The 57671-nt window shown below is 71.9% G+C and carries 52 protein-coding genes and 2 pseudogenes (1 of these 54 cut by a window edge); 28 read left to right on the top strand and 26 right to left on the bottom strand.

Annotation, left to right across the window (positions count from 1 at the left end):
- The 4 genes from ACFWIS_RS14390 to ACFWIS_RS14375 all read right to left on the bottom strand — a co-directional run.
- On the bottom strand, window positions 1-271 hold the beginning of the coding sequence (locus ACFWIS_RS14390) for a DUF1775 domain-containing protein (RefSeq protein WP_380452774.1). 479 nt of this gene lie to the left of the window's left edge; the window shows 271 of its 750 coding nt (coding positions 1-271); its start codon is at window positions 269-271; the stop codon falls past the left edge of the window.
- A gap of 29 nt (window positions 272-300) precedes the next feature.
- Window positions 301-1821 carry a beta-propeller fold lactonase family protein gene (locus ACFWIS_RS14385; protein ID WP_380452772.1) on the bottom strand — a complete coding sequence of 507 codons (1521 nt, stop codon included), beginning with the start codon at window positions 1819-1821 and terminating at the stop codon, window positions 301-303.
- Window positions 1822-1947: 126 nt separating this feature from the next.
- Window positions 1948-2478, bottom strand: coding sequence for a hypothetical protein (locus ACFWIS_RS14380; RefSeq protein ID WP_380452770.1), 531 nt, complete (start codon window positions 2476-2478; stop codon window positions 1948-1950).
- Between the two features lie 143 nt (window positions 2479-2621).
- Window positions 2622-3203: a sigma-70 family RNA polymerase sigma factor gene (locus ACFWIS_RS14375; RefSeq protein WP_380523867.1), complete on the bottom strand. Its 582-nt coding sequence runs from the start codon at window positions 3201-3203 to the stop codon at window positions 2622-2624.
- Window positions 3204-3531: 328 nt separating this feature from the next.
- On the opposite strand from ACFWIS_RS14375, the gene ACFWIS_RS14370 reads away from it, so the two are divergent.
- Window positions 3532-3957 carry a hypothetical protein gene (locus ACFWIS_RS14370; RefSeq protein WP_380452766.1) on the top strand — a complete coding sequence of 142 codons (426 nt, stop codon included), beginning with the start codon at window positions 3532-3534 and terminating at the stop codon, window positions 3955-3957.
- On the opposite strand, the gene ACFWIS_RS14365 is transcribed toward ACFWIS_RS14370, so the two are convergent.
- On the bottom strand, window positions 3871-4599 hold the full coding sequence (locus tag ACFWIS_RS14365) for a DUF429 domain-containing protein (RefSeq protein WP_380452764.1): 729 nt from the start codon (window positions 4597-4599) through the stop codon (window positions 3871-3873). The genes ACFWIS_RS14370 and ACFWIS_RS14365 overlap by 87 nt on opposite strands.
- A 93-nt stretch (window positions 4600-4692) precedes the next feature.
- A complete protein-coding gene (locus tag ACFWIS_RS14360; RefSeq protein WP_380452762.1) occupies window positions 4693-5211 on the bottom strand; it encodes a MarR family winged helix-turn-helix transcriptional regulator in 519 nt (172 codons plus the stop codon).
- On the opposite strand from ACFWIS_RS14360, the gene ACFWIS_RS14355 reads away from it, so the two are divergent.
- The 4 genes from ACFWIS_RS14355 (at window position 5129) to ACFWIS_RS14340 (ending at window position 10171) form a co-directional block, all read left to right on the top strand.
- On the top strand, window positions 5129-6802 hold the full coding sequence (locus tag ACFWIS_RS14355; RefSeq protein ID WP_380452760.1) for a SulP family inorganic anion transporter: 1674 nt from the start codon (window positions 5129-5131) through the stop codon (window positions 6800-6802). The two genes, ACFWIS_RS14360 and ACFWIS_RS14355, sit on opposite strands and share 83 nt — an antisense overlap.
- A 103-nt stretch (window positions 6803-6905) precedes the next feature.
- The gene (gene lgt / locus ACFWIS_RS14350; protein WP_380452758.1) at window positions 6906-7760 is read left to right on the top strand and encodes a prolipoprotein diacylglyceryl transferase; all 855 of its coding nucleotides are present in this window, start codon (window positions 6906-6908) and stop codon (window positions 7758-7760) included.
- 20 nt (window positions 7761-7780) lie between these two features.
- Window positions 7781-8557, top strand: coding sequence for a phosphatase PAP2 family protein (locus tag ACFWIS_RS14345; RefSeq protein ID WP_380452756.1), 777 nt, complete (start codon window positions 7781-7783; stop codon window positions 8555-8557).
- A 171-nt stretch (window positions 8558-8728) separates the two neighbouring features.
- On the top strand, window positions 8729-10171 hold the full coding sequence (locus ACFWIS_RS14340) for an MFS transporter (protein WP_380452754.1): 1443 nt from the start codon (window positions 8729-8731) through the stop codon (window positions 10169-10171).
- 769 nt (window positions 10172-10940) lie between these two features.
- Here the strand turns inward: ACFWIS_RS14340 and ACFWIS_RS14335 are convergent.
- Window positions 10941-11822, bottom strand: a complete 882-nt coding sequence (locus ACFWIS_RS14335; RefSeq protein ID WP_380452752.1) for a TIGR03620 family F420-dependent LLM class oxidoreductase — start codon at window positions 11820-11822, stop codon at window positions 10941-10943.
- The gene (locus ACFWIS_RS14330) at window positions 11819-12745 is read right to left on the bottom strand and encodes an NmrA/HSCARG family protein (protein ID WP_380452750.1); all 927 of its coding nucleotides are present in this window, start codon (window positions 12743-12745) and stop codon (window positions 11819-11821) included. The genes ACFWIS_RS14335 and ACFWIS_RS14330 overlap by 4 nt, the downstream gene beginning before the upstream one ends.
- A 118-nt stretch (window positions 12746-12863) precedes the next feature.
- Between ACFWIS_RS14330 and ACFWIS_RS14325 the strand changes: the two genes are divergently transcribed.
- From ACFWIS_RS14325 to ACFWIS_RS14315, 3 genes are all read left to right on the top strand, one after another.
- Window positions 12864-13451: a TetR/AcrR family transcriptional regulator gene (locus tag ACFWIS_RS14325; protein ID WP_380452749.1), complete on the top strand. Its 588-nt coding sequence runs from the start codon at window positions 12864-12866 to the stop codon at window positions 13449-13451.
- A 409-nt stretch (window positions 13452-13860) separates the two neighbouring features.
- Window positions 13861-14391: a hypothetical protein gene (locus tag ACFWIS_RS14320; protein WP_380523865.1), complete on the top strand. Its 531-nt coding sequence runs from the start codon at window positions 13861-13863 to the stop codon at window positions 14389-14391.
- A gap of 47 nt (window positions 14392-14438) precedes the next feature.
- On the top strand, window positions 14439-15038 hold the full coding sequence (locus ACFWIS_RS14315) for a site-specific integrase (protein ID WP_380452747.1): 600 nt from the start codon (window positions 14439-14441) through the stop codon (window positions 15036-15038).
- Here ACFWIS_RS14315 and ACFWIS_RS14310 read toward each other — a convergent pair.
- On the bottom strand, window positions 14994-15590 hold the full coding sequence (locus ACFWIS_RS14310; protein ID WP_380452746.1) for a GNAT family N-acetyltransferase: 597 nt from the start codon (window positions 15588-15590) through the stop codon (window positions 14994-14996). The two genes, ACFWIS_RS14315 and ACFWIS_RS14310, sit on opposite strands and share 45 nt — an antisense overlap.
- On the opposite strand from ACFWIS_RS14310, the gene ACFWIS_RS14305 reads away from it, so the two are divergent.
- From ACFWIS_RS14305 to ACFWIS_RS14290, 4 genes and pseudogenes are all read left to right on the top strand, one after another.
- A complete protein-coding gene (locus ACFWIS_RS14305) occupies window positions 15577-15855 on the top strand; it encodes a hypothetical protein (RefSeq protein ID WP_380452744.1) in 279 nt (92 codons plus the stop codon). The two genes, ACFWIS_RS14310 and ACFWIS_RS14305, sit on opposite strands and share 14 nt — an antisense overlap.
- Before the next feature lie 4 nt (window positions 15856-15859).
- Entirely contained in the window at window positions 15860-16567 is a 708-nt protein-coding gene (locus ACFWIS_RS14300) for a hypothetical protein (protein ID WP_380452743.1), read from the top strand.
- Window positions 16568-17031: 464 nt separating this feature from the next.
- Window positions 17032-17816, top strand: a pseudogene (gene istB, locus ACFWIS_RS14295) (IS21-like element helper ATPase IstB).
- A gap of 37 nt (window positions 17817-17853) precedes the next feature.
- A complete protein-coding gene (locus ACFWIS_RS14290; protein ID WP_380452739.1) occupies window positions 17854-18312 on the top strand; it encodes a DUF4279 domain-containing protein in 459 nt (152 codons plus the stop codon).
- Between the two features lie 1285 nt (window positions 18313-19597).
- Here ACFWIS_RS14290 and ACFWIS_RS14285 read toward each other — a convergent pair.
- From ACFWIS_RS14285 to ACFWIS_RS14260, 6 genes are all read right to left on the bottom strand, one after another.
- Window positions 19598-22327: a glycosyl hydrolase gene (locus ACFWIS_RS14285; protein WP_380452822.1), complete on the bottom strand. Its 2730-nt coding sequence runs from the start codon at window positions 22325-22327 to the stop codon at window positions 19598-19600.
- A 799-nt stretch (window positions 22328-23126) separates the two neighbouring features.
- Complete coding sequence (locus ACFWIS_RS14280; protein ID WP_380452737.1) at window positions 23127-23549, bottom strand: hypothetical protein; 423 nt, start codon at window positions 23547-23549, stop codon at window positions 23127-23129.
- 140 nt (window positions 23550-23689) lie between these two features.
- Entirely contained in the window at window positions 23690-24343 is a 654-nt protein-coding gene (locus ACFWIS_RS14275) for a hypothetical protein (protein WP_380452735.1), read from the bottom strand.
- Between the two features lie 400 nt (window positions 24344-24743).
- Window positions 24744-26954, bottom strand: a complete 2211-nt coding sequence (locus ACFWIS_RS14270; RefSeq protein WP_380452733.1) for a protein kinase — start codon at window positions 26952-26954, stop codon at window positions 24744-24746.
- A 477-nt stretch (window positions 26955-27431) separates the two neighbouring features.
- Window positions 27432-27710 carry a hypothetical protein gene (locus ACFWIS_RS14265; protein ID WP_380452731.1) on the bottom strand — a complete coding sequence of 93 codons (279 nt, stop codon included), beginning with the start codon at window positions 27708-27710 and terminating at the stop codon, window positions 27432-27434.
- Entirely contained in the window at window positions 27707-28480 is a 774-nt protein-coding gene (locus ACFWIS_RS14260) for a PspA/IM30 family protein (RefSeq protein ID WP_380452729.1), read from the bottom strand. Before ACFWIS_RS14260 ends, ACFWIS_RS14265 begins: the two co-directional genes overlap by 4 nt.
- Window positions 28481-29045: 565 nt before the next feature.
- Here ACFWIS_RS14260 and ACFWIS_RS14255 point away from each other — a divergent pair.
- Entirely contained in the window at window positions 29046-29453 is a 408-nt protein-coding gene (locus ACFWIS_RS14255; protein WP_380452727.1) for a universal stress protein, read from the top strand.
- A 113-nt stretch (window positions 29454-29566) separates the two neighbouring features.
- Here ACFWIS_RS14255 and ACFWIS_RS14250 read toward each other — a convergent pair whose 3' ends face one another.
- From ACFWIS_RS14250 to ACFWIS_RS14240, 3 genes are all read right to left on the bottom strand, one after another.
- Window positions 29567-30571 carry a 1-phosphofructokinase family hexose kinase gene (locus ACFWIS_RS14250; RefSeq protein WP_380452725.1) on the bottom strand — a complete coding sequence of 335 codons (1005 nt, stop codon included), beginning with the start codon at window positions 30569-30571 and terminating at the stop codon, window positions 29567-29569.
- 573 nt (window positions 30572-31144) lie between these two features.
- Window positions 31145-32011 carry a universal stress protein gene (locus tag ACFWIS_RS14245; RefSeq protein WP_380452723.1) on the bottom strand — a complete coding sequence of 289 codons (867 nt, stop codon included), beginning with the start codon at window positions 32009-32011 and terminating at the stop codon, window positions 31145-31147.
- 9 nt (window positions 32012-32020) lie between these two features.
- A complete protein-coding gene (locus tag ACFWIS_RS14240) occupies window positions 32021-32281 on the bottom strand; it encodes a hypothetical protein (RefSeq protein ID WP_380452721.1) in 261 nt (86 codons plus the stop codon).
- A gap of 513 nt (window positions 32282-32794) precedes the next feature.
- Here ACFWIS_RS14240 and ftsH point away from each other — a divergent pair.
- The 10 genes and pseudogenes from ftsH to ACFWIS_RS14190 all read left to right on the top strand — a co-directional run bounded on the left by ftsH (window position 32795) and on the right by ACFWIS_RS14190 (window position 43154).
- Window positions 32795-34813: an ATP-dependent zinc metalloprotease FtsH gene (ftsH, locus tag ACFWIS_RS14235; protein WP_380452719.1), complete on the top strand. Its 2019-nt coding sequence runs from the start codon at window positions 32795-32797 to the stop codon at window positions 34811-34813.
- Window positions 34814-34945: 132 nt separating this feature from the next.
- Window positions 34946-36307, top strand: a complete 1362-nt coding sequence (locus ACFWIS_RS14230) for a nicotinate phosphoribosyltransferase (protein ID WP_380452717.1) — start codon at window positions 34946-34948, stop codon at window positions 36305-36307.
- Between the two features lie 547 nt (window positions 36308-36854).
- Window positions 36855-37340 (top strand): universal stress protein, encoded by a 486-nt coding sequence (locus ACFWIS_RS14225; protein WP_380452715.1) that lies wholly within the window; start codon window positions 36855-36857, stop codon window positions 37338-37340.
- Between the two features lie 247 nt (window positions 37341-37587).
- Window positions 37588-38454 carry a universal stress protein gene (locus ACFWIS_RS14220; RefSeq protein ID WP_380452713.1) on the top strand — a complete coding sequence of 289 codons (867 nt, stop codon included), beginning with the start codon at window positions 37588-37590 and terminating at the stop codon, window positions 38452-38454.
- A gap of 425 nt (window positions 38455-38879) precedes the next feature.
- Window positions 38880-39269 (top strand): annotated as a pseudogene (locus tag ACFWIS_RS14215) (SDR family NAD(P)-dependent oxidoreductase); the annotation flags it as partial.
- Window positions 39270-39477: 208 nt separating this feature from the next.
- The gene (locus tag ACFWIS_RS14210) at window positions 39478-40041 is read left to right on the top strand and encodes a hypothetical protein (RefSeq protein ID WP_380452711.1); all 564 of its coding nucleotides are present in this window, start codon (window positions 39478-39480) and stop codon (window positions 40039-40041) included.
- Between the two features lie 261 nt (window positions 40042-40302).
- Window positions 40303-40710 carry an archease gene (locus ACFWIS_RS14205; RefSeq protein WP_380452709.1) on the top strand — a complete coding sequence of 136 codons (408 nt, stop codon included), beginning with the start codon at window positions 40303-40305 and terminating at the stop codon, window positions 40708-40710.
- Between the two features lie 26 nt (window positions 40711-40736).
- Window positions 40737-41720, top strand: a complete 984-nt coding sequence (locus ACFWIS_RS14200; protein WP_380452707.1) for a CapA family protein — start codon at window positions 40737-40739, stop codon at window positions 41718-41720.
- Between the two features lie 5 nt (window positions 41721-41725).
- Window positions 41726-42349, top strand: a complete 624-nt coding sequence (locus ACFWIS_RS14195) for an RtcB family protein (protein WP_380452705.1) — start codon at window positions 41726-41728, stop codon at window positions 42347-42349.
- A 19-nt stretch (window positions 42350-42368) separates the two neighbouring features.
- Window positions 42369-43154: an RtcB family protein gene (locus ACFWIS_RS14190; protein ID WP_380452820.1), complete on the top strand. Its 786-nt coding sequence runs from the start codon at window positions 42369-42371 to the stop codon at window positions 43152-43154.
- Window positions 43155-43349: 195 nt separating this feature from the next.
- On the opposite strand, the gene ACFWIS_RS14185 is transcribed toward ACFWIS_RS14190, so the two are convergent.
- The 5 genes from ACFWIS_RS14185 to ACFWIS_RS14165 all read right to left on the bottom strand — a co-directional run bounded on the left by ACFWIS_RS14185 (window position 43350) and on the right by ACFWIS_RS14165 (window position 48449).
- The gene (locus ACFWIS_RS14185; protein WP_380452703.1) at window positions 43350-44288 is read right to left on the bottom strand and encodes a ribose-phosphate diphosphokinase; all 939 of its coding nucleotides are present in this window, start codon (window positions 44286-44288) and stop codon (window positions 43350-43352) included.
- A 46-nt stretch (window positions 44289-44334) separates the two neighbouring features.
- Window positions 44335-44631, bottom strand: coding sequence for a hypothetical protein (locus ACFWIS_RS14180; protein ID WP_380452701.1), 297 nt, complete (start codon window positions 44629-44631; stop codon window positions 44335-44337).
- Between the two features lie 444 nt (window positions 44632-45075).
- Window positions 45076-45942, bottom strand: coding sequence for a universal stress protein (locus ACFWIS_RS14175; protein WP_380452699.1), 867 nt, complete (start codon window positions 45940-45942; stop codon window positions 45076-45078).
- A 218-nt stretch (window positions 45943-46160) separates the two neighbouring features.
- Window positions 46161-47636: an ATP-binding protein gene (locus tag ACFWIS_RS14170; RefSeq protein WP_380452697.1), complete on the bottom strand. Its 1476-nt coding sequence runs from the start codon at window positions 47634-47636 to the stop codon at window positions 46161-46163.
- Window positions 47637-47735: 99 nt separating this feature from the next.
- Window positions 47736-48449, bottom strand: a complete 714-nt coding sequence (locus tag ACFWIS_RS14165; protein WP_380452695.1) for a CBS domain-containing protein — start codon at window positions 48447-48449, stop codon at window positions 47736-47738.
- A gap of 576 nt (window positions 48450-49025) precedes the next feature.
- Between ACFWIS_RS14165 and ACFWIS_RS14160 the strand changes: the two genes are divergently transcribed.
- The 4 genes from ACFWIS_RS14160 to ACFWIS_RS14145 are packed head-to-tail and all read left to right on the top strand — an operon-like array spanning window position 49026 to window position 51667.
- The gene (locus ACFWIS_RS14160) at window positions 49026-49451 is read left to right on the top strand and encodes a universal stress protein (protein ID WP_380452693.1); all 426 of its coding nucleotides are present in this window, start codon (window positions 49026-49028) and stop codon (window positions 49449-49451) included.
- Entirely contained in the window at window positions 49448-50563 is a 1116-nt protein-coding gene (locus ACFWIS_RS14155; RefSeq protein ID WP_380452691.1) for a Vms1/Ankzf1 family peptidyl-tRNA hydrolase, read from the top strand. Before ACFWIS_RS14160 ends, ACFWIS_RS14155 begins: the two co-directional genes overlap by 4 nt.
- A 37-nt stretch (window positions 50564-50600) precedes the next feature.
- Complete coding sequence (locus ACFWIS_RS14150; protein ID WP_380452689.1) at window positions 50601-51404, top strand: sigma 54 modulation/S30EA ribosomal C-terminal domain-containing protein; 804 nt, start codon at window positions 50601-50603, stop codon at window positions 51402-51404.
- A 26-nt stretch (window positions 51405-51430) separates the two neighbouring features.
- On the top strand, window positions 51431-51667 hold the full coding sequence (locus ACFWIS_RS14145; RefSeq protein WP_380452687.1) for a hypothetical protein: 237 nt from the start codon (window positions 51431-51433) through the stop codon (window positions 51665-51667).
- A 744-nt stretch (window positions 51668-52411) separates the two neighbouring features.
- Here the strand turns inward: ACFWIS_RS14145 and ACFWIS_RS14140 are convergent.
- The 3 genes from ACFWIS_RS14140 to ACFWIS_RS14130 form a co-directional block, all read right to left on the bottom strand.
- Window positions 52412-53644: an NAD(P)/FAD-dependent oxidoreductase gene (locus ACFWIS_RS14140; protein WP_380452685.1), complete on the bottom strand. Its 1233-nt coding sequence runs from the start codon at window positions 53642-53644 to the stop codon at window positions 52412-52414.
- Window positions 53645-53835: 191 nt separating this feature from the next.
- Window positions 53836-54267, bottom strand: a complete 432-nt coding sequence (locus tag ACFWIS_RS14135) for a nuclear transport factor 2 family protein (protein ID WP_380452683.1) — start codon at window positions 54265-54267, stop codon at window positions 53836-53838.
- A gap of 7 nt (window positions 54268-54274) precedes the next feature.
- Window positions 54275-55078 carry an MBL fold metallo-hydrolase gene (locus tag ACFWIS_RS14130; RefSeq protein WP_380452681.1) on the bottom strand — a complete coding sequence of 268 codons (804 nt, stop codon included), beginning with the start codon at window positions 55076-55078 and terminating at the stop codon, window positions 54275-54277.
- Between the two features lie 606 nt (window positions 55079-55684).
- On the opposite strand from ACFWIS_RS14130, the gene ACFWIS_RS14125 reads away from it, so the two are divergent.
- Window positions 55685-57671 (top strand): SpaA isopeptide-forming pilin-related protein (locus ACFWIS_RS14125; RefSeq protein WP_380452679.1); only part of this gene is annotated, 1987 nt, incomplete at its 3' end.

Below are 57671 nucleotides of genomic sequence, written 5' to 3'. Positions count from 1 at the left end.
GGGCGACGGTCTGCTCCTCCCACCCGGCCACAGGGGGAACCTCGGTCACACCGAGGCCGGCCGGCACGGAGACCTCGACGCGGACGGTCGTCGCGTCCGCCTTCTCGCTCGGGACCCTGAACCGCAGGGTCGCGGGCTGACCGGGGACGGCTCCGTCGGCGAAGACCCGGACGTGGGCCGAGGCGGGTCCGGCGGAGAGGAGCACCGCTCCCGCCGCACCGACGGCGGCCGCGGCCAGGGTCACACGATGCCGTCCGGTACGACGGGCCATGAGCACTCCTTCGGGATCGCGCTGGGTGGTCAACAGCAGTCGCAGTAGACGAGGTCGGCGGCGCTGACGGCGTTGCCCGCGTGCATGCCGTCCAGCGGGGCGGCCGCACCTCGCGCGGGCGCGGCGCCCTTCACCGCGATGGAGATGCTGCGCCCGTCGAAGGCACTGAACGCCAGGACCATGGGGGCGTTGCCGTTCGCATCGGTGGTGAAGGAGACGATGGCGTCCTGGCGGCCCCCGGCTTCGTCCGAGTACGCCTGATAGGTGGTGCCGGGCTGCAGGTTGCGCGCCTGGAGCTGGATCATGGAGAGGCCGTTGACCGGGCGGACGGTGGCCTCCAGGGTCCGGCCCCTGACCGGGTCGAGCGCGTCGCCGGCCGTGCCGTCGGGCAGGACGGTGGCGATGTCGCCGGCCCCCTGGTTCAGCCCCTGGCGGCCGAGGTTGGACGCGTCACCGGCGGGCGCGGCCCTCGGGACGTAGACGACCGCCTGCGGCTCCTGGCCGATCTTGATCGTGTCGGTCACGGTGTTGGCGGCCGTGTCGATGACATCCACCGCGTCGGACTTCTCCAGGCCCACGTACAGGCGGGTGCCGTCGCCACTGGGCCACATGCCGTGCGGGGCGTGGCCGTGGTTGTCGATCTTGGTGACCAGGGCGGGTACGCCTCCGGTGCGGCGGTAGACCCAGGTCTGGTCCAGTCCGCCGACGGTCAGGTAGGCGTACGACCCGGTGGCGTTGTCGACGAACTGCGGATGGTTGGTGTCGGGGCCCGTGGCGATCACACCTGTCACCCTGCGGTGGACCAGGTCGATGACGCTGACCTTGCCGGCGCGCTTGTGGGCGGCCCACAGTTCCCTTCCGTCGGGGGAGATCGCCTCGTCGGAGGAGAAGGCGTCCCCGAGACCCGTGATGCGGTCCACCACCTTGCGGGACGCGACGTTGACGACCGTGACCTCGGGGAGGCTGATGTGGTTGACGTACGCCCACTTGCCGTCAGGACTCATCACCACCTTCGACGGTCCCTGACCGACGGGCAGATTGGTGATTACCCCGCCGTGCACGGCGTCCACCACGGTGACGGTGTCCCGCCCGCGGTCGGCGACCCAGAACTGCCTGCCGTCGGCGGTGAAACTGCCCTCGTGGGAGGCGCGGCCGACGTCGGTGCGGCTGACCACCTTGTTGGTGGCGGTGTCGACGATGTCGACGGTGTCGGTGGTGACGCTGACCACGGCGAGGCGGTGGTGGTCGGGCGACACCGCCAGGCCGTGCACGCCGACGTCGCCGAGGTACTGCGGACTGAGCGTGCCGCCCAGCCGCTGGTCGCCCAGTGCGATGGTGCCGAGCGCGGTGTTGGTCGAAGGGTCGATCACCGTCACGGTGTTGGAGGTCTGGTCCGCCGTGTAGACGCGGTCGTTTCCCGAGACGGGGATCGGCACCGACACCGCGGCGGGGGCCGGCGCCGGGGCTCCGGCATGCGCCTGCATGCCGGAGGCCGATGCCGCGGCGCCCACTCCCAGGGAAGCCGCCATCAACAAGGCGGCACGGAACACGGATTTCATCATCTTCTCCATGAATCGACTGATTTCAGGCATGACGGCTCGCCCGACTGGCACGCTGCGGCAGCCGGTGAGCAGGACTTGCGCATCGGTACTTGCGGGACGGTACTTGCGGGTCGGTCAGACGGTCGCGGCGGTGGCGGACGAGGGCGGGGCCACCTGCACCCTGCCGGTCACGCGGCCGCTCTCGTCCTCCACGAGCAGAACGGCGATGGCCTCGCGCGGCATCGCGGTCATGATCCGGGTGTGCAACGTGGCGTCCGTCGCGGCGCGCACGCTCCCGCCCGGCATGCGACGGCCGGACGAGTCCTCGGTCATCAACCGGTAGGTGTGCCCGGGGTCCAGCCCGACCAGCGCCACCGGCACCTCGGTCCCCCACGGCTGGGTGACCATCTGTCCCTCACGTGACAGCGAGACCGCTGCGACGGACCGGGGCCGGGCGTGGTCGACGGCCACCGCCGGGACGAGGACCGCCGCTGCGGCCAGCACCACGGCGGCGCCGCCCACCGCGACGCGGCGCCTGACCGCACGCACCCGGATGCCCCGGCCGACGTCCCCGCGGATCCGGTGCCCGAGGCCGGGCAACGGCGCGAGAGGCTCACCGTGGACACCCGGCCCGAGCTTGGCGCTGCCGGGAGCAGCGCGGTTCAAGGTGCGGACCACATCACGGATTTCCGCCGCCTCGCGGGAGCACTCCGGACAGGAATCCAGATGCCGAGAAGCCGCCCCGTCCAGCGGCAGACCGAGCAGCATTCGCTCGGCCAGCTCTTGACGGACAGCGGGACAGTCGCGGTTCATGGCGCCAGCCATCCGTTCTCCTCCAGTACCAGCCGCAGGCCGCGCACGCCGTAATACAGCCGGCTACGCATCGTCGCGGCCGGGATGCCGAGTTCCTGGCCGAGTTCGGCACAGGTCTGACCGCCGAAGTAGACCCTCACCACGACCTGCCGGTGCTCCGGGCTCAGCCGCCCCAGCGCTTCCTCCAGCTGGATCCTCTCCAGCAGTTGGTCAACGGGGTCGTGCGGGACCGGGCCGTCGCCCTCGACGCCCCAGGCCTCCAGCGGCACCGATTCCCGGCCTCCACGCCGCCGCAGGGCGTCCACCACGGCATTGCGCGCGATCGCGAACAGCCATGTGCGCAGGCTGCCCTTGCCCGGATCGAACGCCCCGGACGACCGCCAGCCCCGGACGAAGACCTCCTGGACCACGTCCTCGGCGAGCTGCCGGTCGCCCAGCGCCCTGAAGACGAAGCCGAACAGCTCTCCGCCGTACTGGTCATAGGCCCTCTGGACATCGGCTTCCGTGCACAGGGAATCCGACTCCCGGCGCGCCGCCGGCACAGGGGGGCGGCGCGCCCGCCACGGTGCACTAGCCACCGCAACTCCCGCCCGCGTCCGAACCGCAGCATCCAGCCATGTCGCTCCTCGGCCCTCGGCATTGTCGTACGGGGTATACGCGCCAACCACCGACAGCGTTGAACGACCGCCAGAGATCCTCCCCGTTCCGGCCGCCCACCGATCGCCTGTCGCCCGGGATCCGAACACGAAGCCGCCGCGGCCGCCGCCCAGCCGATCCCGCTCGACTCCGTCGAACGTCAGGACCACGACCACGCCCCCGGACACCGCCCGACGCCCACCCGGACCTGCTGTTCGTCGGCGCGTACATCGCCAACAACGGCTACGACCTCGCGCGAGCCCAGGTGGCGTGGACGCCGGGCATGCCGACCTCGCCGCCTTCGTCGCACCCGTCCTGGCCGACCCGGACCTGGTCCGCCGCTACCGGGAGAACCTGCCTCCGGCCGCGGCCGACCCGACCACGTTCTACGGCGGCGGGGAGGGCGGCTACACCGACCACCCCTTCCACCGAGGCGACGGAGTCCGGGTACGCACGGTCGCGACCGCAGCCGATGTCCAGCACGGCATGCCACACCCGGCCTTGCGGTACCTGCCGCCGGTCGGGCCGGTCACGGAGGCGGAACTGCTCATCGACGGCGAAGAAGTCGCCTATCACCGGGCCCGGGAGGAGGCCCGTACCGTGCCGGCCCTACGCGAGGTCGTGCAGGCTGCCCTCTTCGGGCAGGTGGATCCAGCCTTCGACGGTGGCGGCCGGGGCGTCTTCGGGAGTGGGTAGGGCGGTCAGGCCCTTGGCGCAGGCCCGGGCGACGAGCGCGGCGATGAGGGCGTCGAAGGCGTGCTCGTTGCCCTCGTACTGTTCCTGGACCTGCGGTGAGCAGTGCAGGAAGGGTGCCGCCTTCAGTAGTTCGTCCATGGAGCGTTCGGCGCCGAGCTGCCATCGCAGGCGGGCGGCCTTGGGGTAGACCTCGATGACCGGGCCCGCGCCGGTGCGCTCCACGGGGTGGCCGCGGTGGGCGAGTTCGTCGGCCAGGTGCGCCCAGCGCGCGGCCGTCGCACCGAGCTTGTCGAAGGACACGGACAGCGGCTGGAGACGGGGGGCGAGGGCTTGCCGTACGACGATGTCGGTGCGGCGGTGGCGCAGCGCGGGGCGGTGCTCGGCGCTGGTGGTGCCGCGTCCGGGCCATGCCTCGTGGTGGGCGTGGGCGGTGATCGCCCGGATGTAGGGGATCGGCCAGCCGAAGGGACAGTCGACTCCGGCGCGGTCGCCCGGGTTGAGGCCGGTGAGGTGGGCGAGCAGGTCGTCGTCGGCGCAGCGCAGTCGTGGTGGGTCGGCGGTGGCGCCGCCACCGGCCCAGTGGATCACGGCGAGGGCCGTGGTGGCGGGGCTTGCCGCGAGGTCGATCCCGATGCTTCGCACGGGGTCATCATGGCGGACGTCGGTCACCGTGGACAGGCCTGTGCAGGCTTGTGCAGGCCTGTCCGGGTTGCCCGTCGAGCGGCCGACTCGTTGTCAGCTGTCGAGCGAGTGGCTTTCGGTGGCGGCGAGTTGGTGGTGGAGCCGGCGGACCAGGGAGGTCATGGCGGGCAGGGCGGCGCCGAGGGCGGCCCGGTCCTCGGGGGCGAGTGTGTCGAGGGCGGTGCCGATGCGCTGCTCATGGGCGCGCTGCCAGGCGGCGAGGCGCTCGGCCCCCTGCTCGGTGAGCTGGACGACGGCTCGGCGCCGGTCGTGGCTGTCGGTGCCGCGGTCGACCAGGCCGGCGGCCATCAGGCGGCTGACGAGTCCTGAGACGGTGTTCGGTGCCAGGCGCAGCCGTTCGGCGAGTTGGCCGGCCTGGGCGGGCTGGGACTCGGCGAGGGACTGGAGGATCTCGACCTGGGCGATCGGGAGGGTCTCCCGGGGGTAGTCGGAGCGGATCGAGGCCCGCAGCGCCCGGCGCAGTCCCGTTATGGCGTCGGTGAGCAGGCGCGCGTCGAGACCGGGCTGTTCGAGGTCGGGGCGGGTGCTGGTGTCGGCGGTCGGGCTGGCCATGGTGCCAACCCAACCATGTCGGGGTCGGGCCGCGGTCGTCCGTGCGTCGACGCGGGTTGGCGGTGCCCTACGGCACGTGGCCTCGTCCGGTGGTGCTTGTCGGGAAGGAGCACCCGAACGGTGGACATGGCGGTGTCGTGTCGGCCGTTCGGGCGGTGCGGGCGAGCACCCTGGGCGTTCAGGTGACTGTACGTATGCGGCGCGTCCGGGGCGGGGTGCGCCGTGCCCGCTCGTCCGGGAGGACCGTGTGGACCAGGTGAACGAGGCCGGTACGGACCGGTCCGTACCGCGGGTGTGTCTGATGCCCGGCCAGGCCGGCGCCGGGCACGAGCCGGGTCGGAGACGGGCCGGGGTTTGGGCGGGGGAGGTGCGCGCGGGTGTGATCGTGGCGTTGTTCAGCGTGCCCGAGGGCATGGCGTACGCGGCGATCGCCGGGTTCGATCCGGCGGCGGGCCTGTACGCGGGTGTGGTCCCCGCGGTCGTCGGCGCGCTGTTGTGCCGGTCGGTGCTGATGGTGACGACGCTGACCAGCGCGATCGCGCTGACCTCGCAGGAAGTGCTCACCGAGGCGCACCTGGATCCCTCCGACGGGGCCAACGTGGCCGCACTGGCGCTGTCGGTCGGTGTCGCGATGGCCGTCTTCGCCCTGCTGCGGCTGGGGTCGGCACTGCGGCTGGTGTGCGGTGGGGCGATGGCGGCGTTCGCGGTCGGCATCGCCGTGCAGATCGTCGCGGGTGCGCTGGCGGACGCGACGGGCTACCGGGCGGGGCATCACAATCAGTTGCTGCGGATCGGCGCGTGGGCGGCGCATCCGGGCGGGTGGTCGTCGGCGGCTGCCTGGTCGGCTGCGGCGACGGTCGCGGTGTGGCTGTCGGCCCACCGCGGGCGCCGTACGCGGCCGCACGCGGTGCTGATCGCGCTGGTGGTGGGGAGTGCCGGGGTGCGGGCCTGGTCGGCGCCGGTGCCGCTGGCCGCATCGCTCGGCGCCCTGCCGTCCGGACTTCCGCACCTGTCGCTGCCCGACTGGGGCGTGCTGGCCCAGCTGGCGCCGGGGGCCTTCGCGGTGGCGCTGGTGGCGCTGGCCCAGGCGGCCGGGATCTCCGGGGACCAGCCCGGCCACGACCGGAGCGGCGGCGAGCACCGGGCGGCCGGTACGCGGGACGTCCTCGCCCAGGCCGCGGCCAACATGGCGGGGGCGTTCTTCCAGGCGATGCCGGTCGGCGGCTCGCTCTCGCGCACGGGCGTGGCCGTGGCCGCCGGGGCCCGGACCCGTTGGACCGGCGCTGCCTCCGGCGTCGCCCTGGCCGTCCTGGTCGCCTCCTGCGGCCGCGCGGTCGGTCTGATCCCGCTGCCCGTGATCGGGGCCCTGCTGGTGGTCGTCGGTGCGAAACTCGCGCTCGCCCGCCTGCCCGAGCTCCGGGCGGCCTGGCGGCGTGGGCCGCACGAACGGGCGGCGACGGCGCTGACGTTCCTCGCCGCCACCGAGTTCCCGCTCCAGTACGCGCTCCTGCTGGGCGCGGCCGTCTCCCTTCTTCCGCGGGCGGCGGCGCAGCTGCACCGTCGGTGGCGTCCGCAGATTGCCCGCTCGTAACCGCGAGATAATGCGGTTACCGAGCTAATCGGTGTCCGATGTACTGTGGTGCCCCTCGCGCGGCAGGACCTGCGCCGCGCCCGGCCGCGAGGGGACCGGCCTCATGCATCTGGCGTACCTGCCCAGCCCTTCCCAGGGCGTGTGGCACCTGGGACCGATACCGATCCGCGCCTACGCGCTGTGCATCATCACCGGCATCGGCGCCGCGGTCTGGCTGACCCGCCGCCGCTGGGCCGCCCTGGGCGGCAACCCGGACCACGTCGCCGACATCGCCCTGTGGGCCGTGCCCTTCGGCATCGTCGGCGGCCGGCTCTACCACGTGATCACCGACCCGGAGCTGTACTTCGAACCGGGCCGGCAGCCCATCCGTGCGCTCTACATCTGGGACGGCGGCCTCGGCATCTGGGGCGCGGTCGCCCTCGGCGCCGTCGGCGCCTGGATCGGCTGTCGCCGCCACGGCATCCGCCTGGCCGCCTACGCCGACGCCCTCGCCCCCGGCCTGGTGCTCGCCCAGGCGATCGGCCGCTGGGGCAACTACTTCAACCAGGAACTCTTCGGCGACCCGACCGGCCTGCCCTGGGGTCTGCTCATCGACCCCGCCCACCGCCCCGCCACCACCCCGGACATCGCCCTCTACCAGCCGACCTTCCTCTACGAGTCGCTGTGGGACCTGGGCTGCGTGGCCCTGCTGCTGTGGGCCGACCGCCGCTTCGACCTGCACTCGGGACGCCTCTTCGCCCTCTACGCCGCCGCCTACACCGCGGGCCGCGCCTGGGTCGAGGCCCTGCGCGACGACCACGCCAACCACATCCTGGGCCTGCGCCTCAACATCTGGACCGCGCTGATCGGCTTCGCCCTCGCGCTCGCCTGCCTCGTCGCCACCCGCCACCGGCAGCCCCCGGCCGACCGCATCCACCGCACCTCCCGACCCGCCGAACCGATCAAGGCCACCAGCTGATGCCCCACTCCGCCGCCCCCATGCACGACACCAGTGCTCCTGCTGTGCCCGACCGCCCCGTGTTCCAGGCCGGGCGCCGGCGCCCGGCCTGGTGGGCGGAACTCCTGCTCGCCGCCGCGGGATACGCCCTCTACACCGTCAGCCGCAATGCCGTGCCCGACCACCGCGCGGCGGCCCTGCACCGCGCGCAGGAGATCCTCGACGCCGAACGCAGCCTGCACCTGAGCTTCGAACTCGCGCTCAACCACGCCGCCGACCACGTGACCTGGCTGATCACCGGCATGAACTACTACTACGCGACCCTGCACTTCATCGTCACCATCGGCACCCTGCTCTGGCTCTACGCCCGCCGCCCCGAGCACTTCCGCGAGGCGCGGACCGCCCTCTACGCCGCGACCGCGGCGGCCCTGGCCGGCTTCTACCTCTACGCCCTGGCCCCGCCGCGCTTCCTCTCCGGGGACGGCTTCATCGACACCGTCGTCGTCCACCACACCTGGGGCTCCTGGGCCTCCAGCTCCGTCGACACCGTCTCCAACCAGTACGCCGCCATGCCCTCGGTCCACATCGTCTGGTCCACCTGGTGCGCCGTCGTCCTGTACCGCCAGGCCCGCAACCGGGCCGTACGCCTCGCCGCCGTCTGCTACCCGGTCGCCACCCTCGCCGTGATCCTCTCCACCGCCAACCACTTCGAGGCCGACGCCCTCGCCGGACTGCTCACCATCGCCGCCGGCTTCACCGCCGCCCACTGGACGGCCCGCTTCTCCGCCAGGCCGCCACTCGCCAGGACGGGCGCCTGAGCAACCTGGCCCTCCTGTGCCGTCGGCGCAAAAATCTGTCGATCACCGAGTACATCCTCTACCGATCATATCGGTGACAGATATATATTGGATCCGGGGTCGCCGCTAAAAGAACCACCCCACGGGCGGCGGCCCCAACCGTTCGCCGACCAGCCGATCGAGGTATCCGCCATGACGGTCCGCGAGCACAGAACCCAGGCACAGCCCGCGGCGCGCCTGCGGACGCTGCTCACCACCGAACGGCCCCGCCCCGAAGCGATACGCACCAGCCCCCGCGCCTGGCGACTCGCCGTCGCCACCGTCTGTTTCGGCGCGTTCATGGGCCAGCTCGACGCCAGCGTCGTCACCCTCACCTACCGGCCGCTGAGCACCGAGTTCCACACCCCCCTCGCCGGCGTCGAGTGGGTCTCCCTCTCCTACCTGCTCGCCCTCGTCGCCCTGCTCGTCCCCGCCGGACGCCTCTCCGACATCCACGGCCGCAAGCTCATGTACCTCTACGGCTTCACCGTCTTCACCGCCGCCTCCGCCGCCTGCGGACTCGCTCCCACCCTCATGGCCCTCGTCGCCTTCCGCGTCGTCCAGGCCACCGGCGCCGCCCTCATGCAGGCCAACAGCGTCGCCCTCGTCACCACCAGCGCACCCCCCGGCAAGATGCGCACCGCCCTCGGCATCCAGGCCGCCGGACAGGCCATCGGACTCGCCCTCGGCCCCACCATCGGTGGAGCCCTCGTCGCCACCGCCGGCTGGCGCTGGGTCTTCGGCGTCAACGTCCCCGTCGGCATCATCGCCCTCGTCGCCGGCCATTACCTCCTGCCCCGCACCCGCCAGCGCGCCACCACCACCCGCCTCGACACCACCGCCGTCCTGCTCCTCGCCGCCACCACCACCGGCGCCCTGCTCGCCCTCTCCATCGCCTCCGGCCTCCACCTGCCCACCTGGATCGCCCCCGCCCTCACCGCCACCGCCATCGCCACCGGCTGGGCCTTCACCCGCCGCCAGCGCGCCCACACCCACCCCCTCGTCGACCTCGCACTGCTGCGCACCGGCCCCATCGGCCCCGGACTGCTGGCGGGACTGTGCGGCTACCTCGTCCTGTTCGGCCCCCTGGTGCTGATCCCCATCGAACTCGACCGCCACGGCACCCCGCCCCTGACCGCCGGCGTGGTCCTGACCGCGCTCCCCCTCGGCTTCGCCCTCGCCGCGACCACCGCCGACCGCCTCCTGCCCCCCGCCTGGACCGACCAGCGGCGCAGCCGCTACGGAGCCGCCGGCTGCATCGCCGCCCTCGCCCTGCTCGCGGCCGTCCCGGCGCAGCCCGCACTGCTGCCCTGGCCGCTGCTGCTGCTCGGCCTGGCTCTCGGCGTGTTCATCCCGGCCAACAACACCCTCGTCATGAAGGCCATCCCCACCTCCTCGGCCGGCACCGGCGGCGGCATGGTCAACATGACCCGCGGCCTGGGCACCGCCATCGGCGTCGCCGCCGTCACCCTCGCCCTCCACCTCGGCGGCACCGGCACCGGCACCGGCCCGCGCGCCGCCGCCCTCGTCCTGCTCGCCTTCGCAGCCCTCGCACTCGCCGCCACCCTCCCCGCCAGCAGGCCGGCGCGCGCGTGAACGAGACCGACCTGCGTGCCGAACTCGCCAACTGGCCCGACCTGTTCATCACCCCCGCCAACCTGCCCCGCACGTGGACTGCTGCGACTGCCGGGGCCCGGCTCCCCGGACATGAGCGGTCGACCCGGAGCGTGCCAGGCTCCTTGACGGATCGTGGTGGTTGCTGATCCTCGGCCTTGACGCTCTCTTTCGCCTCACACCCCAGCCGAAAGCCTGAACAGGGGCAACCAGAAGTGCCCACAGGTGCGACCAGCCGTGGCAAGTGTCTTCGAACCCTGGCTATGACGCCTCCGAGTGACACCCAAGCTTGTTGCCGCGGCGCCGCTGCTACAGGAACAGCCGTGCTTGGCCTCAACCAACGGGTCGTGTAGCCGCAGGCTCAGGGGCACCCGAAGGGGTGCCCCGGCCCTATCGGCCGGCTGAACTTCGTTTTGGGTAAGCCCCGTTTAGCGCATCGTCAAGATCCGACGATGGGCTACCGGAAGTCAGCTTGAGAATGAACGGCGGGACGGCGCGACACATCGTCTCGTGGCCGTTGGCGTCCGTCATGGCAATGGTGATCTTGATCGCATTGAGGGGGAAGATTAGCCTGGTGGTTTGGCTCGGGATGCGCCGGTTCGCCCCGGTCAGCCGGCGTGCAGCGGCACCCGTGCTGTGCCTGCACGACACAGGGCATGAGGTGGCTCCTCGACCGGGTCGAACACCGCTTGCGGCAGGCTGCAGCGTGGGAGCCGCGGTCCTGCTGCGGCTCCCACGTCGATGGATCCGGTCAGGGCAGCAGGTGGGTGGCCATGTGCTCCCACTGGCGGATGGGGGCGATGCCCGGCGTGGGGGTCAGGAGGTGGAGGCTGACATGGTCGGCTCCGGCGTCGAGGTGTTCGTGGACGCGGCGGGCGACGTCCTCGGCATCGCCGTGGGCCACAACCGCGTCAACGAGCCGGTCGTCGAGCGCGTCCACGTCCTGGTATCCCAGGTCGTGCAACAGCGCGCGCCGATTGGGCAGGGCTGCTGCGGCGGTGGCTGCTGCCAGTTCGGCAGTCCGTGAGCGGTCGGGACTCAGGACGCACAGTTGGGTCACGGCCAGGAGTGCGTCGGGCCCGAGCAACGTCCTCGCCGTTCGCGTGTACTCGACGGGCATGCCCAACACCGTGGCGCCCCAAGCGCGTTCGGCGGCAAGCGCGAGCATGCCCGGGTCCAGGGCCGCGACCATGCGATACCGCGGGGCTGTCGTGCCGGGTGGACCGAACGGGGAAGCGTCCAGCGTGTCGAGGTAGGCGCGCATCGCGGCCGGCGGCTGCTCGAAGCGGTGACCGCGGATGTCCTCGGCGAGACTGGGGTGACTCTCCCACAGCCCGAGCAGGAATCGCCCGGGGAACGCCTCCTCCAGGGTTCGGTCGGCGGCGGCGGTCGTCACCGCGTCGCGCGCGTAGATGTCGGCCATGCCTGCAGCCACGGTGATCCGCCGAGTGGCGGCCAGCAGAATCGCGGCCTGCGCCATGGCCTCCCGCCCGGTGGTCTCGGCGAACCACAGGGTGCCGTAGCCGAGGTCCTCGACTGTAGCCGCGGCCTCGCGAATCCCTGCCGCGGGGTAGGTGTCGAGGTCGCCCGCCCAGATCCCGATGCGCCCGAGGTCGGGCTTGCGCCCGTTCATACGTGCTGCCCTGCGGTGGGCTGGGTGGCCAGGAAGGCGGCGATCTGGGCGGCGCCGGTGCGTTCCAGCCAGGTGGGGAAGTTCATCGCTCCGGGGTGGATACGGCGGGTTGCGGTGATGTCCGCGCGGTAGCCGTGTTCGTTGAGCCACTCGTTGGCGTACGCGAAATCCTCGTTGAGGGCCCGGATCGCTTCGATCGGGATCCGGGCGTACGGCAACGGATGTCCGAGCGCGTTCTCGATGGCTGCGGCTATCTGGACCGGCGTAAGTTCGTCGCCGGCCAGGGCGGTTTCGCGGCCGATCCAGTCTTCGGGCCGGGAGAAGGCCAGCGCGGCGACGAAGCCGACGTCGTCCACGGCCATGATCTGCAGCGGGACCTCGGGGGCGAGGGCGGTGGCGAAGGTCCCGTCCCGCAGCGCGTAGGCGCCGGTGAAGTTCTCCATGAAGGAGACCGGCCGCAGGATCGTCGCGGGCAGGCCGAGCGCGGCGATGTGCTGCTCGATCCGCCACTTGCTGACCAGGTTCCGCGGCAATCTCTCGCTGCCGTGACGGTCTGCGCCGGCCACCGAGGTGAAGACGAAGTGCTCGACGCCGGCGGTACGCGCGGCGTCGGCGACGTTGATCCCCCACCGGACCTCGTCCTCCGCGTCGAAGTCCGGTGCGGTCCCGGGGGAGCCGACCGTGGGCTGGACGCTGAACATGCCGTACGCGCCGTCGGCCGCGGCGATCAACGAGGAGACGTCCTCCATCTGCGCGCGCACGATCTGCGCACCGGCGCTCGCCAGGTCCCTGGCCGGCGCGCCGTCCGGATTGCGGCTGAGTGCGCGTACCTGCCAGCCGTTGCCGAGCAGGTGCCGTGTCACCGCCCGTCCCTGCAGGCCGGTCGCCCCCACCACCACCACGGTCTTTCCTGTCGGTTCCACGAATCTCCCCATGTCGCATGCCGACGAGGGCCCACACTCAGTAACTGGGGTGGCCCTCCGGTTATCGGTCGCTACGATATGGAGGGCCACCCCAGTTAGCAAGTCGTCAGGAGTTCCCGTGCCCAAGAGCGCAGCTGGCCCGGCTTCGCGGCCGATGCGTGCCGACGCGCGCCGCAACTACGACCGGATCGTGGCCACCGCCGAGAGCCTTGTCGCAGAACACGGCGCCGAAGCCTCACTGGAGGAGATCGCCCGGCACGCCGGAGTCGGCTCGGCCACGCTCCACCGACACTTCCCCTCCCGGCAGTTGCTCCTGGAAGCCGTCTTCAAGGGCCGGGTGGACGCCCTGTGCGCCAAAGCGCGTGACCTGCTGCCCGACCCCGATCCCGGAGCCGCACTCGTCAGCTGGCTCCGCGCCGTCTGCGCACACGCCGTGGCCAACCGGGGCCTGGGAGCTTCGGTGATGCACGGCACCCGCGACGGCGACCCGACGCTGGGAAGCACCTGCCACGCGATGATCACCAGCGCCGGCGACGAACTCCTCGACCGCGCCCGCCACGTGAACGCCGTACGCCCCGACGCCACCATCACCCACATACTCAAACTGGTCGGCGCCATCGCTTTGGCCACCGAGGGGGACCCCGACGGCCCGGTCGAGGCCGACCGGCTACTCGACCTGGCCATCGACGGGGTCCGCGCGCGCTGAAGCTCCACTCCGCAGCCAAGGAGCGCAACGCCTATCCTCGGTCGGTCTAAGAGGATCAGATCAAGGAGTACTTGTGAGTGAGAAGTTGGCGGTAGGTAGTCCCTACGCAGAGGTGCAGCCCGTGTGGCGCTCGGGTGTGCGTAGGTGCAGCCTGCGACGGTTCTGGTGGGGTGTGCTGGCCGGGTCCGGCCACGTGCTGGGCAGCACCGCGGTCGCATGTGGCGTCAACGGTCTGATTTGGCCCCACTTTTCCGGCCCGAGTCGGCCCCACTTGCGGGGCGCATGGCAGCGTTCGGGGATTGTTCCGGCTTGAGTTGGCCCCACCTTCGACGTGCGGCTGGGAGGCTCGGTGTAGGTCTCCGTGAGGGGGCGATACCGGGTGGTGTCCTCGAAGGAAGAGCTGTTTCCGTTGATCCGCCGCGACTCGTGGCGGGAGGGGCTATCGGTCCGCGCCCTCGCGCGGAAGTACGGTGTCCACCGGCGGCTGGTGCGCGAGGCCCTGTGCTCGGCGGTGCCGCCGCCACGGCGGACACCGAGGAGGCATTCCCCGAGGCTGGAGCCGTTCAAGAAGACGATCGACCAGCGGCTGCTGGACGATCTGGAGGCTCCGCCGAAGCAGCGGCACACCGTCCAGCGGATCCTGGCCCGACTTCAGCAGGAGCTCGGGGCGGAGATCGCCTACTCGACCGTGTGGGACTACGTCCACCGGCGTCGGCAGGAGATCGCCGGGGCCGCCGGGGCCGCACCCTCAGCGGGGTTCGTGATCCGCCACAATCAGCCGGGCATGGACGCGGAGGTCGACTTCGGCGAAGCCTGGGTCGACCTGGCCGGCGAGCGCACCAAGTGCTACCTGTTCGCGTTCCGGCTCGCCTACTCCGGCAAGGCCGTCCACCGACCCGTTGACCGCACTACCGGCGTGTCCTACATGTTGGCTTGGTGATGGCGAGGAGTCTCCGTTCGGGATGGTCCCGATGAGACGGAGACGTGATGGACGAACGCGAGGTGACTGGACTGACGGTGGCCCGGGTCGGCAGAGTGGAGGAGACCAGTGCCGCCACACTGCCCTGGGTGGTTCTCGACGGGGCGGGGCGGTCGATCACGCCGGTAAACAAGTTCCTGCGGGAGTTGCTCGCCAGCGGCAACACTCCGGCTTCCTGCCGTTCCTATGCCTTTGACCTGCTTCGCTGGTTCCGGTTCCTCGCGGCAGTCGATGGGGAATGGAGCCGTGCGAAACGAGTGGACGTACGCGACTTCGTCCTATGGCTGCGGACGTGCCACAACCCGGCGCGGGACCGGCGCCGCCCGGACGCGCCCGCTCCGGGGTCGCTGAACGCGCGCACCGGCAAGCCGTACCTGAGGGCGGGCTATGCTCCGGCGACCATCAACCACGCGGTGTCGGTGTTGGCGGCGTTCTACGACCACCATCTGCAGACTGGGCAGGGGCCGGTGGTCTCCCCGGTGCCACCGCAGTCCCGTGACGGGCGCCGACTGGAGGCGCATCACAACCCGTTGGAGCCGTTCCGGCTACACCGTCGGGCGCGCCTACCGACAGAAGCAGGTCGACCGCGAGCCCCGCGCGGTTCCTGACGATGTCGTCGAGGACCTGTTCAACTCGCTGAGCTGCCACCACGACCGAGCGCTGTTCTCCATGTTCTTGTCCAGCGGCGCCCGGGCCGCCTCCGTGAACCCCAACTTCGCCGCGAGGCGCATCGAGCGGGCGTTGGCGGTCTGGGTGCAGAGCACCACCGCCTCGGCGGGAAGCGCGTCGGCGAACCAGCCGAGCACCGCCGTGCACGTCTCGGCAGCGTATCCGCGTCCCCATGCCTCTGGCAGGAACATGTAGCCAAGCTCGGCCACCCCGGCATCCGGACGGACATGACTCCGGTGCTCCGCGTCGCGCCGGTTGAGCTCGATGAAGCCGATCGACGCTCCGTCGAGCTCGACCACGAAGAAGCCGAGGCGCCGCCCAGGCACCTCAGGCACCACACGCTCAAGCTCGTCGCGCGGTCGGGCGCCACCGACATAGGTGCCCACCTCCGGCGAAGCGGACAGCTCGATGCACGCCGCGCGGTCCCGAGCCTCGGACTCACGGAGCACGAGCCGCTCGGTGCGTATCGGGCAGGCGGTGATCAACTTCACCAAGATCGGCGACATCCTCGACTATCACGAGGCAATGCGCATCGCGGGCGGATCCGATCACTTGGATGCGAAGAACGTGTGGACGGAAGGTCAGATGATGCCGGACCTTGCTCTCACGCCGCTCGGCCTCCATCCGAGAACCCGTCTGCCGCTGTCGTACCTGGAGGGATCGACGGTGGTCAACGAGCGTACGCTCATCTCCGACCTGCTGGAGGAGGGCGACGGAACGTGCTTCTGGCTGGCCTGTGCGAGCATCAAGGAGTGACCGAATGGCCGAGTTCGTAGACCTCTCCGAATTCACCTACAGCGAGAAGCCGATTCCGATGCTGTCCGTCGGCTGGCTTGGCAAGCGCCTGGGAATCCAGGGCTCGGCGAGGACTGTCGAGCGATCGCAGCTGACGCTCCTGGAAGAGCTCGCGGCATATCCGCGCAGCAGGACCATGGGCGTCCACGACTGTGAGTTCTGTCCGGGTGGTGAAGCGGTCCAGGCCGACGGCGAGATCCACGTCTACGGGGATGACGGGTCGAGCTACTGCGCACCCACGATGATCACGCACTACATCGAGGTGCACGGGTACGCTCCGCCGGAGGAATTCCTGCACGCCCTGGAGCGATCGGCGGCCCTGGACGAGGACAGCCGGATGCACGCGCTGCTCGACGCGATCCGTGACGAGCGGGCTGGAACCGGCTTCAGGGTCGGCGCGGTGCTCGACATCCCCGAATGGGGAGATGAGCCGAGCTCCGTCGCCGCACTGTTCGTAGCCGATGCGGACCACGGATTCTCGAAATTCGCCGGTCGCGCGGTGGGCGAGAGCTTCGCGCGGATCACGATGGCGAGAGGCGAGATGGACCACGCCGGATTCGCACGACTGACGCCCCACACCCGCTGGGGGGTCATCGGCGAACTCCGGGTCTGGGGGTCGTCGTTGGCCGAAGGGCTTGAGGAGCCCGAGGCCAGGTACAACTACTACGTCTGATCAATAACCGAGTGGATCCGGTGGGCCGTCACGTCATCGTGGCGGCCCACCGGCATTTCTGCGGCCGCTCGGCTGCGAGAATGCAGCGCCCACGAGGCGTTCTGCTCCGCGGCCAAGCACGCCCTCGGCGAGAGCGACGGCACGAAGGCCCTGGTCCACGTCCTACTGCTGCACCGGCACCTGCAGCACCGCGACGTCGTCGCCGGCATCGCTGGCGCTTTCGCGGCCGGAGCCTGCACCGCGGACGTCGTCGCGCTGGAGGCGCGCAAGGCCGCCGAGGCCGAGGGCCGGTCACCGACGGTCACCGTCACCGTCCTGCTGCCCGAAGCGGTTGCCCCACCCGAACTGCCGCTGCCGAGTCTGACCGAACGAAGAGCCGCCCACCTGCCGCCCGACCAGCGTCCAATGCCAGCGCTTGAGCGCTGGGGCCAGCTCCTGCACCACCGGCCCGGAAGGGACCCGCGATGACCGGCCCGCACCACACCCTGACCGAGCCCGCCTCCGACGCCGCCATCGACACCGCCTGCCGCGTCCTGCGGCTGCCGACCATGCGGGCCCAGTTCGCCGACACCGTCACCCGGGCCGAGCGCGAGCACCTTTCCTACCGCGGCTTCCTCGCCGAACTGCTGATGACCGAGTGCGAGGACCGCGACCGCCGCCGCTCCGAGCGGCGCATCCGCGCGGCCGGCTTCCCGCGCTCGAAGTGGCTGTCCGACTTCGACTACACGGCCAACCCCAACGTCACACCCGCCCTGGTCAACAACCTCGCCGCCTGCGAACGGATCAAGAGGGGCGAGCCACTCTGCCTGATCGGCGACTCCGGCACCGGCAAGACCCACCTGCTGATCGGCCTCGGCTCCGCCGCCGCGATGGCGGGCTTCCGGGTCCGCTACGCGCTCGCCGCCGCCTGGTCAACGAGCTCGTCGAAGCGGCCGACGAGAAACAGCTGACCAAGACCATCGCCCGCTACGGCCGCGTCGATCTCCTCTGCAGCGATGAACTGGGCTACCTCGAACTGGACCGCCGCGGGGCCGAGATGCTGTTCCAGGTTCTGACGGAAAGGGAGGAGAAGAACAGTGTTGCGATCGCCTCGAACGAATCGTTCGGAGGCTGGACCAAGACCTTCACCGACCCCCGGCTCTGCGCGGCCATCGTCGACCGCCTCACCTTCAACGGCACCATCATCGAGACCGGCACCGAGCCCCACCGCCTCGCGCAGACCAAAGCCAGGCAGCAGGCGAGGACATAGTCAGGCGGTCGTGCGGCTGCGTAGGTAGTCTCCGCGGGTGTCGTTGACTCAGTACGTCTACTTTGCGATCTCCAGCGTGGGCACTACCGCCGACGAGATCACCGAGCTGCTCGGCGTGGAACCGGACGAGGTCACGGTGCGTGGGAGTCTGTCCGCCTCACCTCACATCATCCCGTTCTGTCACGTCTGGAAGGTTGTCTGCCGCGAGCCCGGTCTGTCAGTCGATGAGCAGATCGATCAGGTCATCGGCAGGCTCCGGCCCCGCATGGAGGCGCTCACCGATCTGACAACCCGTCTCGCAACCGAGGAGGGCCCCGGGGGCACGATTCTGCAGGTGCACCGCTGGTTCAACCGGTATGACAAGCAGCCCTCCGACTCGCCCGACGACACGACCCTCTTCGGCTGGCACCTGGACCGCGCGATGTTGGACTTCCTCGCCGCAACCGGCGCAGATCTGGATGTCGGCGAATACGACATGACGCGCAGCGACGACTGACACCGCCGCCCATCAAAGCGGGCCCACTACAGACCGGAAGCGGGGCCACTTCAGGCCGGAACACAAGAGCCCGTCGCAGCAAGCCGGGGCCAGTTGCCGGGCAGGTAGGCGACCTCGCAGCCGGCGTCACGGGCCACCGCCAGGGGCAGGGCGCAGGGTGGTCGGCCGCCTGGCACAGGCGGGGGAGCAGACGTGCGAGCTTCAGGCGTTCTCCGCCGCGTTGCGGGCCGCGCTGGAGCTCCTGGACGCGCTGCCGGAACGGACCGCCCGCTGCGACTCGCCATGCGGCTTCCGTACGTCCCCCGAGGCGCAGGCGGGAGGACGGGACCCTGAGCGGTGGCGCACGGCTGCGGTGGCCTGCTCGCTGAGCGGCGCGGGCACGGCCGAGCGGGCCGCCGCCTGGCAGGGGGTGCTCGCCGGTGCGGCCTGCACCGTGATCCCGGACGGGGTGTGGCTGTCCGTCCCGGCCGTCCGGGCCGCTCAGCGAGCAGGCCACCGCAGCCGAGCAGCAGTGCTGCCCGTTCTTCGACTTCCAGCTCCACCTCGACGGCCCGGACCTGCATGTGGAGGTGCGGGCACCAGCTGACGGAGCCGCCATGTTCAGCGAGGTGTTCGGTCCGGCCGCCTGACGGGCTTCGGCATGGTGTCAGCAGCCGCACTCCTCGCCGCGCCAGGCGTCGATGCCCGCGCACGGCGCCGTCCGACGGAAACAGGCGATGTCATCGACATGCAACGATGCCATCGCTCCTTCGATCAGCCCGCCGGGCGGGAGGACCCGCCGCCGGGGCGGTGCTGGAGGTCGATCGGGTTCTCCCCGTCGTTCGGAGGCAGAGTCGGAGTGGGAGCGGGGCTCGGCGCCGTCGTGACGGGCGCATGGCTGCCTGCAGGCGCGGACCCCTGCGAGGCCGTCCGGGTCGGAGCTGCGGCGCTGCCCTTGGGAGGTTGCGGCGAGGTCGTTCCCGCACTCACCGAGGGAGACCCTGGTGCCGGCGTCGGCTCGGCGGGGGCCTGGGTGGACGTGGGGCCGGGCGCGTCCGCCGACACGGGGGCCGTGCTCTGGGCGGGCGAGGTGGTGGGCGTCGGCGAGGCACCGCCGGATCCGCAGGCGGTGGTCAGAAGAAGCAGCAGCGCGCTGGCCGGGATGGCGAGGGTTCTCTTCACGGTCGGGAGTCTCCGGTCTCGTACGGTTCCGGGGTTGGACGTTCGCGATGCCGGGCGGGTTCCGGAACGCCGGTGCCCGGCCCGCTCGGGATGAGCGGGCCGGGCACGGGAGGACGTGGATGGGTCAGTCCTGGTTGTCGTCGCCCTGGTTGTCGTTGTCCTCGTTGAGGGAACGCAGGTTGATGGCCCAGATGCCGCGCCCGAAGGTGGCGGCGTAGAGCTTGCCGTCCGGGCCGGTCCTCAGCTGCTGGACCGAGGTGGTGGGCAGTTCCTCCCCGAGCACCGAGAAGTCGGTCTCGCCGGGCGCGCGGTAGAACGCGGCCAGGTCGGTGCCCAGCGCGAGGCCGCCGTTCGGGAGGATCTTGACCGAGGTGGCCGGGATGTCGGGCAGGTTGGCCGAGACGTCGGTCCAGGTGGCACCGCCGTCACGGGTCTCGAAGAGGTGGCCGATGCCCGCGCCGGGGCCCTCGGTCCACGTCCGCGAGAAGCCGTTGATGGCGACGAAGACGTGCTGGGCGTCCTTCTCGTCCACCGCGAAGGAGGAGATGTAGCGGTTCGGCAGGGTGCCGTCGACGGGCAGGTTCAGCTGGTGCCAGCCGGTGCCGTCGGTCTTGCCGACGGCGATGCCGCGGCTGAACCCCTGGTTGTTGCAGGGGCCGCACCAGCCCGCGTACACCGTGCCGTTGACGGTGGCGACGGCCGTGGCGACGTGCCCGGCGCCCAGGTCGTAGGCGCTGGTCCACTCGCTGCCGCTGCGGATCGCGTAGCCCTTGTTCTGAACCCAGACGTGCTGGCCCCCGGCGATCCAGGTGTTGGCGTTCTTCGGGTCGCTGGTGATCGGCGCGATGAAGCGGGCGGAGCTGGTGTCCTTGTCGGGCGGGGCGACCTCGTACGAGGTGGCCTTCGACGGGTCAATGGACCAGGCGCCGTTGTTGACGGCGCAGTTCTGGGTGACCCACATGTCGAGGTAGACATACTCCTCGGCGATGTTGCAGCCGTTGTTCGGGTCGACCAGGGTGTCGGCGCCGTCGCCGCCGAAGTCGGAGCCCATCACCTTGTCGTGGGCGCGCAGGATCGACTCGCCGTTGTCCTGCAGGCCGCCGCTGACGATGACGCCCTTGCCGGAGCGGTCCGCCGGGTCCTTGCCGATGCCGACCGAGTAGTACTGCAGGGTGTCGATGGTGCCGTCGGCGAGGGACTTCCAGTCCTTGGCGTGTCCGCCGGAGTCGACCGCGCCGTTAACGGGGCGGGAGTAGATGCCGCCGTCGTTGCCGACGTACACGCTGGTCTTGCCCTCGTACGAACCGATGGCGACGGCGTGCTGGTCGGAGTGGACGGTCGGCGAGCAGTCGCCGGTCTGCTTGCTGGGGTCGATGCTCCAGCACGGGAACGGGAAGTTCCAGTACGGGCCGGGGACGGTCCAGGTGGCGCCGCCGTTCTTGGTCTCCAGCACCTCCTCCAGACCCGCGTACAGGTGGTCCGGGTTGGCCGGGTCGACCTGGAGGAACTGGTTGTACCAGGCCTGGATGCCCGGCTGGTAGCCGGCGCCCTGGAGGGCCGAACCGGAGTTCTTGATCTTGTCCTTGTCCGCGATCAGCGTCCACGGTCCGGACGGGGAACCGGACTTGGAGACGTAGATGCCCTTGAGGCCGGTGTCCGGGTTGTGCGCCATGACGTCCGGGGACTGGTCGATCGCGTAGTAACGCGAGCCGTCCGCCGAGCGTGCGAAGGTCACGTTGCCGACGTTCGCTGCGTCCGTCGGCAGGTCGCCCAGGGAGGCCACCCGCTGCCAACTGCCGTCGGCCGCCTTGCTGTAGAAGCCGTTGTAGGTGTCGCCGCCTCGCCAGCCGACGGCGAGGATGACCTTGGTCGGGTCCTTGGGGTCGATCGCGATGTCGTTGGCGATGTTCTTGTACGGCGCGCTCGGGTCCTTGGCCTTCGAACCGCCGGGCAGGTAGTCCGGGTTGGGCGCGAACTCCATGGTCCACGGGCCGGAGAGATCGGTCGTGGAGTGGCTCCACACGCCCCGGCTGGTCGCCGCCCACACCTTGCCGCCGCCGAAGCGCAGCGCGTGGATGATCGTCGATTCCAGCTCGGCGCCGCCGACCCGGTTGCCCGGCTGGAACTCGCCGTGCTTCGGGTCGGCGAGCAGGTACACACCGGTGCCGACGTACGAGGTGGCACCCGTGTTGGACTCGCCGGTGGCGTACCAGAGCCGCCCGCCCCCGTCCAGGTTCAGCGTGCCCGTCGACAGCGACGGCAGGTTGTCCGCGATCGGCTCCCAGTCGCCGCCGCCGGTGCTGGAGCGGAAGACACCGCCGTTGGCACCGCCGGCGTACACGTAGCCGTCGTTGTCCGCCGCGATACCGGTGATGCGGCCAGTGACGTTGCCGGAGCCGCCGCTGGAGTTGGAGTTGACGTCGCGGTAACGCGGGTCGTCGGAGTTGTACGGCTTCTTGGTGACGTGCTTCCAGGTGCCGTCGGTGTGCGGCATGGACTGCAGCTGCGACCAGGCCGCGCCGTAGGCGCCCGGCGCGACCACGCCGGGGGCGGTGCGGGCCTCGGTGTACTGCGCGACGCCCTCGGCCGAGTTCTCCGCCTCGTCCGCGCCGCCGTCGCCGCCAGGAGTGTCGGCCTCGGCGGAGAAGGTGTTCTTGGCGGTGCCCGTGCCCTGGACCTTCTTGGCGTGCTTCTGGCCGACCTCGGCCAGGTGCTGCGCCTGGTGCGGGCGCGGCTTGGGTGGCTCCGGCGCGGCGAGGGCCTGGGTGGTGGTCAGTCCGAGTGCGGTCAGGGTGACGGCGGGCAGTAGCAGCCGTCGGCGTTGCCTGTTGGGCACGATGGTGGGTCCTCCCATGCGGCGGGTCGCGCGGTCGCGCGGCTCCGGCGGAATCCGGTCGAAGCTTCGCCGGTCATGCCAGCTGGCGTGAAGGGATTGCGCATAACGAATGTCTAAAACCAAATCAGTTAAGGAAGTTGAAGGGAAACAGAAAGCCCCGCCTTCCCGCGCGCGGCGGAAAGGCGGGGTGGGAACGGTCAGCGGCGGATGGCCGCCGGCAGAGTCCGTTCCCGGATTGGGCGCGGTGAGGAGCACCGGACCCGTATTGGAGGGGGTGGTCCCGGCCCGAAGGGTGAGGCCACCGGAGACGGCGTACATGTCCTCGTCGAAGGCCTGGCCGTTGGTGGGGGCGTTGCCGACGGCGAAGATCGCCACGGCCTTGCCGTTCACCACCGAGGTGGAGAGGTAGTCGCCGACCATGCTGCCCTGCGTGGTGGAGGCGATCTGGGACAGCGACATCGGGCCGGCGACGGTCTGCGCCGTGCTCCAGGTGGCACCACCGTTGGCGGAGGAGGTGAAGCCGACCTCCAACTGGCAGGTGGCGGCGGTGCAGTTGGCGTTCGGGTAGAAGTAGTAGTACAGGCCGAGCCTGGCGGTGGAGCCGGAGGTGGCGTGGTCGACGCCGAAGCCCGGGATGAAGTGGTCGACGCCGCTGGTCGTCGCGTCGATCGGTACGCGGGTGACAGCCGACCACGTGGTGCCGTCGGTCGAGGTCGAGTAGACGATGTCGTTGGCCGGGCAGCCAGAGCGGAACCGGCAGTCCTGCCAGGCGACGTAGACCTTCCCGGCCGCGTCGATCTCGGCCGAGGGCAGGCCCTCACCGTCGCGCAGGTTGCCGGCCACGGCGTGCGAGGAGACGCTGGCGACCAGCACGGTGGGAGCCCCAGGAGGTGCCCCCGTTGGTGGAGGTGAAGGAGCGGATCGAGCTGCCGTTGGTCGAGAACGGCACGACGACCGTGCCGTTCGGCTGCACGAGCGGCTGGTTACCGAGGCCCGAGTTGGTGCCGGACGGACTCGCCGGGGTGGACCAGGTCGCGCCGCCCTCACGCGAGGTCGACATGATCACCCGGTTGCCGGAGGAGGTGACGTTGACCTCGATGGAGCAGTTCCCGTAATACGGGCTGGTGAGCGTGTTGTCGCAGACGATCCACTCCTTGTCGTAGCCCTGGCCGTCGTTGCCGACCGCCAGAACCGGGCCGCGTCGCCGGGCCAGCGGTGCCGAGCGGTCCGATGTGTCCATCCTGGAAAGCCCCGACGAGGCTCCGAACCTGTTCGTCGGGGTACGCGAGGTGGGGCCACTCTTGAGCAGTTCGATTGCCGACAGGTGTCTCCATCAACCGCTGGCTGGAAGGCACAAGCCCCTGCGTCCCGCTTCCAGGTTCAACGGTGGCGCCCTTGCCGGCGTTTCACGAGCATTCGCACGCACCAGAGGGCGAGGGCGAGAACCGGTCCGAGAACGGCGTAGAGGTTCTCCCGCGCCTCCGCCTGCTCACGCGCTTCGGCGTTCTCCTCGAACCGCTTGACTGCGGCCTCGACCGCCGCGGAGGCGCTCACCGAGGCACTCGCCCCGTCCCGCGCACGTGAGGCCTGGCCCGCCAGGTCCGGTGCTACGTATGCCGTTGTGGAAGCGAGTTCGAGAAGTGCTCCCTGGGAATCGCCGGGGTGTGAGGCCTGCGCGTGACGGACGAAGAACGACAGGTCCGCCGGGACCGACGGAGAGCTGGTGTCGCGGGGGACTCCCACCGACTCCGGCTCCGCCGCACCGAGTCGGTCGCCCAACAGGACGATGCACAGCGCGACCGGGCCACCGCTGTCCGCGACGTCCTTGCTCAATCGGCGAGCCAGATCGTCGGCGTCGGCTCCGGCGGCAACCGGCGAGCCCGCGGGCAGTTCCGCGATCAGCATCGTCGTCCCGCCCCCGGGTAACTGCGCGCGCAGCGCGGCAACCCGGTCGGCACCCACCTGCAACGAGCCGTCGATGTAGAGAGGGTCCTTCTTCAACGCCTGCACCACTTGCGCATCAGGGCCAACCACGCCTGTGTCCGTAGGGGACGGCGATGGCGAAGCCGTGGCTTCGAGAGGTTCCGCACGGGCGACAGTGGCGGGACCGGAGAGGCTCAGGACCGCTGCCACCGCTACCGCTGTCCCTGCTGTCCCACGCTGGTGCCTGTGAGTTCGCCTCGTTCTCATGCTGTCCCCCCAACTCGCCGGGTACCCGAGGAGATCGTCGCAGCCTCTGCTGTGGTTCGGAAGACACTCGGGGGACCGCCGTGGGCGTCGCCGCCATCACTCGCCCCGACCGTCTCCCCGGAGGCCGTCGCCGTCATCCCCGGCGCCGGGACCGGTACCGGCACTGCCCCGCCGGCCCTTCCCGTACGGCCGACGCGCGGCCCGGGAAGGGGGATCAGGTGACCGGGGCGAAGCGTCTCCGGGTTCAGGTGGTGGGCAGGGCGTAGATGTCCGTGGCGTGCTGGAGGTAGATCTGCCGGCCGTCGGTGGCGAGGTCGCCGTTCGGGTACTTGTCCTTGCCTGGCGGCGTGTTGAAGACCCAGGCGGTCCGGTGGCTGCCGACGTCCACGGCGACGATGCCGGGGGCGTCCGTTTCGGAGGCCAGCAGTGCGAGGGTCCCGCCCGTCAGGACGGGCGGCCGGTCGGCCAGAGGCCTCGGCGAGTCGTAGACCCAGAGCAGTGAGCCGTCCTTGGCGCTGAACGCGGCGACTCGCCCGTAGGCGCCGGGTGAGGGAGGTGAGAGGACGGCGTACACGGTGCCGTTGACCGCCGTGACGGCCCTGATGTCGCTCTTGTCCGGCGAGGTGACGCTCCACCGGCGTTCGCCGTTGTCGAGCTCTCCCGCGTAGAGGTTGGTCGGTCCGTCCATCGTGCAGTAGAAGCCGTCCGCGTCCGTCGCGAAGGCGTCCCGGTACCGTGGCAGCGGGAAGTTGCCGATCCATTTGTCCGTGCCGTCCAGGCAGTTGACGGCCGTCATTCCGCCGTTCCCGGCCATCAGGACCAGGCCGCCTGCGGTCGTGATGACCCCGGCGTCGGTGGTGCGGTTCCAGACCGCCTTCTTGCGGCTGATGGACCATCCGGTCAGGTCGGACGGGATGGTGACGGCTGCGTTGCCGGTGGTGAAGCAGAACACGTCACCGCTGATGGCGACAGGGTTGCCGGGGGCGGTGTCGAGTGTCCAGGCGTGCTGTCCGGTCGACAGCTCGTACCCGTCGGCACTGATCCCGTTGTAGAGGTAGAGCGTGGAGTCGTTGATCACGGTGTAGGAGACCGGGTAGTCGGGGACCGCCCATCTCGCCGAGCCACTGTCGGTGTCCAGGGCGACCAGGCCCCTACCGGTGGGCAGGACGAGAGTCTTCGTGGCGGGGGCGCACACCAGGCCCGCGGGTGAGTACGTCGCCGGGTAGTGCCAGCGTGGCGTCGGGACCAGGCCGCGGGGCGCCTTGGCGCCGGCCCTGCTGGTGGATTGGTGTCGCTGGACGGCCCACAGGGCGCCGCCGCCGGTGGCGATCAACGCGCCGCCGGCGAGGAAGAGCCGCCGGGACGGCCGGCTCCGCGGCTCGCGGCTCGCGGGCTCGGGTCCGGGTGCAGGCCCAGGTGCGGGCTCCTGCTCGGTGGGCGGTTGGGCTGCGCCACCACCTGCGTCCACGGCGGTCGCGGCCGGCTCGCGCAGCGGCTGGTGCAAGGCCGCCACGGCCTCGGCGTGGCGGGCCAGTTCGCCGGCGAGCGGGGCCGGTAACCACGTCGTTCGTACGGTCGGTGACGTGCCGTCCGGCGGTGGCGCGCCGCCGTGAACAAGCCGGTCGGCGATCTCGCGTGGATGCGGCCGTTCGGCCGGATCCTTGGCGAGCATCGCGGACACGATCCGGACCAGCGGCTCCGGCAACCCGGTCACGTCGGCGGGCTCGTGGACGACCTTGTAGAGCATCCCGGCGCCGTTGGCTCCGTGGCCGTGCGGGCCGGCGCCGGTGGCCGCGAACACCAGCACCGAGGCGAGCGAGTAGACGTCCGAAGCAGGGCCGAGCGGACGGGCCGCGGCCTGCTCGGGGGACATGAAGGCAGGAGTGCCGATCACGATGCCGCTGGCCGTGAGGTCGCTGCCCTCGACGGCACGAGCGATGCCGAAGTCGATCACCTGCGGTCCAGCGGCGGCGAGCAGGACGTTGGACGGTTTCAAGTCCCGGTGGATCAGGCCGGCACCGTGGATCTCGACCAGTGCCCGGGCCAGTCCCACTCCCAGGGCCAGGACGGTGTGCTCGGGCAGCGGCCCGAACCGGTCGACCACCGCTGCGAGCGAGGGGCCGCACACGTAGGAGGTGGCCAACCACGGCAGGGCGGCCTCCGCATCGGCGTCCACCACGCGGGCGGTTCGAGCGCCCTCGACCGCACGCGCCGTGTCCACCTCGCGTCGGAACCGCCGACGGAACTCCGGGTCATCGGCGAACTCCGCACGGATCACCTTGACCGCGACGGGCTGCCCCGACGGGGAACGCGCCAGGTAGACCCGGCCCATTCCGCCCGCGCCGAGCCTGGCGAGCAGGCGGTACGGCCCGACCAGCTCGGGATCCCCCAGGTCGAGCGGTTTGGGGCCCGCCAGGGAATTCACGGCCAACTGATGGTCACTCAGTGAACTCACGGCGGGATCGTAGCTCAGTCGGCGAAGCCTGCAACCGGCCCGGGCTGACGGCCGTCTCCGGGCAATCCACCGAAACGTCCGGCTTTCCCTCCGGCAGTTCGTGCCCGAGCGGGGGCCGGGTTCCGCGGGTGGGTCGATGGAGGGTACGGCCTGGATCATCGACCGGCCGGAGCCGTCGGCGGCGCTCCGGGGGCGGGCATCACGCCGGCGATGCCGGGGGTGTGGGCGATCTGCGCACCGACCGAGGAGGCCTGCCCCTTCGGGGTGATGATCTGCGGGGTGCTCGGGGTGCGTGCGCCCGCCGCCGGCCAACGGTGGTGCGCTCATGCCGGTTCGCCGAGCCGCTGCGCCGTGCCCGCGATCGGCACCGCGACGAACGCGCCGGGGGACAGGACGCGCCGGACGGGTGGTCTGTTTCCCTGCCCGACGGGCGGATGGTGGCCGGTGGCTGCAGGCTGCCGCACATCGCCATCGCGATCACCCTGGGATCAGGCCCTCGTCGCCGAGCAGCGCGCTCACCCTCGCGAGGCTCATGTCCTCATCCGGCAGGACCAGTTCGGAGGGGGTGAGGGCGTCGGCGGGCAGGGGCGCTCCCAGGCGGCGCACGGCGGCCAGGAGGGCCCGCAGTGTGTCGGTGTACTCGCTCTCGTCCCCGTTGTCGACGGCCTCCTGTAGCTGGGAGTCGAGCTCGTTGAGCTCTCTCAGGTGTTCGTCGGCCAGGGCGTACTGGCCTTCTCCGAGGATGCGCACGATCATGACGTGGACGGCCTTTCTCCGGTGGCGGGTTCGCCGGTCCCGAGGGCCGGCGCCTCGGCGGACCCGGCGGACAGCTGGGCCTTCATCCGTGCCAGGTCGGCCTCGATGTCGTGGCCTTCACTCGCCTTGTCGAGCTGGGCCTGGATGTCATCGCGCCCGGCGGGCAGGGTGGCGTCCTCCAGCGCACCGGAGGCCATCAGCTCGTCCAGCGCCCCGGCCCGGGCCTGCAACTGCTCCGTCTTGTCCTGAGCGCGTTGCATGGCCACGCCGATGTCGCCCATCTCCTCGGAGATGCCGGTGACAGCCTCACCGATGCGGGTCTGGGCCTCGGCCGCCGTGTAGCCCGCCTTGATCGCCTCCTTGCGGGTACGGAACGCGTCCACCTTCTCCTGCAGCCGCTGGGAGGCCAGCGTCAGCTTCTCCTCCTCCGCCTGCAGCGACACCTGCTGGGCTTGAAGGTCGGTGATCTGGGAGGAGACCGCGGCCCGCCGGGACAGGGCCTCACGGGCGAGGTCCTCGCGCCCGGCGGCCAGGGCCTGCCGCGCCTGGCCTTCCAGTTTGGTGGAGGACTGGTTCAGCTGGGTGAGTTGCAGTTCGAGGCGCTTGCGGCTGGTGGCCACGTCCGCCAGTCCGCGCCGCACCTTCTGCACCAGGTCGAGCTGCTTCTCGTAGGAGTAGTCCAGCACCTCGCGCGGGTCCTCCGCGCGGTCCAGCGCCTTGCCCACCTTGATCCTGAACAGGTCGGCGATACGGCGCATGATGCTCGTCATAGTGGCCCGCCTCCTTCACCTTCTCCAGCGGTCGGGTCGGCCCTTCACGGTTGCCCTTCTGGTTCCACCTTCCGCGTGCCGGGGCCGTCGCGCGCGGCGTCGGCCAGGGCGTACACGAGGGCGGCGGCGAGGTAGGCGGCACCCCACAGGGCCCACGTGGCTGCGGGCGAGGCGGCTGCGAGCAGCACGGGAACGGGAAGGACACAGGCGAGCAGCAGCACCAGCCCGCTGCGGCGGACCGCACTGGAGAGTCCCGCAAATCGAGTGGTGCGGGAATGCCTCGCCCAGTTCCTGGTAGTGCTGGTCGGTGGGACTGAGGTCGGCGCGGCCGTCAGGCCAGCGGCTGGCCGTCTCCCCCCCCTGCGACGGACCTCGGATCACCGCGAGGAGGAGCGGCCCCGTCGCTTTGGGCCGAGGTGCGCATCCCGAAGGTGCGGCCGATGCTGCCAGGAGACGGAGAGAGCACCGGCTGCACGTAGGCATCTGCGGAACGTACGTGTCCCGGCCTGGATCGGAAGGGTGAGCCATGACTGACGGACGGACGAGGGGCAAGATCGTCGTTGGAGTGGACGGCTCTGAGCAAGCGAGGCGGGCACTGCGCTGGGCGGTGCGGCAGGCCGAGCTGACCGGCGCGGTGGTGGAGGCCGTCATCGCCTGGGAGCCGCCGTTCTCCGGATGGGGCGGCAACGTTCCGGCCGGCGGGGAGAAGCCGCTCGGGGAGAGCGCACGGAAGGTCCTGGCGGAGAGCATCGAGAAGGCGGCGGGCCCTGAGCCTTCGGTGGAGATCACCGCCCGGGTGGAGGAGGGCACTGCCGCCCAGGCGCTGCTGAAGGCTGCAGCCGATGAGGACGTGGCGCTGTTGGTGGTGGGTAGTCGCGGGCTCGGCGGCTTCACCGGAGCCCTGCTCGGTTCGGTCGGCCAGCACTGTGCCCAGCACGCCCCGTGCCCCGTCGTTATCGTGCGAGGCCGCTGACACGACTCAAGGGGGACTGTGTGGTATCCGGGCCGACAACCGAGGCCGGCCGGGAAGCCCGTCGTACGAGTCGGGCGTACCCGGCGACGGAACGGGCTCCGGCGGGTGGGTCGTCAGCCTGCGAGCCGGTTGATCCGCACCGCGGGGCGGAGCGACTCGGCCACTTCCCGGTCGCACGGTTCGGTGCCGGGGGTGAGCATCGAGGCAGAAGCCGCGGCCACCCCGAGTGCGCAGGCGTCGACCGGGTCGTCGCCTTCGGCCAGCCGGGCGACGATTGCGGCGATCATGCCGTCCCCGGCCCCGGCGTCGCTGAGGGGCTCTCCGGGCGGTGGCGGTGCGTGCAGCTCCATGTGCCCCTGCCCGGTGGAGCACAGCGCGCCGAGTTCCCCCAGGGTGGTGATGGCGACCTCGGCCGCGCCGGCGGCGAGCAGCTGCTCGTTGACGGCGCGGGCGTCGTCGAAGGTGCGCACGGCCCGGCCGGCGAGGTAGGACGCCTCGCTACGGTTGCATCTGCGCAGGTAGACGGCTTCGTGCAGCGACTCGCGCAGGGCCGGTCCCGAGGTGTCCAGCAGCAGTCTGGAGCCGGCTGTCCTGACCCGGCGGGCGACGGCCGTGTAGAAGTCGTCGCGCAGGCCACCGGGCAGGCTGCCACTGGCCACCACGTACCGATGAGCGCCCGCTGCCCGCTCCAGCAGGTCCAGGCAGCGCCGTGCCTCGTCGTCGTCGAGTCGCGGGCCGCGCGGCACGATGTGGTAGCTGCGCCGTGACCCGGTCTCGAACAGCACGAACGCCTCGCGGGTTTCACCCGCGATCCCGAGGGCGAGGTGGTCGACGCCCTCCTCGTCCAGCAGCCGGTTCAGGCGCCGGCCGATCTCCTGGCCGGCCGTGTGGACGGCGGTCGCCCGTCCCCCGAACCGCGCCACACCGCGGGCGACGTTGATCCCTCCGCCCCCGGCGGCCACGTACCTGACCTCGGCGCGGGTCTTGCCGACGGCCACCAGGTGGTCGATGTCGCAGCAGATGTCGACCGTGGGGTTCATCGTGAGGGTGAGGATCGGTGGTGAACCTCCCTCGCCGCTTCTCGCTGCGGCCCGGCCCGGCACCTCGGCGGCGCTCATCGCAGTGGCCCGGCGTTCGTTGCCGCCGCAGCGTGCGCCTGGCGTCCAATCCGCCCGGTATCGGCGCACGCACTGTCGTGCTCGGCGTCGCCTGCCGCATCTTGGCGGGATGCCTCGGTGCCCCCGCCGCTGGGCGTCTCCTGGCCGGTCGGGAAAGCGGAGGCGGTGATCGAGACGACCGGTGCCGGATCCTGAACTGCGGTCCCGCCGACATCGTCCTGGAAGGGAGCAGCGATTCGTGCGGCCTCGGCAGCCCCCGCCGTGGTCGGCAGGGTGTGGGCGGCCCCACGGGATCCGACGGGGCAGCCTTTGAACGGGGGCCACCGGTGCGGGCGCCCGCACAGCAGATCGCCAGTCATCCCCACTCTCCTCACTCAGGCCGGGCACGGTGTGCACGTGCCGGGGCCGCGTGATCTGGAGTGCACTCCCGATGCCGGCGGCGCATGCAGTACTGCCATGTTGAAGGGCCTGGACAAGTCCGGCGAGCGGAGCATTCCGGAGGCCGCCGCCTGAAGCGACTGCAGGTGCTGTGAAACAGGGCGGCGGTGGCAACGAGCCCACGGAACTGGGCGGTCAGTCGTGGGGGATGATCGCAACGGGGCAGGCGGCGTGATGGATCGCGGCGTGGGTCACGGGGCCGATCCTGGGCGTGAGCGGGTTGCGATGGCCACCGCGTCCCACTACGAGGAGTCGTGCCTCGGAAGCGGTGTCCACCAACGCCCGGCCAGCACTCTCGTGGCTGAGCTGCTCGACCACGCGGACGTAGGGGTACTTCTCATGCCAGGGGCGAAGTGCCGCGCCGAGTGCCTGGTGGGCAGCCAGTTCCTCGGTCTCCTTCGGCGGCCGTTCCCGGAAACCGGTGGACCGTCGCCTGTTGGTGGCGTGGAAGGCGAGCAGGGTGGCTGAGCGCCGGGCGGCGGCGTCGAAGGCGAACGCGAGGGTGCCGTCGTAGCCGGGACGAAGGCTCACCGCGACAACCACCGCGCCGGGCCGCCCAGCAGCGGAGCGTACGTCGTCGGACTGATCGTCGGTGCGGACCAGGACGACCGGCCGCTCGCACCCGGCGACCGCCTGCAGGGTGAGCGAACCGAGGAGGTACCCCCGGGCGCTTCCCAGCGTCTGGGGGCCCAGTACCAGGAGCTCGGCCTTCGCGGCGGTCTCCAGCAGTGCGATGGAACTGTCCGCGGCCAGGAGCTCCGAGGTGACCGGCACGTCCGGGTGCCGCTCCCGCAGGTCCGTTTCCGCATCCTGGAGGAGCCGCCGTGCCGGGACGGTCTCAAGGGGCAGATCGGGCGACTCCGCCGCCGTTCCGGGCGTGGTGATCCACACGTGCAGCAGACGGAGCGTGAACCCGTGCCGTTTCGCCTCGCGGGCTGCCCAGTGGGCTGCGGACAGGCTCTCGGGTGTGCCGTCGAGTCCGACGATGATCTCTGGTTGCATGGGGTCGACCTACGAGTCCTCGGCGGTTTCGCGCGCCCGGTGGGTGGAGGGGGTGGAGGGCCATTCCCAGGTGATCGCCTGGATCGCCTCCGCAGGGACGGTGTGGACGGTCGCCGTCGGTGTGCTGCTGTCCTTGACGAGATGGACCCAGGGCCCCTCCAGTTGCACGTGGAGGGGGTTCCACGCGTCGTCGATCACTTCGCTGGTTGCGGTGATCACTCCCTGGCCGGTGAACTTGACCGTGGCCTCGTGGAAGCCTGCCGGGTTCATGGCGCACTCTCCTCGATAGCGGTGTACCTCCAGCCTGTGACGGGGCCGAGGTTCGCGCATCCGAGCCGCAGGCCTGCTGCGCAGACGGCAGGACTTCTCCGGCTACGCGGTCCGGCCCGGGGCAAGCAGGGCCGGGTCGACGAAATGGAACAGGCACAGGGGCGCGCCGCGGAGTTCAGCCTCGCGGGCGGCGTACCGAACGATCCCGGTGGCGGGGGTTCCGGAGTCCACCACCGCCACGACCGGCGGAGCGTTGCCTGGCGCAGAATCCCTCGGGGCTCCCGTACGCGGTGCCGCATCCGGCCCGCCCGGGCCGCACCGCGGCTGCGCCGGACCGTCTGCCGTGTGGCCAGGGGTCCCCCAGGCGACCTCGGCTGTCCAGCGTGAGCGGTCCGTTGCGCGCCGGGTGGCTTCTTCCGCCCGCCCACCCGGTCCTGCGGGCCCGGGTGGGCGGACCGACCGGCCCTGCCCCGGGGTCTTCTCGGTGGCGGACGATGGGGGCGGAGGCACGAGATGATCGCACGCAGGCGTCTTCCCGCCCGGCATCCGACCGGGCGGGCCAAGCCAGGACCACCGCCGGACCCGCCGAAGCCCGCGGAGCCCGAACCCGAATCGCAGCCGGGCCGGTGGCGATGGCTCCTGCCGGTCGCCATCGCCGTGACCATGCTGTTCGTGCTGCTGGCCCGGACTCCGTCCGGCACGGGGAGCCGGTACACCTACACGGACTTCACCGGCCGGGTGGACGCCGGCCAGGTCAAGACCGTCGAGATCACCGACAGGGGCGCCGTCAGCGGCACCCTCAAGGACGGCACGAAATTCACCACGCAGATCCCGACCGCGCTGGACAGCAGCGGGCTCACCCGGCAGCTGCAGTCCCAGAACGTCTCGATCACGGCGAAGAGCACCAGCGGCAGCTCGGGTTTGACCACCCTGCTCGTCTTCCTGCCGCTGATCGCCCTCGCGGGGTTCTTCCTCTGGTCGGGCCGGATGGCGACGAGGGCGATGAGCGGCGGCCTGAGCGCGGTCGGACGGTCCCGGGCGAAGATCATCGAGGCGGAGCGGCCGAACACCAGGTTCGCCGACGTCGCCGGGTACCAGGGCGTGAAGCAGGAGGTCAGCGAGGTCGTCGACTTCCTGCGCAGCCCGGAGCGCTACGCCGCCGCGGGCGCGAAGGGGCCACGCGGAGTGATCATGGTCGGCCCTCCGGGCACCGGCAAGACGCTGCTGGCCCGGGCGGTCGCCGGGGAGGCGGAAGTGCCGTTCCTGTCGGTGACCGGGTCCGCGTTCGTCGAGATGTTCGTCGGCGTCGGCGCCTCACGGGTGCGCGACCTGTTCGAGGAGGCGCGCAAGCGGGCCCCGTCGATCATCTTCATCGACGAGATCGACGCCGTCGGCGCCCGGCGCGGCGGCGGAGCGCGGCTCGGCGGCAACGACGAGCGCGAGCAGACCCTCAACCAGCTGCTCGCCGAGATGGACGGCTTCGACCAGTCCACCGGAATCGTCGTGCTCGCCGCCACCAACCGCCCGGACTCCCTCGACCCGGCACTCCTGCGGCCCGGCCGCTTCGACCGGCAGGTCACCGTGCCGCTGCCCAACCAGGCCGAGCGCTCGGCGATCCTCGCCGTCCACGCACGCGGCAAGACCCTGGCCGAGGACGTCGACCTCGACCGCGTGGCCCGAGGCACCCCGGGCTTCTCGGGGGCGGATCTGGCGAACCTGGTGAACGAGGCCGCCATCAACGCCGTACGGGCCGAGCGCACCGTCATCACCGCACACGACCTCGACACCGCCCGCGACCGGGTCCTGTTGGGGCGTCGGGACTCCTCCAACGCGCTGCTCCCGGAGGAGCGCCGCGCGGTCGCCGTGCACGAGTCCGGCCACGCCCTGGTGGCCGCCCTGTGCGAGCATGCCGACCCGGTCGCCAAGGTCACCATCCTGCCCGCCGGCGTGAGCCTCGGTGCCACCGAACAGCTCCCGGAGGCCGAGCGGCACCTCTACAGCCAGGGCTACCTGGAGGACCTGTTGGCCGTCCAACTCGGCGGCCGGGCCGCGGAACTGATCGTCTTCGGTGAGGGCTCCAGCGGCGCCGCGAACGACCTCGCCAACGCCACCGTCGTCGCCACCCGGATGGTCCGCGAGTTCGGCCTCTCCGGCGCTCTGGGGCCCGTCGGCTACGCGCCCGTCGGCACCCCCCAGTACCTCGGCGAGAACCTGGAGGACCGGCTGCGCCGTTCCTACTCCGAGCAGACCCAGCGCCTGGTCGACGAGGAGGTGGCGCGCCTGCTGCGGCAGGCCGAGAAACGGGCGGTGGACCTCCTGCGCGACCACCGCCGCCACCTCGACGACCTCGCCGCGCTGCTGATGGCGCAGGAGACGGTGGACGGGACGGTCGTGCGCGCAATCATCGGCACGACACCCCCGCCCGCACCGCTCCGCAAACCTCCCGCTCCCGAACGGAACGCCCCGACACCCGCCGGTCGCGACGGCGTTCGCATCCGGCGGGCATTCGAGGGGCCCGGCGCGCAGGAGTGAGCGGTCGCAGGCCGCCCGTACCCGCGCCGGACTGTCCAGGCGTGCCCCGGCCCGCGGTCGTGCTGCCGCACGCTGCCGCGCCGTGTGGATGGTGGGAGCCTGGAGGGGTGGGCGCTCCGCCGGAGGTACCGCGTGTCAGATGCTCGGATCACCGACCTGTACGAGGTCACGATGGCCCGCTCGTACCTGGCGGAGGACATGACCGCCCCCGCCACGTTCAGCCTGTCCGTGCGGAAGCTGCCGGTCGGTCGCGGCTTCCTCGTCGCGGCGGGCCTGGAACCGGTCCTCGACCACCTCGCGCGGGTGCGGGTCGACGAGGAGGACGTGGCGGCGTTCGCCGCCGTGCTGGGCCGCCCGTACCGCGACCTGGAGCCGTTGCTCGGGCTCGGCTTCAGCGGCGAGGTGTGGGCCGTGCCGGAGGGACGGATCGTCCTGGCCGGCGAGCCGTTGCTGGAGGTGACCGCCCCGCTGCCGGAGGCACAGATGGTCGAGTCGTTCCTGCTCAACCAGGTCTGCCATCAGACCGCTGTGGCCTCCAAGGCCGCGCGCTGCGTGCTCGCCGCCGCAGGGCGGCCGGTGGTGGACTTCTCGCTGCGCCGCACCCACGGCACGCAGGCGGGTGAGCAGGCCGCCCGGTTGGGCGCCATGGTGGGATTCGCGGGCACCAGCAACGTGGCCGCCGCCCACGCGTACGGGCTGCGCGCGGTCGGCACGATGGCCCACTCCTACATCGAGGCGTTCGGCGACGAGGCCGCGGCGTTCCGGGCCTTCGCCCGCTCCCACCCCGGGCCGGTGACGCTGCTGGTCGACACCTACGACACCGAGGCCGGGGTGGCGGTCGCGGCCGGGGTCCTGCGGGAACTCGGGCTGCACGAGGGGTGCGCGATACGGCTCGACAGCGGGGACCTCGGCGCTCTCGCGGTCGCAGCCCGGAGGATCCTGGACGCGGCCGGGCTGCCGGGAGTGCGGATCACGGCCAGTGGCGGCCTGGACGACCGCGCCATCGACGAACTGGTCCGCGCCGGAGCGCCGATCGACCTGTTCGCCGTCGGCACGCTCGTCGGGGTGTCGGCGGACGCACCGTACCTGGACGCCGCGTACAAGCTGGTCGAGTACGACGGGCGGCCGATGATGAAGCTGTCCACGGCCAAGGTCACCGCGCCCGGTGCCAAACAGGTGTTCCGCGGCCCGGGCTTCACCGACACGGTCGCGCTGCGCGACGAGCCCGCGCCGCCCGGGACCCGGCCGCTGCTGGAACGGGTCATGGCGGACGGGCGCCGGACCGGCCCGCCGCGACCGCTGACCGGGGCCCGCGCCGCCTTCGAGGCCGACCTCGCGGAGCTCCCCGCCACCGCCCGACGCCTCGCCGACCCCCGACCGCCGGACGCGGTGACCTCCGAGCGGCTGTGCCGGCTCACCGCCGACGTCCGGCGCCGGATCGAGGACCGTCTGCGGAGCGCCGGGGCGTTCGACCGGGCCTCACGGAGGGGTTGACCCGCTTCTCCAGCCCCGGTGCCCGCCTGATCCGGGGAGGAGCTTCGGGTCGGCGCGCGGCTCGGGTGGATCCGGTCGATGCTGCCAAGCGGAGGTGACCGGACGCATCGGCCACTTCACGTCGCACGCCGGGCGGCCGCGGCGGGCCGCCGCGGGTCAGTGCTCGGTGTCCCCCGAGGACCACCACGTCCCCGCCCACCAGGTGCCCGACCCGCTCGGCCAGGCGCTGCCCGGCGTCCACACGGTCGACGAAGTACATGACCGGCCCTCCTCCGGAACCGGGCATGCGGCCGGCCCCGGGCCCCGTGCCGGACCGCCCGCCCACCTCCCACGATCCACCTCCCGCAGAACGCGCGCGAAACGACCGCGCGCCGTGGCCGCCCGCAGGCTCCCGGATGTTCCCCGCGCCCGGGACGGACGTGCCGCTGCGGCGGTGGCGGAGGAGCATGAAAGGAGGCGGGAGAACCGGCGACCGCGTCTCGCCCGGAGCATCCGGATCCGCGGAGCCGCCGCCCGCACAGTCGAGGCGCACGCGTGGGAGGATCCTGTGAGCAGCACTTCCGGACCGGGGCCTGCGGGACCGGTCGTGGTCGGCACGGACGGCTCGGAGCCCGCCCACCGGGCGGTGCTCTTCGCCCTGCGGGAGGCGCAGGTGCGCGGCGTTCCCGTACGGGCCGTGCGCGCCTACGGCTCCGGCCGCGCCGACCCCTCGGACCTGGGCACGCCCTCGTGGCCCCGCACGAGCGGCGCACTGCCGACCCACCTGCACGACGTCGTCGCCCGCGAGGTGACGGACTCCGTCGAGGAACTGCGCCGGCAGGTCGGTGAGCCGTTCGTCGAGGTCGAGGTCCACTGCGAGCGCGGACGCCCCGCCCAGGTCCTGCTGGACGCGAGCCAGGACGCGGGCCTGCTCGTGGTCGGCACCCGCGGTGCCGGCGCCTGGGGCCGCCTCGCCCTCGGCTCCACCAGCACCGAGGTCGTCCACCACGCCCACGTTCCCGTCGTCGTCGTGCCGGGCGAGTCGCCCGCTTGAACCGGCGTGTCAGTGACCGTGGGGCGGGCTGCCCGGGCCGGGCGACCTCGCCGACTCGGAACCTGGCCTGGGCAAGGTCCACCTCCGTCCTGGTTTGGGCCCACCGGCCCATGTCGGGACGGTTCCGCGGGGCCACGATGAGAAGCAGACCGACTGACGTCCTGGTCAGCGCGGGCAGGCGGCCGGCCCAGCCGCCTGCCGCACTGCCTCGTCGGCTCGGGCGTTGTGTAGGAGGAGGCGAATTGGCATGCGGTCGGAGATCACCGTGGGCCTCGACGGCTCGCCCGAAAGCCTGTCGGCCGCCCGATGGGCGGCGCGGGAGGCTCAACTACGCGGACTGCCCGTAAGGCTGTTGCACCTGTGGCTGGTCAGCCCCGCCGCGGTACCGCAGGTCCCGAGCGGGGACGTGCGGACAGCCGTGGGACAGCGCATTCTCCGGGATGCGGAGAGCGAGCTGCGCGAGCACTACCCGGACGTTCCCTTCACCACCGAGTTGCTGCCCGCCGTCACTCCCGCCGCCGTGCTGTCCGCCGCGGGCGACGCGGAACTGCTGGTTCTCGGTTCCCAGGGCATCGGCACCGGTGTCGGCTACCTGATCGGCTCGCTCGCCCTGTACACCGTCGCCCGCTCCGAGCACCCGGTCGTGCTCGTCCGTGCCTACGACGGCGCGGACGGCACCATGACCCCGGCCGCGCAGTCCGGGCCGGTCGCCGTCGCAGTGAGCGGGCGCTCCGGCTACGACGGTGTCCTGGAATCGGCCTTCGACGCCGCCGACCGGCAGCGCACCTCGCTGCTGGCCGTGCATGCCACCAGCCGCCGCCCGTCCCTGACCGTCTGGCAGGGCCCGCCCGACGAGGCCGTTCAGCAGACCGACCGTCACGAACTGACTGCGACGCTGCGCCCCTGGCGGGAGAAGTTCCCGGCCGTGGACGTCGTGGAGCGGCTCAGTCACGAGAGCCCGGCCCGGGCCGTCATTGATGCCGCTGCCGGGGCACGGCTGCTCGTGGTGGGTCGCGGCGGGTACCGCACCCCCCTCGCGCCCAGGATCGGTCCAGTCACCCAGGCCGCCATCCACCACGCGCCCTGCCCGCTCGCCGTCATTCCCCACGACTGAGGCAGCCGAAGCCGTCCGCGAAGAGTGGCAGCCATGCGCCGCACCGTCCAGGACGTGATGTCCCGGGAAGTGGTCGTCGCACACCCCGACACCGCCTTCAAGGAGATCGCCGACCTGCTCGCACGAGCCTCGTCCCCGTCATCGAGCGCCTGTGCCGGGGCGTCGACGGGGTCGTGGCCGTCCACCACACGCTCCACCACACCTCGGACGACAGCCACCTCGACATCGCCGCCGCCGTGACACGCGGCATGCCCCGACCGCACTCGGCGGCCACCCACCCGAAGTGATCGGGCATGGTGTCCCAGGCCCGGATCGCCGAGACACTGCCCTACGGACGGTAAGGACAAGGGCGTGACCCGGCTGGCAGACAAGAACGCGATCATCACCGGAGGAGCACGCGGCATCGGTGCCGCCATCGCCCGGCTGCCGACCAGCAGCCCGCCGCATTCCGCCACGTCCTGGACGTCAACCTCTACGGTGCCTGGCTGGGCCTGCACACCACCGTGCCGTCCCTGCGCCGTGCGGGCGGCGGAGTCGTCATCAACGTCTCCTCGACCGCAGGACTGATGGGCTACGCCGCGCTGGGGGCCTACACCGCCAGCAACTGGGGCCTGCGGGGCCTGACCAGGACCGCCGCGCTGGAACTGGCCGCCGACCACGTCCGGGTCTGCTCGATCCACCCCGGACCGATCCGCACACCCATGACCGCCGGAACGGACGAGGGCGTCGCCGCCGCCCAGCCCATACCCCGCTACGGTACCCCCGGAGAGGTGGCCGCGATGGCGCTGTTCACCGCCGCCGACGCGACCTACTCCACCGGTTGCGCGTTCGTCCACAGGCGGAGACAGCGGGTCCAACGACGCGGTCGGGCACAGGACCGGGCCCCGCCCTCACCCTCGCCCGTCCGTTCAGGGCCGCTCGACAGTCCGAATGGGGCCGCCCGGACCCTGACCGGCACGGGTCCGGAGGCAAGGATGGAAGACAGCCCAGCCGACACCTCAGGAACGGTGGGAGGCGGACACCATGTCCACGCACCCGAACCGGCACAACCCGGTACGGCGAACCTCGGACCGCATCCAGTGGTGGCTCGCCCGCATACTGCTCGCCATCATGGTCGTCGGCCTACCCGCGGCCGCAGCCAGCGCCGGCCTGCTGACCTACCACGCACAACTGCAGATGCGACAGGTCCAGTCCGCGGCACGGCACACCGTCACCGCGCACCTGACCGCTGCCGCCCCCGTCCCGTCGAACAACGACTACGGCACGGTCCCGGCCACCGCCGCGTGGACGGCATCGGACGGCACCACCCGTACCGCCACAGTCCAGGTGCGGCCCGGAGAACCGGCCGGCACCCCCGTCCCCGTGTGGGTCGACCGCAATGACACGGCCACCTCCGCGCCCATTCCCCGGAGTCAGGCCGCTGCGGCCGGATGGACGACCGCGACCGTGGCCGCTGGAACCGTTTCGCTTCTGTGCCTGGCTGTCTGGAAGGGCTCGGTCCGCATGCTGGACCACCGTCGCTACGCCCAGTGGGACGCGGAGTGGAGCCAGGTCGAACCCCGCTGGTCCAAGCGGCTCCCCAGCTGAGCGAGGCGGCGTGGCCGAGGAGCGGAATGCCGCCGTCCGGTCGGATCGGGCCGGCCGTCGGGCACCTGGCGCGTGTCCGACGGGGAGGGTAAGGCCTGCCAAGCGCCTTCGTGGCCGTGTCCGCCTGCGGTACCTGGCACGGATTGCCCACAGCGGTGCGAGGGATGAGCCTGGAAGGGTGAGCGGCTTCGGCCACAGACGGGCACGAGGGAGTTGTCGCCGGTGACCGGGCAGCGAGGGTCACAGAGCGGTCATCGGGCCGTGGCGCACACCGCGGACCTGCGGCTGGAGGCGTGGTCGCCATCGGCGGAGGGCTGCATCCGCGAGGCGGTGCACGCGGTGGTCGAGGGCTTCGCCGACACCTCCGCGGCCCGGCCGGCCGGGGAGCGCGTGTGCACAGTCACGGCCGACAGCGACGAGGATCTGCTGGCGTCCGTCCTGGAGGAGGTCATCTACCGGATGGACGTCGACGGCGAGATCCCCCTCGATACGGAGGTGGACACGATTCGTGACACAGGGGCCGGCCGGGCCGTGTCGGTCCGCTTCACGATGGCGAACGCCGACACCGCCGAACAGATCGGGGCGGTGCCCAAAGCCGTCTCGCTGCACGGCCTCCACCTGACCGGCGGCCGCGAGGGCTGGACCTGCCAGGTGACGCTCGATGTCTGAACACGATGGGGAAACGGGGCGGAAGAATGACGCTCACGGTGGCACTGGCCGGTGACACGATGCTCGGACGCGGCGTGGCCGAGCAGCTGCGTCGCTCGCCGACGCCGCAGGCACTGTTCGCCGACGAGGTGCGGCAGGCACTCGCGGAAGCCGACCTCGTCGTGCTCAACCTGGAGTGCTGCATCTCCGACCGGGGGAACCGCTGGCCGAACCCGTACAAGCCGTTCTTCTTCCGCGCCCCTCCCGCCGCCGCTGACGTGCTCGCCGACCTGGGCGTGGACTGCGTGACCCTGGCCAACAACCACGCCCTGGACTACGGCTACGACGCCCTCGTCGACACCCGAGGCCTGCTGGAGCGCGAAGGCGTCCGCACGGTGGGCGCAGGCCGGGACGCTCTGGCGGCACGGGAGTTCGCGGTGCTGGAAGCAGGCGGGGCGCGGCTGGCGGTGGTCGGTGTCACGGACCACCCGGAGGACTACGCGGCCGGCGGGCAGCGTCCGGGGGTGGCCTGGGCCGACCTTCACAGAGGCGTACCCGAGTGGCTCACCGCGCTGGTGGCCCGGGCCGTGCGGGAGGCCGACGTGGTGCTGGTCACCCCGCACTGGGGCCCCAACATGACCTCGCGGCCGCCGGCGCACGTGCTCGCGGCGGCCCCACAGTTGCTGGCGGCCGGTGCGACGCTGGTGGCAGGGCACTCCGCCCATGTCTTCCACGGGGTCGCCGACCGGATCGTCTACGACATGGGCGACTTCGTCGACGACTACGCCGTCCACCCGGCGGTGCGCAACGACCTGGGGCTGCTGTTCCTGGTCACTTTCGACGGGTTCGATCCCGCACATCTGGCCCCGGTCCGGCTGGAGGCGCTGCCCCTGTTCCTCGATTTCTGCCACACCCGCCTCGCTCGCGGCGAGGAGTGGGAGTGGATTCGCGGGCGGTTCACCGCCGCCTGCGCCGAGTTCGGCACCGACGTGGGCGAGCGGGCCGGGCGGCTGACGGTCGACTGGAGATGAGTGACGTGGAGATCACGCTTGTCGAGGAGAGCCCCTACCGCTTCCGTATCGAGCAGAGGGACCAGATGCGGGTACCCGGGGTGGTGTTCGCGTCCAGGGAGCTGCTGCCGCAGGCGGCGGGCGACAAGGCGCTGGAGCAGGTGGCCAATGTGGCGACCCTGCCCGGGCTCGTCCGCGCCTCCTTCGCCATGCCGGACGTGCACTGGGGCTACGGCTTCCCGATCGGCGGGGTGGCTGCCACCGATGTCGCCCACGGCGGGGTTGTCTCACCGGGCGGCGTCGGGTTCGACATCTCCTGCGGCGTGCGCCTGCTGGCAGCCGGCATCGACCGCGAGGCACTCGGCCACCACCGGATGACGCGGCTGATGGACATCCTGGACACCACCATCCCGCGCGGCATGGGGCACGGCGGCCTGTGGAAGCTGTCGGGCACCGAGGAGATGGACGACCTCTTGGTCGGCGGCGCCCGGTACGCGGTGGAGCACGGCCACGGCGTGCCGCGCGACCTGGACCGCTGCGAGGACTACGGCGTCCTGGACGGCGCCGCCCCCGGACAGGTCAGCCGGCGGGCCGTGGAACGCGGCCTCCACCAGGTCGGCAGCCTCGGCAGCGGCAACCACTTCCTTTGAAGTACAAACCGTCGACCACCTGTACGCCCCCGACGTCGCCGCCGCCTTCGGGCTGCACACCGGCCAGGTCTGCGCCATGATCCACTGCGGCTCGCGGGGCCTGGGCCACCAGGTCTGCACCGACCACGTCCGCACCATGGACCGCTCGATGCACCGCTACCGGATCGTCGTCCCCGACCAGCAGCTCGCCTGCACACCCGTGGACTCCCCGCCCGGCCGCGACTACCTCGGCGCGATGGCCGCAGCCGCCAACTACGCCCGCGCCAACCGGCAACTGCTCACCGAGGCCACCCGCCGCGCCTTCGCCACAGCCACCGGGGCGGGCCTGGAACTGGTCTACGACATCTCCCACAACACCGCCAAACTCGAAACGCACGAGGTGGACAGCGTCGAACGACTGCTGTGCGTCCACCGCAAGGGCGCCACCCGCGCCCTGCCGCCCGGCGACCCGAGCCTGCCTGCGGACCTCGCCGACGTTGGCCAACCGGTACTGGTCCCCGGCACGATGGGCACCGCCTCGTACGTGATGGCCGGCCTGCCCGGCAACGACGCCTTCCACTCCGCCTGCCACGGCGCAGGGCGCGTGTGGAGCCGCCACCACGCGCTGCACATGGTGCGCGGCGAACGGCTCCGCGACCAGCTGGAGGCGAGCGGCATCGCGGTGCGCCCGTCCTCGTGGCGCGGGCTCGCGGAGGAGGCGCCCGAGGCGTACAAGGACGTCGACGCCGTCACCACCGCCACCGAGGGCGCGGGGCTCGCCAGGCTTGTCGCCCGCCTGGTGCCGCTGGGCGTGGTCAAGGGCTGACGGTGGCACCGCGGCGGATAGGCGGCCCCGGTTGCCGGATCAGCTGCCGGCGATCAGCCGGAAGAAACTGGAGGCGGTCCGAGTCCGGGAAAGGGGCGGCCGCATCCTGCCCGGTGCCCCGGGCGCCGCTGGGAGCGGGGGGCACCCGAGGTGGACACGGGGGTGGCCGTGGATCGGCGGGTTGGGCGACGTGCGTCAGCCACGCATCAGAAGCGTGTCCAACGGCTCGCCGCCGTGCATCAGAGCGATGGCTTCGGCGAGCAGCGGCGCCACGGCGCGTACGCGGTGGGGAAGCGTGGAGACGCGGGGCGGGGGAACGGTGTCGGCGACCACGAGGCGGCTGATCGGAAGCCGGGCGAGCCGGTCGAGTGCGCGCTCCACGAGCAGGGGGTGAGTGGCGGCAACGGTGATGTCCGGTGCCGCGCCCCGGGCCAGCAGGATCTTGACGGCGGCCCTGACGGTGCCGCCGGTGCTGATCATGTCGTCGACGATCACCGTGGGTCGGCCGGCGACATCGCCGGCCAGTTCCTCGGCCCGTACCTTGCTGCCGGACAAGCGGGTCTTGCGGACGACGGCGACCGGCAGACCGAGCAACTCGCCGTAGTGTTCGGCGAGTTTGACGGCGCCGAGGTCGGGTGAGACCACCACGGCGGCTGCGGGTGTGTGCTCGGCCAGTGCGGCGGCGAGCAGCGGCACCGCGCTGAGCGTCTCGACGGGGACGCTGCTCATCGCTTCGAGGGCCGGGGTGTGCGGGTCGACGACGACCAGCCGGTCGGCACCGGCGGCCGCCAGGGCGTCGAGCGCCACACGGGCACCGACCGACTGCCCGGCCCGGACGCGGCGGTCCTGGCGGGCGTAGCCGAAGTACGGGACGACGGCGGTGACCCGGCGCGCGCCTGCGCGGCGGCACGCGTCGAGGAGCAGCATGATTTCGATCAGGTGCTCGTTCACGTCGGGACCGGTCGGCTGGACGACGTACACGTCCTCGCCGCGGACATGGCCGACGACGGGCCGCAACTCGCGGTCGGGAAAGCGTTCCACCTCGCACTCGACCGGCTCGGTGCCGAGTGCCTCCGAGACGGCGTCGCCGAGCGCGGGATGGGCCGTGCCCGACAGGATCCGTGGGTTGGTCATCGCGTCCTCCCGCGGGTTCCCGGCTGTGATGGCCGTCGGCGCGGCCTCACCACAGCGGCGCGTCGAGCGGTCGGCTGGCGTCGTCCGCGCGGGCCAGGACGGTCATCGACTCCCGGTACTCCGCGGGTGCGATCAGTCCGGCCAGCAGAGCGGCGGCGAGCAACCGCTCCATGTCGTCCCGGCTCACCGCTGCGGCGTCTGCAGTGGCGGGGAGGCCACCGGCGGAGGACCGCGGTTCGGGCGCGGGGGCCGGTCGCCGCAGCGGCTGCCCGAGCCGCCGGGCCGCGGCCCGGGTCGCGCCTGCCGCGAGTCGGCCCAGCTTCCTGATCAGTGCTGCGATCACGGCCGCCACCTCCCGGCGAGTCCTTTACTCGACCAGCCTGTCAGGTGGTTCCGGCGCTGGCAGCGGCTGAACGCCCCGACCTTCGTGGGCCGACCGGCCCACCCGCCCGGGGCGGCGGGGCGGGGTTTTCCGGATGCCGGAAACGGGGATCATATAAATGGAAGAGGGACTCCGGGTTGAGACACGGAGTAGCGGCGCTGGTTCGGTCGCGCACCGTGCAATCGTGTTCCGCGAGATGCGGACAGAGCCCCCCTTTCGTTGTTCTCTTCCGCCGCTGATGGGCGGCGGCTCTGTGGGCAGTCGGTCCGTCCGGCGGCCTGCTGCAGCAAGGCCTGGCCCGCTGTTGCGGAAGAACGGGCGGGCAACCCAGGAGAGCGAAGTGTGCTGAGGTCCGGCCTGTCGGCAACCGCTGCCATCGGGTGCCGGGCCGGTGTGGATGCCGGGTCAGCCGTGGGGGACGACGGCGACGGGGCAGGCGGCGTGGTGGATGGCGGCGTGGGCGACGGGGCCGATCCGGGCCGCCGGGCCGGTGCGGTAGCCGCCGCGCCCGACCACGAGGAGCCTCGCCCCGACAGCGATGTCCACGATGGCGCGGGCGGGGTTCTCGGGGCTGACGTGCTCCACGACATGGACGTCGGGATGACGCTCGCGCCACGGCAGTAGCGCTGTGGCCAGTGCCTGCCGGTCCGTCTCCCGCACGGTCTTCTCCGGCGGGTGCTCGTGGGTGATCAAGGACGGGAGCAGGTTCGCGGCGTGGACGGCGAGCAGGGGAGTGGCCTGCCGGCTGGCGGCGTCGAAAGCGAAGTCCAGAGCGCCGGCGTACCCCTCGCGGAGGCTGACGCCGACGGCGATGGCTCCGGACTGCGCGGCCGGGGTCATCGTTGCGATCGGCTGCTCGTGGGCTCGCACCAGGACGACGGGTCGGTCCGACTGGGCGACGGTGTGCAGGGCGAGCGAGCCGAGGAGGTAACCGCGCACGGCACCGAGCCCCTGCGAACCAAGTACCAGCAGCTCGGCGTCGGGCGCGGCCGGAAGGAGAGCGGCGGGGGTGTCGGCGGGCAGGAGCTGGGTGGTGATGGGCACGTCGGGGTACTGCGCTCGCAGGTCGGCCTCCGCGTCCTGCAGGAGGCGCTCGGCCGCGACGGCCTGTTCGTCCTCGCGAGGGATCCGCTGTGCGGTCATGGGCGGCAGGATCCACAGGTGCAGCAGGCGCAGCGGCAGGTCCCGCAGTTGCGCCTCGCGGGCGGCCCAGTGGGCGGCGGCCAGGCTCTCGGGCGAACCGTCGAGGCCGACGGTGATCTCCTTGGGCATGGTGATGGCCTTCCGTGTGTCTTGCAGGGGCTGGGCCGGTTCGGGAGCCGGCCCAGCCGGAGGGGTTCGGCCCGGTTCCACGCCGCGCCCCAGCGGTCACGGCGGAAGCCGTCCGGTCGGCGGCGGGTGGGGGCGTGGGGAGTTCGTGGCGGCGACACCAGCGGGGCCAGGTGCGGGCACGGTTCGGACGCTGTGCCGACCGGGGACACCGGCCCGGTCTAGGCTCCGCGATAGAGGCGGTGGGGGTCGACGAGGACGAGCTCGCCGTGGGCTTCGGCGGCGCGCAGGCGGGGGCTGAAGCCGGCCGCGCCGTAGAGGGCGGGCCGCGCACGGCTGACGTTCTCGCCGCGGGCGGCGAGTGCGGCCACGACCTGCTGGACCTCGTGGAGGTGGTGCAGGTCCAGCACCTCGTTCCAGCGCGCCAGCCCGACCGAGAGCAGCGTCCCCGGGCGGCCTCGTGCCTCACCGCGGACCACCACGTCGGCACCGAGCGGTCCCTGCCCGGGGGCCGCCGGGACGGAGCCGGCCGAGGCCGTGGCCGGGGCGCCGCCGAAGGTGTCGTCGGCCGCGAACCGGAGCGCCCAGTCACGGCACACCTGGGCGAACCGCTGTTCCAGGACGGACGACTCGAAGGCGGGCCGGACGGCACGCCACACCCGGGCGGCCTCCTGCCGTTCGAGTTCGCCGCGGTGCGGCCGGATGACGGCGTGGTCGAAGGCGAGCAGCGGTTCGGCGATGCGGTAGTGCGTGACGCCGGGGCGCAGGGCATCGGGCGTGCTCTCCACGAGGCCGCAGTCGCCGAGCAGTGCCAGCACGTGCGGCACGTCGGTCGCGGGGCGTTCCAGCCGGCGGGCGACGGCACCGGTGGTGGTGCATCCGTCGGCGAGGGCGGCCACGGTGGAGTGGCACAGGGCCCGGTCCCAGCCGTCCGGCTCGCGTTCGACCAGGTGGCCCGCCCGCCAGAACAGGGGCAGCCGGGGGTTGAGGACGGTCCGGCACACCCAGGAGTCGAAGTCGTCCGGGCGCCGGGGGGTGTCCTCGCCCGCCGCGTCGCGCCGGAAGGCAGGGCTGGAGCCGACGACGGCGTGCACACGCAGGGCGAGGAGAGGATCCTCGACGTCCCACAGCCGCGCGCCGTGCCGGTAGTCGAGACGCGGGACCTCCACTTGGAGATCGGCCGTCGCTCCCGCGCTGTCGACCAACCGGTTCATCACCGGCATGGCGCTGCCGCACAGCAGCACCCTGGCCCGGTTCGGTCCGTCACCGTCGCGGAGGGCGCGGCAGACGGAATGGGCGGCGACCGGTAGCGCGGGGCTCTGCCGTACGAGTTCCGGGAATCCGTCGAGGACGATCGGAACGGGCCGGTTCGCGCCCAGGGCCAGCACGGCCTCCAGCGCGTCCTTCCAGTTCTGCCAGCGGGGCGGCGGGCCTTCACCGGTGTGTCGGCAGAGGTGGTCGGCCAGTCGGCGCAGGGATTCCGTCTCCACGGCCTCCTGGGCTTGGAAGTAGAAGCCGCCGGTGGCCCGGGCCAGCTCCTGGAGGAGGAAGCTCTTCCCCTGCCCGCGGGGCCCGGTCACCATGCCGATGGCGGGCCCGGGCCGGGGATCGTTCGCGAACGCGACGAGTGCGTCCCATTCGGCAGTGCGGTCGAAGAGCGTCTTCGGCCGGGCGACGGCGGTGGCGGCGGATCCCACGGCTGGACGTCCCATCGTTCGGCGGCAGCTGTCAGCTCCAGTAGAAGTCCGGGACGACCGTGGTGCCTCCCGGCCGCGGGGTCGTTCGGACGGGGTCACTCAGTGGTGGGGTGCCGGGGGCGGGCCGACGGTGCCGCGCTCCGTGGACTTGGTGGTGTCGGTGCGGGTGTCGTCGATGTCGAAGCCGAGTGTTTGGCGGACGGCGACCACTCCGTCCAGCGAGCGGCACATGCCTTCGATGACGGGGATGAGGCTCTTGCGCGCGACCGTGCCGGTCAACGTGACGACGCCGTCATCGACGGTGACCGCGACGGCGTCCGCCGGCAGCCACAGCGCGTTGAGCAGGACGTCGTGGGTGATCTCCTCAAGGATCGAGGCGTCGTCCTGCAGGAACGGCCGTAGGAGGTCGCTGCGGCTGACGATGCCGGTCAATCGGCCTTCCGCGTCCACCACGGGCAGCCGCTTGAGCTTCTTGCGGTGCATCACCCGGGCGGCCTCGGCCAGGGTCCAGCCTGCGCGTGCGGTGACGACCGGGCTGGTCATCATCTCCTCGGCGATCTCCGCCTCGGCGCGGTAGCGCTCGTGCGGGTGGAGCCAGCGCAGCACCGGGTGGTCTTCCTCCAGCAGTCCGGCTTCCTTGCGGATCAGGTCGGCCTCGGACACGATGCCGACCAGACGGTCCTGGTCGTCGACGACCGGCACGGCGCTGATGTCGTTGCGGTGGAACAGCCCGACGATCTCCTTGAACGTGGTCTCCCGGTGGGCGACGACGACGTCCCGGGTCATCACGTCCTGCACGGCGCGGTGTTGCATGGCCTGCTCTCCCTCCAGACGGTCCGCGGGCGCCGATTCACCCGGACGCGGCCTCCCGCCCGGGTGGCACTGACGACGACGGGACCGCGGGCGGGACGGACGACCGCGATCTACGCCCGGAACTGCCCGAATCAGATCGACGCCCGGAACTGCCCGAATCAGGTGACGGAGCCCCCCGGCCGTCTCGCATCCTCCTCGGTCGTGCTTCTCCATTCCATGCTGCTGCGCCGACCGCGCGACCGCGATCGGTGACCCGCCCGTCCAACACCGACTCCCCTCTCTGGCCAGCGGATTCACGGACAGTGGCAGTACCCCGAAGCTGGCCCCGCTCGGCGGCCGACATCGGCACGCGACCCCACGGGCGCGGTGGCTCCGAGCCTCCGGAGCCAGGCTGGACCGCCGGGGATCGGGCCCCGGCGTCACGTTCCCGGGCGCGGTAGGGCCGGGTGGCCCGCCCCTTCGAGGCGACCGGACCTTGGACCGGGCGGGCGGGCGGGGCACGGTGGTGCTGTGGGAAAGGCAACGAGGTCCACCACGGCCGGTGAGGACCGGAGGGCGCGCCGTGTCGTGGTGGGGGTGGACGGTTCGGCGGTCTCCCGGCCGGCGCTGCGGTGGGCTGTCGAGCAGGCCCGGCTGACCGGCGCGGTGGTCGACGCGGTGACGGCCTGGACGTACCCGACGATCACCGCCTGGGCCAGGACTACGGCCGATCCGCAGATCGACCGCTCCGCGCGGAATGCGCCGGCCCGGACCGTCGAAGAGGTCGTGGGCCCCGAGCCACCCGTGGAGATCCGGCAGCGCGCTATCCGGGGCAACGCCGCCGAGGTGCTGCTGGAGCAAGCCCGCGGAGCCGACCTTCTGGTCGTGGGCAGCCGCGGATACGGCGGCTTCGAGAGGGCACTGCTGGGGTCGGTGAGCCGGCACTGCGTGGAACACGCGCCCTGCCCCGTCGTCGTGGTCCCCACAGTCGCGGGCGGACCGATTCGAGGAGGACTGGCATGACTACCGGAACAGAGACCGACACGCAGGTCCTGCGAGCGCTGCTCGCCGCACCCGGCCCGATTCTGTCGGTCTACTTCGACCTCGATCCGCGCCCGGAGATGGGCCTTGACGCCGAGGAACGCTGGCAGGGACTGTGCCGCGGCCTCGCGGGCCAGGGAGCCCGGGCCGACGAGCTGGACGCCCTGACCCGGCGCTTCCTGTCCTCCCAGCCCGGCTCCGGCGTGCTCGCCGCCTTCGCCGCGGGCGGAGAAGTGGTGCACTCGGCCGTCCTGCCCGGCTGCGAACAGCGGGACCTGGGCCTGCGGGCACCCCTGCCGCATCTGCTGCCCCTGCTCGCCTGGCGCCAGGACCACCCGGCGCACGTGGTCGCCGTCGTCGACCGCACCGGGGCGGACCTGCGCCTGTACCCGGACGGCGCCACCGAAGGAGCCCGCCGCAGCATCGCCGGCCCGGACGACGAGATCGAGCGCAACCAGCCCGGCGGGATGTCCCAGATGCGCTACCAGCACCGGGCCGAGGACTCCTGGGAGCACAACGCCGTCAAGGTCGCCGAAGCACTCGGCACGGCCCTGGCCGAGGTCGACGCCCACGTGCTGATGCTGGCCGGCGACGTCCGCGCCCGGCAGTACCTCACCAAGCACTTGCCCGCCCGGGTCCGCCGCGACGTCTGCATCCGCCCGGTCAGCGGCAGCCGCAGCCCGGACGGCGCCTGGCCGCACCGCATGGCCCAGGTCGAGACGGAGACCTGCCGCGCCGGGCGCGAGGAAACCGCAGCCCTGCTGCGCCGCCTCGACGACGAGCGCTCGCCGCGCGGCCACACCGTCGAGGGCGTCTACGCGACCATGCGCGCGCTCGCGGACGGAGCGCTGCGCACCCTGCTGATCACCGACACCCTCGCCGGCCGCCGCACCGCCTGGTTCGGCCCCGGCCCCACCCACATCGCCGACCAGCCCGCCTCCGTGCCCCCGGACCGCGGCCCGATGGTGCGAGCGGACCTCGCGGACACCGCGGTGCGGTCCGCACTGCTCTCCGGCGTGGACGTCCGCGTCCTTCCACCCGGCGCGCCAGGCGCGCCGGCGCAGGGGATCGGCGGCCTGACCCGCTACACCTGACACCCCCGCCACCGCGGCCGTGAACGGAGGAAATCCGATGACCATCGAACCAGTGCCCAGCCAGACCCCCGAAGTCGAGCTCGAAGCCCAGGGCGACCTGCCGCCCGGAACGGCGGACCTCGCCCGCAACAAGGTGCTCACCCTCCTCGACCAGGTCCGCGAGCCCGTCCTGTCCGTCCGCATCCGCCTCACCCGGATGCACAACCCCGCCGCCGAGCGCCCGTTCCTCGCCCAGGCCAACCTCGACGTCAACGGCCGCGCCGTCCGGGCGCACGTGGCGGCCGAGACCGCGTCCGAGGCGATCGACCTGCTGCGCGAGCGCCTCGGACGGCGACTGGCCCGGCTGCGCGCGCACCAGGAGGCCGGGCGCGGCGGCGCGCCGCAGGCCGGCGGGCACGGGTGGCGCCATGGCGACGAACCCGCCCACCGGCCTGACTACTTCCCCCGCCCGCCGCAGGAGCGGGAGATCGTTCGGCACAAGTCCTTCTCCCTGGCTCGCGAAAGCGTCGACGAGGCAGCCTTCGAGATGGACACCATGGACTACGGCTTCCACCTGTTCACCGAGATCAACACGGGTGAGGACAGCGTCCTTTACCGCACCGCACCCACCGGCTACCGGCTCGCCCAGATCCATCCCGACCCCGCCCGACTCGGCACCGTCGCCGTGCCGTTGACCGTTAGCCCCACCCCCGCACCCCGGATGGACCCTGCGGCCGCTCGGCGGCGCATCGACGCCTTCGATCAGCCGTTCGTCTTCTTCGCCGACGAGTCCACCGGCCGGGGCAACGTCCTCTACCACCGCTACGACGGCCACTACGGCCTGATCACACCCGCCGCATAGCCCCACCACCCACGAGGAGCCCCACGATGAAAACCGGCAAATCCGTCGAGCCACCCGACGTAGCGCTCCACCCGACCGGCCGGGACGTCGAGAGCGCCGTCGAACGCATCGAGCTGCTGGAAGCCCAGGTCCGGGCCCTCGGCCAAGCGATCCGCGCCCTCGTCCAGGGCATGGAGGAGATCCCCGACCAGGAACCCGATTCCGAACGCCCGGCCCGCGCCGCCCGCCTCGCCCACGAACTCCTGCTCGACCAGGGACTCTAGGCCGGTCCAGGAAGTCGATCACGCAACTCTCCTTCCTCGGCCCGCTGTACGCGCGGCAGGGCCCCTACACCTGTGCCTACGTCGACACCTCGCGCGACCGACGACCCCGGCCGCACGATCGAGCTGGGCCGCCGCCTGGAAGCCCAACTGGCCGCCCAGGGCGCCGGCATGGCCACCACCGGGGCGATCGCCCGGGTTGTCGGCACCGACTGCGGTCTTCCCGTCGGCACGGTCAGGCGGTCTTCGCCGCCCACGGGCGCCTCGCCTTCCCCGAGGAACCGCCCGACCCACCGCCCAGCGACACGGCCCGGCTCGCCATGCTCCCTGACGCGATGCCGCTCTCCCTCCAACGCGCCCCGGGCATCCCGTACGTGGCCGCCACCGTCCACCGGCGCTACCCCGATGCCGCCCGCACCTTTCGTTCAGACCGATCCCGGGCAGGGCGAGTTCGGCGCTGCGCTTGCGGAGCTGGTCGAGGACCCACTGGGGGCGAAGGGGCTCGCCATCGGGACGGGTGAAGACGAGGCCTTCCAAACGTCCGTCGGGGTGTGCCGCCATCTGGCGATCCGCTCGGCGGTGCAGGGCGGCCATGACCCTGGCGGAGAGGCTGACCCAGGTGCGACTGGTTTCGTCGAGGGCGTGGTCGCCCGGCGGATGGAGCCCTGACCGCTGAGCCGGCCCGTTCGTGTGCGGCCCTCGGCGGTGTTCGGTTGGCTGCTCGTCGACCAGGGCTCTTGCCGTGTCTCAGACGTCGCCGAGGGGGATGTTCGGGTTGGCCAGGCGGTCGGCGTCCACCACGCGCTTGGAGACGATCAGTTCACGGATCGGATCGGTGACGTCCCAGATGTTCATGTTCATGCCGGCGAGGACCCGGCCGTCCTTGAGCCAGAACGCGATGAACTCATTGGCCTTCACGTCCCCTCGGAACACGACCCGGTCGTAGCCGCCGGGTTCGACGTAGCCGACGTACTCCAGGCCGAGGTCGTACTGGTCCGAGAAGAAGTACGGCACCCGGTCGTAGACGGCGTCCGGCTGTCCGAGCATGGCGCGGGCGGCGGTCTGCGGCTGGTTGAGGGCGTTGGCCCAGTGTTCGACCCGGATGTGCCGGCCGAACAGCGGGTGGTAGGCGTTGGCGGCGTCGCCGGCCGCGTAGACGTGGGGGTCGGAGGTGCGCAGGTGCTGGTCGGTCTTGATGCCGTTGTCGACCTCCAGCCCGGCGGCCTCGGCCAGGGCGGTGGCGGGGGAGATGCCGATGCCGACCACCACGGTGTCGGCGGCCAGCTCGGTGCCGTCGCCGAGCCGTACGCCGCTCACCGTGCCGTCGGCGCCGGTCAGTTCGGCGACCTCCACCCCGAAGCGCAGGTCCACGCCGTGGTCGCGATGCAGGTCGGCGAAGACCTGGGCGACCTCCCGGCCGAGCACCCGCAGCAGCGGCAGCTCCAGCGACTCCAGGACGGTCACCTCGGCGCCGGCGGTACGGGCCGCTGCCGCCACCTCCAGGCCGATCCAGCCGGCGCCGATCACCGCGATCCGGGCGCCGGGGCGCAGTGCGGACTTGATCCGGTCGCTGTCCTCGACCCGGCGCAGGTAGAGCACGCCGGCCTGGTCGGCGCCCGGCACCGGCAGCCGGCGCGGCACCGAGCCGGTGGTCAACAGGAGCTTGCCGTAGGCGACTTCGCCGTCATCGGCGAGCGTGACGGTGCGGGCGGCCGGGTCGACGGAGGTCACCGCCATGCCGAGCCGCAGGGTGACGTCGTGCTCGGCGTACCACTGCGGCGGGTGGACGTAGATCTTCTCCCGGCCCTCCTTGCCGAGCAGGTAGCCCTTGGACAGTGGCGGGCGCTCGTACGGGCGCTCGTGCTCCTCGCCGATCAGCACGATGCCGCCCCGGTACCCGGCGCCGCGCAGTGCCTCGGCCGCCTTGGCACCGCCCAGGGAGGCCCCGACGATCACCATCGGCCGCTCGCTGCCCGCCATGCCCAACTCCTCGTACTCCGTGGAAGATCCGTGGGGAAGCCCCGTGGAATGACCGGTGGAAGGATCCGTTGAGGACCGGGGCCAGCCTCCCGCCGTCCGGGTGGTGTGTCGAGACCGCGCCGGGCGCGCCGCGCCATGCTCGCCCGTTCGAGTGAACGGGGCGGTCGGCGCGGCGGCCCGGTTCACCCGGTTCACCCGGTCATCGCGTCCCTGACCAGCGCGGTGTCGGTGAACTGCTCGAAGCGGACGATCCGACCGCCGCGCACCACGAAGTGGTGGGCGACCCGGACCGCGAGCGGTCTGCCGGTGGCCTTGTGGACGGCCGTGTAGCGGGCCAGGACCACCACGTTCTCGCCGTCCACCACGTAGGTGTCGTCGTGGGTCGTCCAGTCCTCCCACTCGGCGGCGAGGCGCTCCATGACGTGGGTGGTGACGCCCTTCGGGGTGCGGTAGGTGCCGGCCAGCGGGAAGCCCGCCATCTCGGTCCACTCGACGTCGTCGGCGAGGGTGGTGCGCAGCGCGGCCAGGTCGCCCCGGGCGGAGGCCAGGTACTGGCGGCGCACCACGTCGGCGGGGGCGGCGGACTCGGCGAAGCCGGCGACGTCCCTGGGGATCTCGATCATCGTGCGCTCACCCCCAGGCCATCTCGCCCTTGGCGACCTTGGTGCCGAGGTCGACCGCGATCCGCAGCCCGAGCTCCGGGAAGCGTCGTTCCAGTGCCTCCTTGGCGGCGGCCGCGTCGGCCGTCCGGCCCAGTTCGGTCTCGAAGGCGCGCAGGTAGGCGCGGGTGTGGTCGATGGCGTTGAGGTCGGTGGGTGCGTCGGCGACCCGGTGGCCGGCCGCCACCCAGGTCGGGCGCAGCGCCTCCATGCCGTCCAACAGGTCGATCCAGGCGGCCCGCTGGGCGGCCGTCGGGGTGTCGGCCGTCCACACGTGGAGGCCCTCGAAGAGCAGTACCCCGCCGAGTACCGCGCGGTGGTGGTGCTGCCACAGGTAGTGGCGGTCGGGCAGGTGGAAGTCGGCGCCGCGCAGCTCGAAGCGGTGGCCCTCGAAGACGATCTCGTCTCCGGGCAGCACCTCGGGCCGGACCAGCCGGGTGGGCAGTTCGGGACCCAGGTGCGACCAGGCGCGCAGCTTGGACTCGAAGGTCTCCTGGATGTGCTCGACGGTGGGGGCGGTGGCCAGGAACCGAGCCCGGGGGAAGGCGTCCTGGACCTCCTGGGCGCCGAAGTAGAAGTCCGGGTCTCCGTGGCTGACGAACACGGTGGTCAGCCGCTTGCCGGTGGCCCGGACCCGCTCGACCAGTCGGCGCCCGTCGGAGCGGGTGAACCCGGCGTCCACCAGCATGGCGTCGTTCGGGCCGGTGACCAGGACGGCGGTCTTGTTGAGCGAGCTGTCGGGGGCGTCGATGATCTCGAAGTCGAGGGCACTCATGCGCCCACCTCGCTTCGCTCGGCGAGCGCTTCGCGCAACACGCACCTCTCGATGATTCGCTCACTTCGTTCACTCATGTGCCCACCTCGCTTCGCTCGGCGAGCGCTTCGCGCAACACGCACCTCTCGATGATTCGCTCACTTCGTTCACTCATGCGGGCAGAGTCCTTCCTTGGGCCGGGCACGCCTCGTCGCCAGCATCCGTGTTTGGTCCGGTGCCCGCATCCGGAGGGCCGGAGCGCGCGCCGGGTGCTGCCGATCGGGTGTAGTACGCCCGGCGTCGGGGCGACACCCCGTGCGCGTCGCGGACACCCGGGGCCCGTGCCAGAAGACTTCCAGGGCCCCATCGTGTTCACGTCATGAGAGGACCGAGGTGAAGCCCAGCCACGGAGCGACGGCAGCAGCCGTCACCTGGAGACGCCGACTAGGCAAGGCGATGAGTTCGGCCGTCGCCCTGACGCTCGTCCCGTTCGCCATGTCACTCGTCGCCGCGACGCCGGCCTCGGCAGCCGGTCTGCCGGGAGGTCTCGGGCCCTGTTTGGGCGCGGACTGTCCGGCGACGTTCCCCCCGGTCAACAACGGCCCCTTCGCGGGCCGTGACGCCGGGGTGAACATCTTCGTCGGCGGCGACTTCAACGTGGGCGGCTCGGCCGCCGAGGCCGAGGGACACGTGGTGACCCTCGGCAACTTCTCCCAGAACAAGGCGGCCGGCGTCAGCTCCGTCTACAACGTGGGCATCGTCGGCGTCGGCTCGCGGGTGCCCCCGCCGGACGGCGCGGACTTCCTCACCGTCGGCGGCAACGTCACCGTCGCCCCGGGCCAGCGGCTGCTGGCGGACGGCGGCGTGGTCCGCTACGCGGGCACCGCCACCGGCACCATCATCGGGACGAAGGTCCAGGACGCCCAGGCGGTGGCCGCCTACACGCCGCTGCGCGGTCAGCTCCAGACGGCGAGCGAGTGCTACGCCGGGGTCGGCACGCCCCGCCCGGCCACCGGGAGGGCCGTCAACCAGGGCTTCCAGACCCTGTTCACCGGCGACGGCAGCTCCGCGCTGCAGGTCTTCAACGTCGACTTCGACCTCGCCGGCAACGGCGGCGCCACCCAGGGCGTGGCGTTCGCCGGCATCCCCGCGAACGCGACGGTGCTGGTCAACCTGGTCGGCGGCGCCCGCACCATCAACACCTACAGCGGCAGCTTCGACGACAACGACCAGTGGAACCAGCTGCGTTCGCGCCTGCTGTGGAACTTCCCGACCGCGACGACCGTGACCCTCACCGGCTCCGGGCAGTTCCAGGGCAGCGTGCTGGTCGGCAACCCGGCCAGCACCAGCACGATGAACCTGCCCGGCCTGAACGGACGGTTCTTCACCACCGGTTCGCTGCTGCACAACTCCGGCTCCGGCATGACCGGCACCGAGTTCCACGCCTACCCCTTCAACGGCGACCTCCCCGACTGCGGCAACCCGCCGGCCCCGACCGCGTCGACCAGCGTGACCAAGGTCGACTCGGCGAGCTCGCAGCCGTTGGCGGGTGCGGTGTTCCAGCTGTGGCGGGAGACCAACGGCGTCGCCGGGCTGCAGACCACGGGCGCCGACCCGGACACCAAGGTCGGTGCCCCCTGCACCACCGGGGCGGACGGGGTCTGCTCGGTGGGTGACCTCCCGCTGGGGACGTACTACTGGCAGGAGACGGCGGCCCCTCCCGGGTACGACCTGCCGCAGCAGCCGGTGGCGACGGTGGTGCTGGACACCGGCGGGCAGAGCGTCCCGGTGACCGTCGCCGACACCAAGTCCCCGGTGGTCGAGACCGCGTCGACCAGCGTGACCAAGGTCGACTCGGCGAGCTCGCAGCCGCTGGCGGGTGCGGTGTTCCAGCTGTGGCGGGAGACCAACGGCGTCGCCGGGTTGCAGACCACGGGTGCGAACCCGGACACGGCGGTCGGTTCGCCCTGCACCACGCCCGCCTCGGGCGTCTGCTCGGCGACCGACCTGCCGCTGGGCACCTACTACTGGCAGGAGACCGCGGCCCCGCCCGGGCACGACCTGCCGGGGCTCAACGTGACCGAGGTGGTGCTGAACACCAACGGGCAGAACGCCGCGGTCACCGTCGCCGACACCGCGACGGCGGCTCCCACCGCCGGAACGACCGTCACCAAGGTCGACTCGGCGAGCTCGCAGCCGTTGGCGGGTGCGGTGTTCCAGCTGTGGCGGGAGACCAATGGCGTCGCCGGGTTGCAGACCACGGGTGCGAACCCGGACACGGCGGTCGGTTCGCCCTGCACCACGCCCGCCTCGGGCGTCTGCTCGGCCGACGGCCTGCCGCTGGGGACGTACTACTGGCAGGAGGTCTCCGCGCCCAACGGCTATGAGCTGCCCGACCTGAACGTGACCACCGTGGTGCTGGACACCGGCGGGCAGAACGTTGCGGTGACCGTCCAGGACACCCAGACCGTCGCGCCGACCGGCTCCACCGCGGTCACCAAGGTCGACTCCGCGAGTGGGCAGCCGTTGGCGGGTGCGGTGTTCCAGCTGTGGCGGGAGACCAATGGCGTCGCCGGGTTGCAGACCACGGGTGCGAACCCGGACACGGCGGTCG

Source organism: Kitasatospora sp. NPDC127060, from assembly GCF_042724935.1.
Classification (GTDB): domain Bacteria; phylum Actinomycetota; class Actinomycetes; order Streptomycetales; family Streptomycetaceae; genus Kitasatospora.
This window is presented reverse-complemented; position numbering and strand designations above follow the sequence as displayed.

Coding starts and splice junctions, on each gene's coding strand:
- ACFWIS_RS14355 (WP_380452760.1), top strand. CDS start 5,129: ATGGCGTCGGTGAGCAGGCGCGCGTCGAGACCGGGCTGTTCGAGGTCG.
- ACFWIS_RS14260 (WP_380452729.1), bottom strand. CDS start 28,480: ATGACGAGCATCATGCGCCGTATCGCCGACCTGTTCAGGATCAAGGTG.
- ACFWIS_RS14360 (WP_380452762.1), bottom strand. CDS start 5,211: ATGGCCAGCCCGACCGCCGACACCAGCACCCGCCCCGACCTCGAACAG.
- ACFWIS_RS14280 (WP_380452737.1), bottom strand. CDS start 23,549: ATGGACACATCGGACCGCTCGGCACCGCTGGCCCGGCGACGCGGCCCG.
- ACFWIS_RS14140 (WP_380452685.1), bottom strand. CDS start 53,644: ATGGCGGGCAGCGAGCGGCCGATGGTGATCGTCGGGGCCTCCCTGGGC.
- ACFWIS_RS14285 (WP_380452822.1), bottom strand. CDS start 22,327: ATGGGAGGACCCACCATCGTGCCCAACAGGCAACGCCGACGGCTGCTA.
- ACFWIS_RS14245 (WP_380452723.1), bottom strand. CDS start 32,011: ATGCAACCAGAGATCATCGTCGGACTCGACGGCACACCCGAGAGCCTG.
- ACFWIS_RS14220 (WP_380452713.1), top strand. CDS start 37,588: ATGCGGTCGGAGATCACCGTGGGCCTCGACGGCTCGCCCGAAAGCCTG.
- ACFWIS_RS14145 (WP_380452687.1), top strand. CDS start 51,431: ATGAAAACCGGCAAATCCGTCGAGCCACCCGACGTAGCGCTCCACCCG.
- ACFWIS_RS14300 (WP_380452743.1), top strand. CDS start 15,860: ATGGCCGAGTTCGTAGACCTCTCCGAATTCACCTACAGCGAGAAGCCG.
- ACFWIS_RS14265 (WP_380452731.1), bottom strand. CDS start 27,710: ATGATCGTGCGCATCCTCGGAGAAGGCCAGTACGCCCTGGCCGACGAA.
- ACFWIS_RS14345 (WP_380452756.1), top strand. CDS start 7,781: ATGCACGACACCAGTGCTCCTGCTGTGCCCGACCGCCCCGTGTTCCAG.
- ACFWIS_RS14130 (WP_380452681.1), bottom strand. CDS start 55,078: ATGAGTGCCCTCGACTTCGAGATCATCGACGCCCCCGACAGCTCGCTC.
- ACFWIS_RS14200 (WP_380452707.1), top strand. CDS start 40,737: ATGACGCTCACGGTGGCACTGGCCGGTGACACGATGCTCGGACGCGGC.
- ACFWIS_RS14240 (WP_380452721.1), bottom strand. CDS start 32,281: ATGAACCCGGCAGGCTTCCACGAGGCCACGGTCAAGTTCACCGGCCAG.
- ftsH (WP_380452719.1), top strand. CDS start 32,795: ATGATCGCACGCAGGCGTCTTCCCGCCCGGCATCCGACCGGGCGGGCC.
- ACFWIS_RS14165 (WP_380452695.1), bottom strand. CDS start 48,449: ATGCAACACCGCGCCGTGCAGGACGTGATGACCCGGGACGTCGTCGTC.
- ACFWIS_RS14155 (WP_380452691.1), top strand. CDS start 49,448: ATGACTACCGGAACAGAGACCGACACGCAGGTCCTGCGAGCGCTGCTC.
- ACFWIS_RS14340 (WP_380452754.1), top strand. CDS start 8,729: ATGACGGTCCGCGAGCACAGAACCCAGGCACAGCCCGCGGCGCGCCTG.
- ACFWIS_RS14210 (WP_380452711.1), top strand. CDS start 39,478: ATGTCCACGCACCCGAACCGGCACAACCCGGTACGGCGAACCTCGGAC.
- ACFWIS_RS14250 (WP_380452725.1), bottom strand. CDS start 30,571: ATGAGCGCCGCCGAGGTGCCGGGCCGGGCCGCAGCGAGAAGCGGCGAG.
- lgt (WP_380452758.1), top strand. CDS start 6,906: ATGCATCTGGCGTACCTGCCCAGCCCTTCCCAGGGCGTGTGGCACCTG.
- ACFWIS_RS14175 (WP_380452699.1), bottom strand. CDS start 45,942: ATGCCCAAGGAGATCACCGTCGGCCTCGACGGTTCGCCCGAGAGCCTG.
- ACFWIS_RS14315 (WP_380452747.1), top strand. CDS start 14,439: ATGGACGAACGCGAGGTGACTGGACTGACGGTGGCCCGGGTCGGCAGA.
- ACFWIS_RS14135 (WP_380452683.1), bottom strand. CDS start 54,267: ATGATCGAGATCCCCAGGGACGTCGCCGGCTTCGCCGAGTCCGCCGCC.
- ACFWIS_RS14150 (WP_380452689.1), top strand. CDS start 50,601: ATGACCATCGAACCAGTGCCCAGCCAGACCCCCGAAGTCGAGCTCGAA.
- ACFWIS_RS14335 (WP_380452752.1), bottom strand. CDS start 11,822: ATGAACGGGCGCAAGCCCGACCTCGGGCGCATCGGGATCTGGGCGGGC.
- ACFWIS_RS14185 (WP_380452703.1), bottom strand. CDS start 44,288: ATGACCAACCCACGGATCCTGTCGGGCACGGCCCATCCCGCGCTCGGC.